The sequence below is a fragment of the Variovorax sp. P2_H12 genome, from assembly GCF_056403395.1.
In genome coordinates, this window is sequence record NZ_JBFUFO010000048.1 from 1 (window position 1) to 42,136 (window position 42,136).

The following is a 42,136-nucleotide window of genomic DNA, read 5'->3' on the forward strand; positions in this document are numbered from 1 at the left end:
GCCTCGCACGGCGCGGCCGTGCTGGCCGAGGCCGCGCGGCGCGTCTGCGGCGACCCCGCGGCAAGCCCGCAGGGCGGCTGGCTGATCGTGGCCGACATGCCGCCCGAACTCGATGGCCGGCACGGCGAGCCCTTCGAAGGCGACGCTGGAAGGCTGCTCCACAACATGCTGAACGCGCTGCAGCTGCATGGCGGACCCGCGCCGGTGCACCTGATGCGCACGCACCGCGGCGTCGCCGCGGGCCAGCGCGCCAGCCCGCGGCCGMTCGGCGACGTGCTGGCCGAGAGCATCGACGCCCTGGCGCCCCGCGTGGTGCTCGCGATGGGCCCGCTGGCGGCGCAGAGCCTCATGCAGAGCGCCGATCCGCTCGGCAGGCTGCGCGGCCGCGTGGTCCCGATGGACCTGCCGGGCGTGCAGGCGACACCGGTCGTCGCCACCTACCACCCGGCCTACCTGCTGCGCAACCCGGCCGACAAGGGCCGGGCCTGGGCCGACCTCTGCCTGGCGGCAGAGCAGGTTGGGCACTCCGCGGGTGGTGGCGGTCAGCCGCCTAAAATTGGTCCATGACCTTCCTGGACAAGCTGCGCGCCGCCGAGCGCCAAAACGGCTCGCTGCTGTGTGTCGGCCTCGACCCCGAGCCGACCAAATTCCCCGCCGGGCTCAAGGGCGACGCCAGCCGGATCTACGAGTTCTGCGCCCGCATCGTCGACGCCACGGCCGACCTGGCGATCGCCTTCAAGCCCCAGATCGCCTATTTCGCCGCGCACCGGGCCGAGGGGCAGCTCGAGCAACTGATGGAACACATGCGCCGCAACGCGCCCCAGGTGCCGGTGATCCTCGACGCCAAGCGCGGCGACATCGGCTCGACCGCCGAGCAGTACGCGCGCGAGGCCTTCGAGCGCTATGGGGCCGATGCCGTCACGCTGTCTCCGTTCATGGGCTTCGACTCCGTCGAGCCCTACCTGCGCCACCAGGGCAAGGGCGCCTTCCTGCTGTGCCGGACCAGCAATCCGGGCGGCGCCGACCTGCAGGGCCAGCGGCTGGCGGGGATCGAGGGCGAGCCCTTCCTGTATGAGCATGTCGCCAGGCTGGCGCAGGGCCCCTGGAACCTCAACGGCCAGTTGGGCCTGGTGGTCGGTGCCACCTACCCGGCCGAAATCGAACGCGTGCGCGCGCTCGCACCCACGGTGCCGCTGCTGATTCCCGGCGTCGGTGCCCAGGGCGGCGACGCGGTCGCCACGGTCCGCGCCGGCTGGCGTCCGGACGCGCCGATCGTGGTCAATTCATCGCGTGCCATCTGCTACGCCTCGGCCGGCGAAGACTTCGCCGAGGCCGCCCGGCGCGAGGCCCTGCGCACCCGCGACGCGCTCCAGGCCGCCAAGCCCTGAGCGGGTGTAATCTGCGGGGCCCGAAAAGCCACGGAGACTCCCCGATGACCTACCAAGGAAGCTGCCACTGCGGCCGGATCGCCTTCGACGTCGAAGGCGAGCTCCAGGGTGCGCTGGCCTGCAACTGCTCCATGTGCCAGCGCAAGGGTTCGCTGCTGTGGTTCGTCCCGCGCACGCAGTTCACCCTGCGCACGCCCGAGGACGACAACATGGGCACCTACCTGTTCAACAAGCACGCGATCCGGCATCGCTTCTGCAAGACCTGCGGCATCCATCCCTTTGCCGAGGCGACCGATCCCAAGGGTCAGCCGATGGCCGCGGTCAACATCCGCTGTCTCGAGGGCATCGATCTCGAGGCGGTGCCCGTGCAGCACTACGACGGCCGCTCGCGATGAGCCAGCCCGAGGCGGGCGGGCCGGACCCTTTTCCGGTCGAGGGCGGCTGCACCTGCCGGGCCGTTCGCTATCGCATGGCCACGCGGCCGCTGTTCGTGCATTGCTGCCACTGCCGCTGGTGCCAGCGAGAGAGCGGCTCGGCGTTCGCGCTCAACGCGATGATCGAGGCCGACCGCGTGCAGCTGCTGCAGGGCGAGGTCGAGCGCGTGAAGACGCCCTCGGCGAGCGGTCAGGGCCAGATCGTGGCCCGCTGCCCGCATTGCCGCGTCGCGCTGTGGAGCCACTACGCGGGCGGCGGCGAAGCGATCAGCTTCGTGCGCGTCGGCACGCTCGACGCGCCGGACCTGCTGCCGCCCGACATCCACATCTTCACGATGTCCAGGCAGCCCTGGGTGCTGCTGCCGCCGGGCACGCCGGCGGTGGGCGAGTACTACCGCCGGTCCGAGCACTGGCCGGCCGGGAGCATCGAGCGCCTCAAGGCCTTGAAGACGCAGCCCCCAGCCGCTGGGACACCTGGTCCGCGCACGCCTTGAGCGCGAGGGCCACCTCGCCGTCCCATTGGGTGTCGAAGATCGCTTGCGGCCCGATGGCCGTGACGGCCAGCACGATCGCGCCGGTGTGGTCGAAGGCCGGCGCCGACATCGCGTTGATGCCGGGCAGGATCTCGCCCTCGGAGCGGCTCAGGCCGTGGGCCCGCACTTCGTGCAATTGCGCCTCGAAGGCCTTCCAGCCCGGCAGCGGCTGCACCGGCGGCATGCCGCGCCGCGGCGGTGCGGCGGCAACGGCGCCTTTCTGCTCGCGCTGGCGCTCCTGTTCGAGCAGCTCCCGGACCACCGCAGGGTCGAGGTAGGCACCGAACAGCCGGCCCGAGGCCGTGTCGGTCAGCGAGAACACGGTGCCGTGCCGCATGTTCACGTGCAGCGGCGCCGGCGATTCGGCGATGCGCACGATGGTCGCGCCGCGGTCGCCCCAGACCGCGATCGCCACCGTCTGGCCGATCTGCTGCGCCAGCTCGGCGATCAGCGGCGTCGCGATGTGCACCGGATTGGCCTGCTGCAGGCTGATCAATCCCAGTTGCAAGGCGAGCGGTCCGAGCAGATAGTGGCCGGTGGTGCGGTCCTGCTCGATCAGCCCGAGGCGGCCGAAGCTGACCATGTAGGGGTGCGCCTTGGCGGCGGACATCTCGGCCTCGCGCGCCAGGTCCTTGAGCGCCATTGGCCGGCCGTGGTGCACCAGGGCGCGCAGCAGCTGGCCGCCCACCTCGATGCTCTGGATGCCGCGTTGCGCGCGATCGGAGTCAGCCGCCATCAGGTTCCGTCATTCGTTGATACAGAAGGCATTAGACATTAACTGATCCTCGAATTACACTCCGCGCATTCGTTCCATGCGAATTCGTTCACTTTAGACAAATTTCAGGAGACCCACGATGACCGAGACCAAGAAATTCGCCAGCCAGGCCGATCTCGAAGAGAAACAGATCACCTTCAGCCAGATTTCGGAGCACGCCTGGGCCTACACGGCCGAGGGCGACCCCAACACCGGCATCATCATCGGCGACGACTGCGTGCTGGTGGCCGACACCCAGGCCACGCCGGCGATGGCCGCCGACGTGGTGCGCCGCATCCGCGAAGTCACCGACAAGCCCATCAAGTACGTGGTGCTCACGCACTACCACGCGGTGCGCGTGCTGGGCGCCGCGGGCTACAAGCCCGAGCACATCATCGCCAGCCAGGACACGCGTGACCTGATCGTCGAGCGCGGCGAGCAGGACAAGGCGAGCGAGATCGGCCGCTTCCCGCGCCTGTTCCAGAACGTCGAGACCGTGCCCCCGGGCATGACCTGGCCGACCATGACCTTCACCGGCCGGATGACGCTGTGGCTGGGCAAGCTCGAAGTGCAGCTGATCCAGCTCGGCCGCGGCCACACCAAGGGCGACACCGTGGTCTGGCTGCCCGAGGAGCGCACCCTGTTGAGCGGCGACCTGGTCGAGTTCGATGCCACCCCCTATGCCGGCGACGCCTACTTCCAGGACTGGCCGAAGACGCTCGACAACATCGCCGCGCTCAAGCCCGCCGCGCTGGTGCCCGGCCGCGGCGCCGCGCTGACCACGCCCGACGAAGTGGCCAAGGGCCTGGCCGGCACGCGCGACTTCATCGCCGACGTCTACGCGAGCGTGCAGGACGGCGTGAAGGCCGGGCGCGACCTCAACGCGGTCTACCAGGAGACCTACGCCAGGCTCAAGCCCAAGTACGGCCACTGGGTGATCTTCGACCACTGCATGCCCTTCGACGTCAGCCGCGCCTACGACGAGGCCTCGGGCCATGCCGACCCGCGCATCTGGACCGCCGAGCGCGACGTCGACATGTGGAAAGCACTCGAAGGCTGAAGCCATGGCAAGCCTCGCATCGACGGCCGGGGCGCCGGTCGACTACCAGTCCCTGCGCTTCGACTACAAGCGGCACGCCGACCAGGATGCGGCCGTGCCGGCGCGCCACCCGGTCGTGGTGGTCGGCGCCGGCCCGGTGGGCCTGGCGCTGGCGATCGACCTGGCGCAGCAGCAGGTGCCCGTGGTGCTGCTGGACAACGACTGCACGCTGTCGACCGGCTCGCGCGCGATCTGCTTCGCCAAGCGCACGCTGGAGGTCTTCGACCGGCTGGGCTGCGCCGAGCCCATGGTGGCCAAGGGCGTCTCTTGGAATGTCGGCCGGGTGTTCTTCGGCGACGAGCAGGTCTACAGCTTCGACCTGCTGCCCGAGCCCGGTCACGAGCGCCCGGCCTTCATCAACCTGCAGCAGTACTACGTCGAAGGCTTCCTCGCGGAGCGCGTCACCGAGCTGCCGCTGATCGACCTGCGTTGGAATAACAAGGTGGTGGGCATCGAGCAGGACGCCGACCAGGCGCTGCTGACCATCGAGACGCCCGAAGGCAACTACCGCCTGGCGGCCGGCTACGTCGCGGCCTGCGACGGCTCGCGCTCCAACCTGCGGCAACTGCTGGGCCAGGAGGCCAAGGGGCGCGTGTTCCGCGACCGCTTCCTGATCGCCGACGTCTCGATGGACGCCGACCTGCCGACCGAACGCCGCTTCTGGTTCGACCCGCCGTTCCATCCGGGCCAGAGCGTGCTGCTGCACAAGCAGGCCGACGGCATGTGGCGCATCGACTTCCAGCTCGGCTGGGACGCCGACCCGGTGGAGGAGCGCAAGCCCGAGAGGATCATCCCGCGGGTGCGCGCGCTGCTCGACAGCATCGGCCACGAGCGGGTGCAGTTCGACATCGGCTGGGCCAGCGTCTACACCTTCGCCTGCCAGCGCATGGAGCACTTCCGCCACGGCCGCGTGCTGTTCGCCGGCGATTCAGCGCACGGCGTGTCTCCCTTCGGCGCCCGCGGCGCGAACTCCGGCGTGCAGGATGCCGACAACCTGGCCTGGAAGCTGGCCGCGGTGCTGCGCGGCGAGGCGCCCGAAGCGCTGCTCGACAGCTACGCGAGCGAGCGCGAGTACGCGGCCGACGAGAACATCCGCAACTCGACCCGCGCGACCGACTTCATCACGCCCAAGAGCGAGGTCAGCCGGCTGTTCCGCGACGCGGTGCTGGAGCTATCCAAGCGCCATGCCTTCGCGCGGGCGCTGGTCAACAGCGGGCGGCTGTCGGTGCCGAGCACCTTGCGCGACTCGGCGCTGAACACGCCGGACGTCGATGCGTTCGCAGGGCTGATGGTGCCCGGCGCGGCGGCGGCCGATGCGCCGGTCGTCCGCGCCGACGGCGGCAGCGGCTGGCTGCTGCGCGAGCTCAGCCCGGCGGGTGCCGCAGCCACCCGCTTCACGGCCCTGGTCTTCGGCGAGGGCGCCGCCGCCGAGCGCAGCCTCGCGGTGCTGGCGCGCGTCGACGTGCCGCTGCACATCGTGCGCGTCGCAGGCAGCGGCGCCGGCGAACTCGCCGCCCAGCGCTACGACGCCCGGCCCGGCACCGTCTACCTGCTGCGCCCCGACCAGCATGTCTGCGCGCGCTGGCGCGAACCCAATCCCGAGGCCGTGCGCGCCGCACGCGACCGCGCACTGGCGAAAGGCTAGAACGCCATGGACCTGATCACCACCCCGAACCTCGACGCGCCCGACGACTTCTACGAAGCGCTGATCGAAGCCCACCAGGGCCTGTCGAGCGACGAGAGCCATGCCTTCAACGCCCGCCTCGTGCTGGTGCTGGCCAACCACATCGGTTCGACCGACGTGCTGCGCCAGGCCTTCGAGGCGGCCGCGCCATACCGTTGAGACTTCAAGAGAGCACACCATGACGAACGCATCCGCGGCCGAGCGCCGCTACCAGGTCGGCTTCGGCAACGAATACGCCACCGAGGCCGTCGCCGGCGCCTTGCCGCAGGGCCGCAACAGCCCGCAGCGCGCGCCCTTCGACCTCTACCCCGAACTGATTTCGGGCACGGCCTTCACCGCGCCGCGGCACCAGAACCGGCGTACCTGGCTCTACCGGCGCCAGCCCTCGGTGGTGGCCGGCCGCTACCAGGCCTATGCGCAGGCGCACTGGACCACCGGCGCCGATCGCGAGATCGCGCTGCCGCCCGAGCCGCTGCGCTGGGCGCCGATTCCGCTGACCGATGCCGATGTCGATTTCGTCGACGGCATGCACACGCTGGCGGCCAATGGCGACGCCGAGGCGCAATCCGGCATCGGCGCCCTGGTCTACCTCGCGAGCCGCTCGATGGAACGCCGCGCCTTCGTCAACGCCGACGGCGAGATGCTGGTGGTGCCGCAGCAGGGCCGTCTCGTGATCACCACCGAGATGGGCGTGCTCGACGTCAAGCCGGGCGAGATCGCGCTGCTGCCGCGCGGGGTGGTGTTCAAGGTCGAGTTGCCGGACGGGCTTTCGCGCGGCTATGTCTGCGAGAACTATGGCGCCCAGTTCCGCCTGCCCGAGCTGGGGCCCATCGGCTCCAACGGACTGGCCAACGCGCGCGACTTCCAGGCCCCGGTGGCGGCCTTCGAGGATGCCAGCGTGGCCTACGAGCTGGTCAAGAAGTCGGGCGGCCGCTTCTGGTCGGCGCCGACCAGGCAATCGCCCTTCAACGTGGTCGCCTGGCACGGCAACCTGGCGCCGGTGAAGTACGACACGGTCAACTTCATGACCATCGGATCGATCAGCTTCGACCATCCGGACCCGTCGATCTTCACGGTGCTGACCTCGCCCTCGGACACCCCCGGCACCGCCAACTGCGACTTCGCGATCTTCCCGCCGCGCTGGCTGGTGATGGAAGACACCTTCAGGCCGCCGTGGTACCACCGCAACCTCATGAGCGAATTCATGGGCCTGGTCTACGGCGAATACGACGCCAAGCCCGGCGGCTTCAAGCCGGGCGGCGCCAGCCTGCACAACTGCATGGTGCCGCACGGCCCCGACGAAGAGGCCTTCGACAAGGCCAGCCAGGCCAACCTGGCGCCCCAGAAGCTGGACCACACGCTGGCCTTCATGTTCGAGAGCCGCTGGCGCTTCATCCCCACCGCGTTCGCGCTGCAAAGCCCGGCGCTCGACAACGATTACGCCGACTGCTGGGCCGGCCTTACAGACCAATTCAAGCCATGACCATGCTGAACGCCACCCACGACCCGAAGCTGCGCAGCTGGGTCGCCTCTGCCAATGAGGCCGGCTGCGACTTCCCGATCCAGAACCTGCCGTTCGGCCGCTTCCGCGCCGCCGGCAGCAGCGAGGCATTCCGCATCGGCATCGCCATCGGCGACCAGGTGCTGGACCTGAAGGCGACCGGGCTGATCGACACCGACGACATGAACATGCTGCTGGCCCGCAGCGTTGCCGAGCGGCAGGCGCTGCGCGCCGCGCTCTCCGAAGGGCTGCGCGAAGGCAGCGCCAGGCAGGCCGAATGGGCCAAGGCCCTGAGCGCGCAGTCGGCGGTCGAGTTGACCGTGCCTTGCCGCATCGGCGACTACACCGATTTCTACACCGGCATCCACCATGCGACCACGGTCGGCAAGCTGTTCCGCCCCGACCAGCCGCTGATGCCCAACTACAAGTGGGTGCCGATCGGCTACCACGGCCGGGCTTCGTCGATCGGCGTCAGCGGCCAGCGCTTCAAGCGGCCGCAGGGCCAGACCAAGGCGCCCGATGCGCAAGCGCCCAGCTTCGGCCCCTCGAAGCGGCTGGACTACGAACTGGAACTGGGTTTCGTGGTCGGCCGCGGCAACGCGCTCGGCGAGCCGGTCGCGATCGCCGACGCCGAGTCGCACCTGTTCGGCGTCACCTTGCTCAACGACTGGTCGGCGCGCGACCTGCAGGCCTGGGAGTACCAGCCCCTGGGTCCGTTCCTCTCGAAGAACTTCGCCTCCACGCTGTCGCCCTGGATCGTCACCATGGAGGCGCTGGCGCCGTTCCGCGCCAAGTTCGAGCGCCCCGCCGGCGATCCGCAGCCGCTGCCTTATCTGGACTCGCCGGCCAACCGCGAGCGCGGCGCGCTCGACATCACGCTCGAGGTCTGGCTGCAGACCGAGAAGATGCGCGCGGCCGGCGAGCCCGCGGTGCGTCTCACGCGCGGCAACACCGTCGAGGCCGCCTACTGGAGCGCGGCGCAGCTGCTCACGCACCACACGGTGAACGGCTGCAACCTGCAGCCCGGCGACCTGCTCGGCTCGGGCACGCTGTCGGGCCCGAAGCCCGACGAGGCCGGTTCGCTGCTCGAACTCACGCTGGGCGGCAAGAATCCGATCACGCTGCCGAACGGCGAGCGCCGCACCTTCCTCGAGGACGGCGACACGCTGAGCCTGCGCGGCTACTGCGAGCGCGCGGGCGCGGCGCGGATCGGCCTGGGCGAGGTCAGCGGAACGGTGCTGGCGGCGGGCTGAGCGGCGCCCCGGCCCTCCCCTCACCAAAGGGCAGTTTGCGAAACGGCGTCCAGCGGGCACCATCGGGCGATCCCCCGAAAGTGTCCCCATGGAACAAGCGCTCCACCTCCTCGCCGAACGTCTGTCGCAGACGCTCCAGTTCATCACCATGCTGCTGCTCGCCTTCGGCACCGCGGCGGCGCTGTGGAATCTGGCGCGTGGCCTGTTCGCGGGCCGGCCGGCGTCCGCCGTCACGCTCGAGGTCTGGCAGGGACTCTCGCGCTGGCTGCTGCTGGGCCTGGAGTTCATGCTGGCGGCCGACCTGATCGACACCGCGGTATCGCCCAACTGGGACGACATCGGCAAGCTCGGCGCCATCGCCGCGATCCGCACGGTGCTCGGCTTCTTTCTCGGGCGCGACATCGAGCTGGCGCGCCGCATCGCGCAGGAGCCCGACGCGCCGGTGCCCAAGGCCAATGAAACGGCCTGAGGCGCTGTCGCTGCTGATGGCGTGCGCATTGGGGTCGACGGCCGCCTGCGCGCAGCAGAACCTGGACATCGTCGGGCCGCGCGTGCAGCAGCATGCCAACGCGGTGCTGGCGCTGATGTCGTACTCGGCGGTGCCGGACCTGACTTCGAGCAGCCTGTCGATCAGCAACCAGGCGAACGGCAATCCCGATGTCGTGATGTCGCAGCTCGGTGGCGGTTTCACGGTCAGCAAGAGCCTGCCGCTCTATCTGGAGGGAGCGGTCGCCTACAGCCGCTACGACCCGGTCTTCGTCGCCAGCAACGGCACCGAGTCACGCAGCCTGCCGGTGCGCTGGAACTCGCTCTCCGGCACCGCGGGCATCGGCTGGGACTTTCCGATCACCTCGGAACTCGCGTTCCGCCCGATCTTCAACTTCTCGCTCGGCAAGGTGGCCAGCGACCTGCAGATCGCCCGGGCCTACCTCGGCCATGTCACGGACCGGCAGCTCGATTTCCTCGACGGCGGCTCGCTCAACGCCTACGGGCTCGGCGGCGCAGTGATGCTCGACTGGGAGCACTACCGCGAGAACTACGAGGTCGATGTCGAGCTGCGCTATACGGACATCGAGCTCAGGTCCTATGGCAGCAGCAGCCCGGCGGTCGAAGGCAGCGCCTCGGCGCGCACCGCCAACGTCTGGGCGCGCTGGCGTGCCCCCACCGGCCTGCGCGCGCTCGACCGGCCGCTGCGCTATGTGCTGGAGTTCTCCCACTCGAGGTACCTGGGCAGCCAGGCCGACGTGCTGGGTTTCGACCGGCTGACCACCCTGGGCACCGGGCTCGAGCTCGACACCAGCGGCCACGATGTGTTCATCACGCGGGTGCGGGCCGTGCTGCGCTATGTCTTCGGCCACAACGTGTCCGGCGTGTCGCTGGGGCTGGCCGTGAGCTTCTGAGGGCGGCCCCGGGTCGCGCTGCGCCTCAGGCCGCCGCCGCGCGGGCTTCGACTAAGGGAGCGTGGGGGCCATCCAGGCCGGCGCCGGGCCGCCCCAAGGCGGCCTGCGGCCCCCTCGGGGGGCAGCGACCCACACGCAGTGGGGGAGCGTGGGGGCCACACTCAGGCGCCGATCGCCGCCCGGGTGGCTTCGAGGTGCGCCCGGGCCCGCTCGGCCAGCGCCATCTCGCCCGGCGTGCCGGGCGTGAAGCTGTCGACCGGCAGCGTCCGGCCGTGGGAATCGACCGAGACGAAGACCACCAGGCACTCGGTGGTCTTGTGCATCTCGCCGCCCTTCATGTCGCCGCTGCGGACCTCGACCGAGATGTTCATGCTGCTGTTGCCGGTGTAGGCCAGCCGCGCCTCGACCTCGACCAGGTCGCCGATCATGATCGGGCGGTGGAAGCGGATGCTGCCGATGAAGACGGTCACGCAGTAGCGCTTGGACCAACTGGTCGCGCAGGCGTAGCCGGCTTCGTCGATCCACTTCATGACGGTGCCGCCGTGGACCTTGCCGCCGAAGTTGACGGTGCTGGGCTCGGCCAGGAAGCGCAGGGTGATGGAGGACATGAGATGCCTGGGCGATGAGTGGATCGAGGGAGCGCCCGCGCCGATTATGCGAGCGCCGCGGCGTTTCCGGGAGCGAACAGCTGGGCCACCGTGCGGCGCAGCCACATGTTGCCGGCGTCGGCGTGGAAGCGCTCGTGCCAGTGCTGCTTGACCGCGTAGGAGGGCAGCGCGAAGGGCGGCTCCAGCAGCCTCACCGGCTCCTGCGTCGCCAGCACCTCGCCCAGGATGCGCGGCACGATCACGATCAACTCGGTGTGCGCGACGATCCGCGCCACGCTCAGGAAGCTGGACAGCCGCACCACCACGTCGCGCGCGAGGCCGAGGCGCGCGATGGTCTTGTCGACGATCGCATGGCCGGTGCCCGACGAGGAAATCACCGCGTGCGCCTCGGCCTCGAAGCGGCGGCGCGTGAGCCGGGCGCCGATGCGCGGGTGGTTGCGCGCCGCCAGGCAGACGAAGTTCTGCATGAAGAGCGTCTGCTGGTAGAAGCCGGCATCCAGCTGCGGCATGAAGCCCACGGCCAGGTCGACCTCGCCGTCCTCGAGGCGGCGGCCGCTGTCGGTCGAGATGATCTCGGTCTCCAGGTGCACGCCGGGCGCCTGCCGCCGCAGGTGGTCGATCAGCCCCGGCAGCAGCACCACCTCGCTGATGTCGGTCATGCAGATGCGGAAGCTGCGCCTCGCCTCGCCGGGCACGAAGCCGCCGCGGCTGCCGCGCGCCTGGTCGAGCTGGGCCAGCACCTCGCGCACATGCACGCTGAGCCGCTGGGCATAGGGCGTGGGCTGCATGCCCTGGGCGGTGCGGGCGAACAGGCGGTCGTCGAAATGGGCGCGCAGCTTGTTCAGCATGGTGCTGGCCGCGGCCTGGGCCATGCCCAGCCGGTCGGCCGCCTTCGAGACGCTGCCGGTCTTGTAGACCTCGTCGAAGACCGCGAGCCATTCGAGATCGAGCTTGGACATCGGAATTCCCCTGAAGAAGCCCCCATTATCCAAAAACGATATTCCAAGTATTGAGTGGAAGTCTTGAACAAATAGTGGTCGGGGCCAACAATGCGGCCTCGGCGCTCGACGCCAGGAGACACACCCCATGAACACCGCCTTGCCGGCCGCTCGCACCGACGGCGCCGAACGCCGTGCCTACTACGACCGCATCCGCCCGCTCCACCTGACGCCGCTGTGGGAGTCGCTGCACGCGCTGGTGCCGCGCGAGCCGCAGACGCCCTGCGTGCCGGCGCTCTGGCGCTACGACGAGATCCGGCCGCTGCTGATGGAGTCGGCCGAGCTGATCACTGCCGAGGAAGCGGTGCGCCGCGTGCTGGTGCTCGAGAACCCGGCGATCCCGGGCCGCTCGTCGATCACGCAGTCGCTCTACGCCGGGCTGCAGCTCATCATGCCGGGCGAGGTGGCGCCCTCGCACCGCCACGTGCAGTCGGCGCTGCGCTTCATCGTCGACGGCAAGGGCGCCTACACCACGGTCGGTGGCGAGCGCACCACGATGCACCCGGGCGACTTCATCATCACGCCCTCGTGGGCCTGGCATGACCACGGCAACGAAGGCATCGAAGGGGTGAGCGAGCCGGTGGTCTGGCTCGACGGGCTCGACATCCCGATGATCCGCTTCTTCGACGCCGGCTTCGCCGAGAACGACGACGCCCGCATGCAGCAGGTCGCGCGGCCCGAGGGCCACAGCCTGGCGCGCTTCGGCCACAACATGGTGCCGGTGCGTCACGACCACGTGTCGCCGACCTCGCCGATCTTCAACTACCCCTATGCGCGCAGCCGCGAGGCGCTGGCCCAGCTGCAGAAGCAGGAAGCCGCCGACGCCTGGCTGGGCCACAAGCTGCGCTACATCAATCCGCTGACCGGCGGCTCGCCGATGCCCACCATCGCGACCAACCTGCAGCTGCTGCCCGCGGGCTTTGCCGGCAAGACGCACCGCGCCACCGACGGCGCGGTCTACAGCGTGGTCGAGGGCCGCGGCACGGCCGAGATCGGCGGCCAGCGCTTCGATTTCGGGCCGCGCGACACCTTTGTCGTGCCGTCCTGGGCGCCGCTGCGCCTTGCCGCGAGCGAGGAAGTGGTGCTGTTCAGTTTCTCGGACCGACCGGTGCAGCAGGCGATGGGCGTGCTGCGCGAAGCCTTCCTCGACCACGCCTGATCCCCGGCGCCTTCGGGCCGCCGTCTTTTTCCTTCATCCATGTTGCCGCTGCGCGCGGCAGGAGTCTTCATGTCCTTCGTCGTTTCTCCTCCGGCCGTGGTCGGCCTCGCCATCGCCGGCTCGACCGAGCTGTTCCCGGTCCGCCGCGTCTACTGCGTCGGCCGCAACTACGCGGCCCATGCGCGAGAGATGGGTTTCGACCCGGACCGCGAACCGCCCTTCTTCTTCTGCAAGCCCAATGACGACGCCTCGGTGGTGCCGGTGCCGGCCGGCCGGGCGGTCGGCATTCCCTATCCGGACCAGACCGCCAACTACCACTACGAGGCCGAACTGGTGGTGGCGATCGGCACCGGCGGGCGTGACATCGCGGTCGGCGATGCGGTCCACCACATCTACGGCTACGCGGTCGGCCTGGACATGACGCGCCGCGACCTGCAGATGAAGATGCGCGAGCAGGGCCGGCCGTGGGAGATCGGCAAGGCCTTCGACTTCTCGGCGCCGGTGGGCCTGCTGAGTCCGCGCGCCGCGATGGGCGAGATGACGGCGGGCGCGATCACGCTCGAGGTCGACGGCGAAGTGCGCCAGAAGAGCGACATCCGCAACCTGATCTGGTCGGTCAGCGAGGTGATCGCCAACCTGTCGACCTTGTTCGCGCTGCAGCCCGGCGACCTGATCTTCACCGGCACGCCCGAGGGCGTGGGCGCGGTGCAGCGCGGGCAGACCATGCAAGTCCGTATCGACGGCCTCGAACCGATCGCGGTTCGCATCGACTGACATCCCCGCAGGAGACGCATCATGGGCACCCCTTCCAAGCACAAACCCACGGTCCTTGTGGTCGGCGGCGGCATCGGCGGCATGGCGGCGGCGCTGGCACTGGCGCGCCTGGGCATCGCCGTCGACCTGCTCGAGCAGAGCGCCACCCTCGGCGAGATCGGCGCCGGCCTGCAACTGGGCCCGAACGCCTTCGCGGCGCTCGATGCGCTGGGCGTGGGCGAAGCGGTGCGGCGCGGCTCGGTGTTCACCGACCGGCTGGTGATGATGGACGCCGTCGACTGCAGCGAGGTCGCCTCGGTGCCGGTCGGCGAGGCCTTTCGCGCGCGCTTCGGCAATCCCTATGCGGTCAGCCACCGGGCCGACCTGCACGGCGCGATCCACGAGGCGGTGAAGCAGCACCCGCTGATCCGCTTGCACACCTCGGCGCAGGTCGAGGCGCTGGATCTGGAGGAACGCCGCGTGACCGCGGTCACGCGCGACGGCCGCCGTTTCAGCGCCGACGCCATCGTCGGCTGCGACGGCGTCAAATCGGTGGTGCGCGCCAGGCTCATCGGCGACGCGCCGCGGGTCTCGGGCCACGTGGTCTACCGCGCCGTGGTGCCGGCCGCCGACATGCCCGAGGACCTGCGCTGGAACGCGCCCGTGGTCTGGGCCGGCCCCGACTGCCACCTGGTGCACTACCCGCTGCGCCATGGCGAGCAGTACAACCTGGTCGTCACCTTCCACAGCCGCGAGCGCGAGGCGTGGGGCGTCAGCGACGGCAGCAAGGAAGAGGTGATGTCGTACTTCGAGGGCGTGCATGCGCGCCCGCGGCAGCTGCTCGACCGCCCCACCTCCTGGCGCCGCTGGAGCACCGCCGACCGCGAGCCGGTGGCGACCTGGAGCGAAGGCCGGGCCACGCTGCTGGGCGACGCGGCCCATCCGATGATGCAGTACCTGGCGCAGGGCGCCTGCATGGCGCTGGAGGATGCGGTGACGCTCGGCGCCGCGGTCGAAGCCTGCGACCACGACCTGAGCGCCGCCTTCCGCCTCTATGCCTCGGCCCGGGTCGGGCGCACCGCGCGTGTGGTGCTGTCGGTGCGCGAGATGGGTCGTCTCTACCATGCCAAGGGCGTCGAGCGGCTGGTGCGCAACAGCCTCTGGACCGGTCGCACGCCCGAGCGCTTCTACGACGCGGTCGAATGGCTCTACGGCTGGAGCCCCGCGCACTGCCTCGACGACGGGCGCGCCGCGCCGACCTGATACAACGCCGTCGAACGATTCAAACCTCAAGGAAGTCGCATGAAATCCCTCCTCTCGCTGGTCGCCGCCGGCGCCACGGCCCTGCTCGCCGCCTCGGCCGCCGCCCAGGCGCCGGCCGCGGACTACCCGAGCAAGCCGGTGACCATCGTCACGCCTTTCGCGGCCGGCAGCGGCCCCGACGCGGTGCTGCGGCTGGTTTCGGACAAGCTCGGCCGGCTCTGGAACCAGCGCGTGCTGGTCGACAACAAGCCCGGCGGCGGCGGCTTCATCGCGATCGAACAGGCGCGCCGCGCCGCGCCCGACGGCTACACCCTGCTGCAGCTCGACAGCGAGCACATCGCCGCGCTGCCGCACCTCTACAAGTCGCGCAATTTCGTGACGCTTCAGCACTTCGACCCGGTGGCCTCGCTGTTCCGCACGCCCTTCTTCGTGGCCGTGCCGACCGACTCGAAGTGGATGCGCATGAGCGACCTGATCGCCGCCGCCAAGGAGAAGCCGGGGCAGGTCAGCTACGGCTCGTGGGGCGTCGGCAGCCCGGGCCACCTGGGTGCCCAGCAGCTCGAGGCGCTGTCCGGCACCCACATGCAGCACGTGCCGTACCGCGAGGTCTCGCAGCTGTTCGCCAACGTCGGATCGGGCGAGGTGGCGTGGAGCTTCGCGAGCCTGCCGTCGAGCCAGGGCATCTACAAGGCCGGCAAGCTGCGCTACATCGCGATCGCGGCGCCCAGGCGCATTCCCCAGATGCCGGACGTGCCGACCATGGCCGAGGCCGGCGGCCCGGCGGGCCTGGAGGTGAACTCCTTCGTCTCGCTGCTGACGCCCAAGGGCGTGCCGGCCGCGATCCGCGCGAAGATCAATGCCGATGTCGCCAAGGTCATCGCCGATCCCGAGATCCGGGCCCGCTTCGACACCTTCGCCTTCGAGCCGCTGGCCTGGTCGCCCGAGGACATCGAGCGCAACGCGCAAGCCAAGTCGAAGATCTACGGTGAGCTCGTGAAGCGGGGGAACATCAGCCTCGAGTGAGGTTTGATGACGTCTGGTTACAAGAGAGGGCTATCCTTCCATTCCCCAATTTCCCCCAACCGAGTCTCCATGCACCCCTCCAAGAGAGTCCTCCTGATCGCTGCCGCCTGCGCCCTCGCCGCCGGTGCCCTGCCGCTCTCCGCCTCGGCGCAGGGCGCGGCCTGGCCGACCAAGCCGATCCGGCTGATCGTCGGTTTCCCGGGCGGCTCGACCCCCGATATAGCGGCGCGCACCATCGCCGAGCCATTGGCCAAGGCCCTCGGCCAGCCGGTGGTGGTCGACAACAAGCCCGGCGCCTCGGGCAACATCGCGGCCGACCAGGTGGCCAAGGCGACCGACGACCACACGCTCGGCATCGTCATCAACGGCAACCTGACGTCGTCGAAGATGCTGTACCCGAAGCTGCCCTACGACCCGGGCAAGGACTTCACCTACCTGTCGCTGATCGCCACCGCGCCGCTGGTGCTGGTGGCCCAGAGCAGCCTGCCCACGGGCGCGGCCTTCTTCGACGCCGCGCGCAAGGGCGGCGACAAGTGGAGCTACGGCTCGGTCGGCGTCGGCTCGGTCGGCCACCTGGGCATGGAGCTGCTCAAGAGCCGCGTGCCGGGCCTGAAGGCCGAGCACGTGCCCTACCAGGGCAACCCGCAGGTGATGACCGACCTGATCGGCAACCAGATCCAGATGGCGCTGATCCCGCCCGGCGTGGCGCTGCCCCAGGTCAAGGCCGGCAAGGTCAAGGCGGTCGGCCTGACCAGCGGCCGCAGCACGCTGGCGCCCGACGTGCCGGCGCTCGCGGACGCCGGCGTGCGCGATTTCAACCTCGAGGTGTGGACCGCGCTGGTCGGCCCCGCGAGCCTCTCGAAGACCGCGCAGGACCGCATCACGAAGGAACTCGTGACCATCATGAAGTCGCCGGAAGTGCGCCAGAAGCTGTTCGAGCAGGGCTGGCAGGCGGTCGGCACCTCGCCCGACGGCATGCGCACCCGGGTGAAGGAAGAGGCCGCGATCATGTCCAAGATCATTTCCACGAACGGCATAAAACTTCAGTAACCCCCCAGCCTCGCCCACTGCGTGTGGCTCGGGCACCCCCCTGCCGGGGGCACTGTTGCTCGCCCCCAGGTTGGGCTCACTGCGTGTAGCCCGCCCACCCCCTACCGGGGGAAACACCAGCGGCCCGGCAAAGCCGGTTCCGCGGTGTTTCCCGAAGGGGATACGTCTTTTGGAGGCACTGTATGAATTCGATGTTGCGCGAACCTGCACGCGATCTGCCGGTCTTCGGCGAGTACGACGTCGTGGTGGTCGGCGGCGGGCCGGCGGGCATCGCTGCCGCCGTGAGCGCCGCGCATCACGGCGCGCGCACGCTGCTGGTGGAGCGCTACGGCTTCCTCGGCGGCATGGGCACGGCCGGCGGCGTGACCAATTTCGCCGGCCTCTACGGCAAGCGCAATGGCGAGATGACGCAGCTGGTGCACGGCGTGGTCGACGAACTGCTGGCGCGCCTCGACGCCCTGGGCGGACTCAACAAGCCGCAGGACGGCATGCAGGGCCGCATCCGCGTGCGCTCCTACGACACTTCGGCCTACAAGTGCGCGGCCGACCAGCTGCTGCTGGACGCCGGCGTGCAACTGCTGTTCCATGCGCTGGCCGCGGCCGTCGTCATGGACGGCCGCCGCATCGCCGCACTGGTGGTCGAGACCAAGTCGGGCCGCCAGGCGATCCGCGCCAACGCCTTCGTCGACGGCAGCGGCGACGCCGATGTCGCCGCCTTCGCGGGCGTGCCGTTCGCGGTCGGCGACGGCCAGGGCAGCGGGCTGTTCCCGTCCACCATGTTCCGGGTCGGCCACGTCGAGGCCGCGCCTGCGCTGGCGGCTGTCGGTGAATTCAAGGCCATCAACGACCTGATGGCGAAGGCGCGCGAGCGCGATCCCGGGGCCTACCGCTTTCCGCGCGAGGGTGCGATCCTGCGGCCGCAGATCGACCCGCGCGAATGGCGCGCCAACGTGACGCAGATCTGCAATGCCGAAGGCGGTGCGATGAACGGCGTGGATGCGCGCGAACTCAGTGACGGCGAGGTCGAGGGCCGGCGCCAGATCGGCGAATTCTTCCGCTTCCTCAAGGCCGAGGTGCCGGGCTTCGAGCAGTCGGCCATCGTCGAGATCGCGCCCCAGGTCGGCATCCGCGAGACCCGGCGCATCGAGGGCCTCTATGCGTTGACGGGCGAGGACATCCTGTCTTCGGCGCGCTTTCCCGACAGCATCGGCCTCAACGCCTGGCCGATGGAGATGCATGCGGCGGGCCGGATCGAATGGGCCTTCCCGCGCGACGATCGCCGCACCTACAACCAGCTGCCCTGGCGCATGCTGGTGCCGCGCGGCGTCGACAACCTGCTGGTGGCCGGCCGCTGCGCCTCGATGACGCACGAGGGCCAGTCGGCCGCACGCGCCAGCGGCGGCTGCTTCGTGATGGGGCAGGCCGCGGGCACGGCCGCAGCCACGCTCGGCGCCGCCGCCTTCGCCGCGGTCGACGTGCCGGCGCTGCAGCGCAAGCTGGCGGCCGACGGCGCCGACCTCGACCTCTGAACGTTGGCGCGAGCCGGGGCTGACCGCCGCGGGACAGCGCCTCGGCGATCTCTTTGTTATCGTTGCAGGCTGTCTTTTTCCCGCCTTCCCCGATGATTGATCCTGCCACCGCCTCCCGCGTCGTCGACGAACTGGTCGAACTGATGCGCCTCGAACCGCTCGGCAACGACCGCTTCCTGGCCCAGAGCGAGGACCTCGGCACGCCGGCGGTCTTCGGCGGCCAGGTGCTGGGCCAGTCGCTGATGGCGGCCAGCCGCACCGTCGAGGCCGACCGCCCGGCGCATTCGATGCATGCCTACTTCCTGCTGCCCGGCGAGCATGCGCCGATCGAGTATTCGGTCGACCGCGTGCGCGACGGCCGCAGCTTCACGACCCGGCACGTGGTGGCGCGGCAGGGCGAGCGCATCATCTTCGAGATGTCGGCCTCGTTCCAGACCGTCGACGACGGCGTCGACCACCAGATCGCCATGCCGGCCGTCGCCGGGCCGGACGGCCTGTCGAACGAGCGCGAGCAGCGCATGGCCCTCGGCGACCGCCTGCCCGAGCGCTGGCGCGTCAAGGGCCTGGCGCCCCATGGCCTCGAATACCGTCGCGTCGACCCCGACGACCTGCTTGCGCCGGCGCCGCGCCCGTCCGAAAGCGCGCTCTGGATGCGCGCGATCGCTCCGCTGCCCGACGATCCCAACGTGCATCGCGCACTGCTGGCCTATGCGTCCGACCATGGCCTGCTGGGCGCCGCCATGCGGCGCCATGGCCTGAGCTTCATGAGCGGCCAGGTGCGCCCCGCGAGCCTCGACCACGCGATGTGGTTCCATCGCGATTTCCGCATGGACGACTGGCTGCTCTACAGCCTCGACTCGCCCAGCGCGAGCGGCGCGCGCGGCCTGAGCCGCGGCAGCATCTTCACGCGCGACGGCCGGCTGGTGGCTTCCACCGCCCAGGAAGGCATGTTGAGAGTCCGGCGCGAACCATAGCGGCCGGCGCAGCCAGGCCCGTTGGTGAAACACCGCGGATCTGGCTTTGCCAGTCCGCTGGTGTTGCCCCCGGTCGGGGGTGGGCGCCCGACACGCAGTGCGGGCAACCTGGGGGCGAGCTACCTGAACGGATTGGCGGTCGCGAACCACAGGCCGATGCCGGTGGCGATGATGAAGGCGCTATCGGTGACGCCCGCGATCAGGAAGAACAGGGTCTGCAGCGTGTCCTTGAGTTCGGGCTGCCGCGCCGTACCCTCCAGCAGCCGGGCCCCGACGATGCCGATGCCTATGCACGAGCCCACCGCGGCGATGCCGATGAGCAGAGCCACTGCGAGGGGGAGGATGTCGAATCCGTTCATGATGCGCTTTCGTCGGCCATTGAAGTTCGGCCTGGTTGCTGCCGGCACCACCTCGGTCCCGGCTTGCATCCAATGTCGCGCAGCCCTTGCGCTGCGTCGATGACCTTGCAGGTCATGGCGCGCGGGCCACTCGATCGCGCGCATGACGCCTCGCGACATCGGAAGCTGCCACTGCGGTGTCGTGCGCGCGACAGGCGTGCACCGCCGGTGTCACGGCGAAGTCATTTGGGGCGGCCAACATCCGCGTCGCAACGCAACTCGCGGTGCCCTCGCCTCGTTGGCGATTCAAGCAACTTCGCACCAACCCTCCCATGAAACTACGTCTTGCCGCCACCGCGGCCTTGCTCGGCCTGGCCGGTCCGGCCTTCGCCCTCAACATCGTGCTGTCCAACGACGACGGCCTGACCAGCAACCTCAAGGCGCTCTACGAGGCGCTCAAGGCCGACGGGCACGATGTGATCGTGTCGGTGCCCTGCACCGGCCAGAGCGGACGCGGCGCCGCGATCGTGATGTACAGCACCAGCACGATCATTGCCGACAACGACAAGACCCAGATCGATGCCGAGGGCGGCTGCCACAACGGCGCCGCCGCCACCGGCGCGCCGGCCGTAGGCCCGTTCACCAAGGCCGGCTATACCGGCGGCGACTACAACTACGTGCACGGCACGCCCGTGATGGCCACGATGTACGGCCTCGACGTGCTGGCCAAGGCCCGCTGGGGCAAGGCGCCGGACCTGGTGCTGTCGGGCCCGAACGAAGGGCAGAACGTCGGGCGCGTGGTCAACAACTCGGGCACCGTGGGCAACGCCCAATTCGCCGCCGGTCGCGGCCTGCCGGCCATCGCCTTGAGCGCCGGCGCCGACACCACCGACAACACCGGCCTGGCCAATGCCTATTCCACCGTGGTGGCGCAGCTCTCGGTCAAGCTGGTCAAGGAACTGCAGGCCAAGGCGGGCACCGGCGCGCTGCTGCCCGAGGGCCTGGCGCTCAACGTCAATTTCCCCAATGCACCGACCGCCGGCTTGTCCTGGGCCTTCTCGCGCCACGGCAGCTTCGATCTGTACGCCCTGAAGTTCAACAACACGCCGCCCTACGGCATCGGCGGCGCCGCGGGCACGGCCCCCACCACGGCGCAGGCCGAGGACGAAGCGCTGGTGTCGAAGACAAAGGTTTCGGTGACGGCGATGCAGGTGGGCTTCGACCACCGGCCGGCGGGCCAGCAATGGCTGCGCCTGCGTCTGCGCGATCTGCTGAGCAAGTGAGATGCACCGCATGAATCGCACATTCGGATGGGTGGCCGCATGCAGCGCCGCGCTGCTGCTGGCGGCCTGCGGCGGCGGCGGCAACAGCAACGGGTTTCTGCCCGGAGCGACCACTCCCGCATCGACGACGCCCGCGCCGACCGGGCCTGCGGCCACGCCGAAGCTCAGCGTCGATGACCTGCCCACCGGCAGCTACATCGTCAGCACCGGCGATGCCGGCGCGCCCACGGTCGGCAAGTACTACGCCGCGGCGGACGGCAGCCGGCTGCTCGTGTTCGGCGACAGCGACGACCGGGCCAGGCAGGCGTACCGGCGCGACGCGGGCGGTGCCTGGGTCGGTGTGCCGGCCTCCGACAAGGACGTGGCCGTGACCCTGCTGCAGAGCCATGCCGTCGCGGACGCCGGCGTGGACGCCTCGAAGCTGGCCGGGCGCTACCGCACCCAGACGACGGCCGGCGTGGTGGCCGACTTCAGTGTCACGGCCGAAGGCGCAATCGTGGCCGGAAGCTCGGCCTGCAAGCTCTCCGGCAAGCTGTCGGCGGGCGTGCTGCCGAACACGCTGAAGCTCAGTCTCTCGGCCAGCACCGAGGCCTGTGGCGGCCTGCCGGCCACGGCCTCGGGTGTTCTGGCGCTCGACACCGACTACGCACCCGCGAGGTTCCGGCTGCTGGCCGACAACGGCTCGCAGCTGGTCGACCTCTGGGCCTACGCGGAGTAGCTTGGCTCGCCCCCAGGTCGGGCTCACTGCGTGTAGCCCTCCCACCCCCTACCGGGGGCAACACCAGTGGCCCGGCAAAGCCGGTTCCACGGTGTTTCACCAACGGGCCTGGCTGCGCCGGCCAATAGCAAGCCGGCGCGGAGTTGTTCTGCGGCGGCGCGCAGCGCCCGCATGTGGGTGGGCAGTCGCGGAACCGGCTTTGCCGGGCCGCTGACTGCGCCCCCGGTAGGGGGTGGGCGCCCGGACACGAAGTGCCGGGCAACCTGGGGGCGAGCCTTAGTTCAGCAACCGCTTCAGGTAGCGTCCCGTGTGGCTGGCCTCGTTCGCCGCGATGTCTTCGGGCGTGCCCATCCCCACCACCGTGCCGCCGCCGGCGCCGCCTTCGGGCCCCATGTCGATCAGCCAGTCGGCGGTCTTGATGACGTCGAGGTTGTGCTCGATCACCACGATCGTGTTGCCGGCGTCGCGCAGCTGGTGCAGCACCTTGAGCAGCAGTTCGATGTCCGCGAAGTGCAGCCCGGTGGTCGGCTCGTCGAGGATGTAGAGCGTGCGGCCGGTGTCGCGCTTGCTGAGCTCGAGCGCGAGCTTGACTCTTTGCGCTTCACCGCCCGACAGCGTGGTCGCCGACTGCCCCAGCTTGATGTAGCTCAGGCCGACGTCGAGCAGCGTGCGCAGCTTGCGCTCGATGGTCGGCACCGCCCTCAGGAAGTCGTGCGCGGTCTCGACCGTCATGTCGAGGATCTGCGCGATGTTGCGGCCCTTGTAGAGCACCTCCAGCGTCTCGCGGTTGTAGCGCTGGCCGTGGCAGACCTCGCAGGGCACGTAGACGTCGGGCAGGAAGTGCATCTCGACCTTCACCACGCCGTCGCCCTGGCAGGCCTCGCAGCGTCCGCCGGCGACGTTGAAGCTGAAGCGGCCGGGCCCGTAGCCGCGCTCGCGCGCGGTGTTGGTCTCGGCCATCAGCTCGCGGATCGGCGTGAAGAGGCCCGTGTAGGTGGCCGGGTTGCTGCGCGGCGTGCGGCCGATCGGCGACTGGTCGACGTTGATCACCTTGTCGAAGTACTCGATGCCCTCGATGGCCTCGTGCTCGGCCGGCTCCTCATGGGCGCGGTACAGCGTGCGCGCGACCGCGCTGTAGAGCGTGTCGTTGACCAGCGTCGACTTGCCCGAGCCCGAGACGCCGGTCACGCAGGTCAGCAGGCCGACCGGGAAGGCCACGCTGACGTTCTGCAAATTGTTGCCGGTGGCGCCGATGACGCGGATCTCCTGCAGATCGCTTTGCGAGGCCAGGTGCGCCGCTTCGCGCGCCGCGCGCCGCTCGGCCGCGGGGCTGGGCGGAAAGCGCGGAGGCTTCCTGCCCCCGTGGAAGGCCGCCGTCGCCACCACCGGCAGCCACGGCGTGCGCCGCTGGGGCACTTCGATCTTCTTCGCGCCCGACAGGTACTGGCCGGTCAGCGAATCCGGGTGCGCCGCGACCTCGGCGTAGCTGCCCTGCGCCATCACGCGCCCGCCATGCACGCCGGCGCCCGGTCCCATGTCGATCACGTGGTCGGCGGCGTGGATCATGTCCTCGTCGTGCTCGACCACGATCACGCTGTTGCCGATGTCGCGCAGATGGCGCAGCGTGCCGATCAGCCGGTCGTTGTCGCGCTGGTGCAGCCCGATGCTGGGCTCGTCGAGCACGTACATCACGCCGGTGAGCCCGGAGCCGATCTGCGAGGCCAGCCGGATGCGCTGCGCCTCGCCGCCCGACAGCGTCTCGGCGCTGCGGTCCAGGCTCAGGTAGTTGAGGCCGACGTCGTTGAGGAACTTCAGCCTGAGGCCGATCTCGCGCACCACCTTGTCGGCGATCTCGGCCTTGGCGCCGCGCAGCTGCAGTTGCTGGAAATAGGCCAGGCTGTCGCGCAGCGTGGCGTGGCTGATCTCGTAGATCGCCATGCGCTTCGGCTCGGGGCCGGACTCGTCGACCAGGAACACGTTGCGCGCCTCGGGCCGCAGGCGCGAGCCTTCGCAGTCGGGGCAGGGCTGCATGTTGCGAAAGCGCGAGAGGTCTTCCCGCACCATCGTCGAGTCGGTCTCGCGGTAGCGCCGCGCCATGTTCGGGATGATGCCCTCGAAGGGGTGCTTGCGCACCAGCTTCTTGCCGGCCTGCTGGCCGCTGTCCATCACGTAGCTGAACTTGATCTCTTCCTGCGCCGAGCCCTGCAGCACGGTCTGCTGGACCGAGGCAGGCAGCTCCTCGAAAGGCTTTTCGATGTCGAACTTGTAGTGCTTGGCCACGCTCTCCAGCATGCTGAAGTAATAGCCGTTGCGCCGGTCCCAGCCTTTGACGGCGCCGCTCGCGAGGCTCAGCGACGGGAACGCGACCACCCGCGCCGGATCGAAGAACTCGCGGTGGCCGAGGCCGTCGCAGCTCGGGCAGGCGCCCACGGGCGAGTTGAAGGAGAACAGGCGCGGCTCGAGTTCGGCCAGCGAGTAGTGGCAGATCGGGCAGGCGAACTTGGCGTTGAACAGGTGCTCGCGCGGCGGGCCGGCGGCCGCTGCCGCTGCGCCCTCGGCCGCCGGCGCCTCCATCTCGAGCGCGATCGCGCGGCCATCGGCCAGCCGCAGCGCGGCCTCGAAGCTCTCGGCCAGGCGCTGCTGCATGTCGGGGCGCGCGCGCAAGCGGTCGATCACCACGTCGATGTCGTGCTTCTCGGTCTTCTTGAGCTTGGGCAGGTCGTTGTATTCGTAGGTCTGGCCGTCGACCCGGAAGCGGATGTAGCCCTGGGCCTGCATCTCGGCGAACAGCTCGAGGAACTCGCCCTTCTTCTCGCGCGCCACCGGCGCCAGGATCATGAGCCTCGGCTCGTCAGGCAGAGCGATCACCGCATCGACCATCTGGCTCACCGTCTGCGCCTGCAGCGGCAGGTGATGGTCGGGGCAGTAGGGCGTGCCGGCGCGGGCATACAGCAGGCGCAGGTAGTCGTGGATCTCGGTCACCGTGCCCACGGTGGAGCGCGGATTGTGGCTGGTCGCCTTCTGCTCGATGCTGATCGCCGGCGACAGGCCCTCGATCATGTCGACGTCGGGCTTGTCCATCAGCTGCAGGAACTGCCGCGCATAGGCCGACAGGCTTTCGACATAGCGGCGCTGGCCCTCGGCATAGAGCGTATCGAAGGCCAGGCTCGATTTTCCCGAGCCCGACAGGCCGGTGATCACCACCAGCTTGTTGCGCGGGATGTCGAGATCGACGTTCTTGAGGTTGTGCGTGCGCGCGCCGCGGATGCTGATGCGCTGCTGCGCCAGCACGGCGCCGAGGTAGGCGTCTTCGGGGGGGAGATTCACGGGGCGGTCGATTTTGGGCAACCGGACATGATAAGCGGGGCGGCGTTTCCGGGGTTGCGGCGGGATTCGTCCGAATTCCAGCCGCCTGCTTCGGATTGCCCCTCATGCCGTCCGGGCGGCGTTTCGATGCGGCACAATCCCCGGTTCTTTTCCTTCTCCTCCATCCATTCATCAGGGGCAGTGCATATGGCATCGGTCAACAAAGTCATCCTCGTCGGCAATCTGGGCCGCGATCCCGAAACCCGCACCTTTCCCAGCGGCGACCAGGTGTGCAACGTGACCCTCGCCACCACCGACAAGTGGAAGGACAAGCAGAGCGGCGAGATGCGCGAGGCCACCGAGTGGCACCGCCTGGTGTTCAACGGCCGGCTGGCCGAGATCGCCGCGCAGTACCTGCGCAAGGGCTCGCAGATCTACGTCGAAGGCCAGATCCGCACGCGCAAATACAACGACAAGGACGGTGTCGAGAAGTACGCCACCGACATCCGCGTCGACCAGATGCAGATGCTCGGCAGCCGCCAGGGCCAGGGCGGACCTTCGGGCGATGACGACGGCGGCTACTCGCAAGGCGGCGGCGGCGGCGGTGGTGGCGGCGGCTACTCGCGCCCGCCGGCGGCCGCGCCGCGTGCACCGGCGCCGGCACCTCGCCAGGCGCAGCCCAAGTCGTCGTCGGGCTTCGACGACATGGACGACGACATCCCGTTCTGAGCCGGGTTTCGGTCAAGCCAAAAGGCCGGCTCTTTTGAGGGCCGGCCTTTTTTTTACGGCCTGAACTCCTGGTTCTGTTGCCAACCCGTCGATGGTGCCGAGGCGCGGTCGGGGCGTGGATGCACAGAGACGACGTTTCAGGGCGCCAAGGCCACATCCTGGTTCGATCCGGCTGATTCGAGCAAAGCCAGGCAGACACCCAGCGTGGCGCGCGCCCATCGGCCGTCGTGCAGCGCAGGCACACCGCCCACCACAGCGTCGTACAACTCGTCAATGACCTCGAAGCGGGGCACTCGGGGGACGTCAAGCGGCCGGCGCTCCTTCTTCCGGTCATCGTAGACCCAGACGCAGTCGGGAAGCGGCCGCACGTCGCCGCGCTCGCACGACACCACGATGGGCCCGAAATGCTGGTGCCAGGCTCGCGAACCACCGGTTGGTGCGGCGACATAGCCGGCGCCCCCGTAGGTCCCCGAGGCCTTGAGGCGCGCTTCCTCGCTCGGAGAACTCACGGCGGCGAGCTTGCGTCGTGCCGCGCCGTATGCGTCGGGAGACTTGTCGATGCCCATTTCGCCAATCCATCCGCACCATTCGTCCGAGTCGAAATGGCCGTAGCCGTTGTAGCTGAGGCTGGCAAAGGCACCGCCCTCGAACCACAGCAGGGCGGAATAGGCGCCTTGCGTCGGGCGCGCCGGATCCCAGTCGCCCGTGACGGCTCGCACACGGGCCACGGGCGCGCCCGCGAGCAACCGCACCACGTCGACCTGGTGCGCAGCCTGGCTGAACACCACGCCACCGCCATCCTCGGTGCGCAGCTCCTCTGGACGGCGGGGTCGGTAGAGGAAGTCGGTGTAGTTGAGTGCATGGATCATGCGCACCCGGCCGAGTTCACCGCTCGAGACGACATCGCGCGCCCGCAAGTAGGGGGTGTCGAAACTGTGGCAGTGACCGACGATCAAGTGAACGCCCGCTGCGCGGCAGTGTTCGATCATCGAGTCGCATTCGCCCATCGTGAGCGCCATGGGCTTCTCGACCAGCACATGCTTGCCATGCCTGGCCGCAATACGCGTTTGCTCGGCATGGAACTGGTGCGGACTGGCGATATAGATCGCCTCGACCTCCGGGTTGGCCGCCAGGCCCTCGATGTCCGCGTAGGCCGGGGCGTCGAACTCCGTCGCGAACCGGGACCGCGCTTCCTCGCGCGGGTCGCAGGCGGCGACGAGTCGGACGCGGCGATCGCGCTGAAGGGTCGGCAACATGAGCGTGAAGGCACGGCCCAGTCCGGCCACACCGAGTCGGAGTTCGCGGTCCGGTGTCACAGATCGAGCACCAACTCGGCAGACCTGGCCCGCGAGACGCAGATCATGATCTGGCTTTCCATTTCCTCGGGCATCAGCACCATGTCGCGGTGGTCGGCCTCGCCACCGAGCAGCCCGGTACGGCAGGTGCCACAGGTTCCACTCTCGCAGGACGACGCAGCGTTGCACCCGTGATCGCGCAAGACGGTCAGGATCGACTTGCCGACCGGCACCTCGAACTCGCCACCCGTGCGAGCCAGCTTCACCGTGAAGGGCTCGTCGTCCGGACGGACACCCCCGCCTTCGTTGAAGCTTTCGAAATGCACATTGGCTGGTGACCAGTGGCCGGTCATGTCGCGCACAGCTTCCATCAGCGGACGCGGGCCGCAGCAGTACACGTGCGCCGTGTTCGGCTTCTCCAGGGTGGGCCAGAGATCGAAATCTCGGCCAGAATCACCCTGGGAGTGATGGATGCGCACCTGCTTCTTCAGCTCGGGTTGACCCAGTTCGTCGAGGAAGGCTGTGGCCTCGGGCGAGCGTGTCAGGTAGAGAAGTTTCCACGGCGCCGGCGCCAGTTCGCCGAACGATCGAATCATCGACAAGATGGGCGTGATGCCGATCCCTCCGGCGATGAAGAGGTAGCCCTTTGCGTTCTCCACAAGCGGGAATGCGTTCGAGGGAAGCGACGTAGGCAGCGTATCCCCTTCATGGACTTCTTCGTGCATGCAGATCGAGCCGCCTTGACCCGCGGCGTCTCTCTTGACGGTGATGACGTACCGGTTGCGCTCTGCCGGGTCGTTGCACAGCGAGTACTTGCGCATCAGGCCGTTGGGCACCTGCACCTTGACGTGCGAGCCGGGCGTGAACGGCGGCAAGTCGCTGCCATCGGCCTGCACCAACTCGAAGCTGCGGATTCCTTCAGCGACGTCGTACGCGCGAGCGACGCGCAACGGCATCTGGGTGTCGGAGTGTGTCTGAGGCGTGGTCACGGCGGGGCCCTATTCGGCTTTCAGCTGAGCGCGCGCGGCGGCATCGGTCACGCGCTGCTTCTCGCTTCGCAACGCATCTGCAAGTTGCTCGGGCGAGCTCCCCACGGGGTCGACGCCCGCGAGCCGCAACTGCTCGACGATGTCCGGCCGCTTGACGATCTTCGCGATCTCGTTGCTGACCCTGGCAATCGCATCGTTCGGCGTGCCTTTCTTTGCCAGAACCGCGACGTTGAACGCGAAGTCGAAGCCTGGAATCTTTTCAGCCAGCGCTGGCATCTGCGGGGCCAGCGGGGAGCGCGTCGGGGAGTTGGTGGCCAATAGTCGAGCCTGCCCGGACTTGACGAAGCCCATCAACGACGGTGGCGAGGCGAACACCATGTCCACCTGCTCGCCGATCATGGCCGGCACCGAATTCGCGCTGCCTTTGAATGGCACGTGCGTCATGACGATGCCGAGGCTCGCGTTCATGGCCTCGGCTGTCAGGTGGTGGATGCTGCCTGTGCCTGCGGAGCCGTAGTTGAGCCCGCCCGGCTTGGCCTTGGCCAATGCGATCAGCTCGTCGAGGTTGTTGGCCTTCACGCTCTTGTTGACGACAAGGAACAAGGGGGCTTTGCCGACCAGCGAAACCGGAACGAAGTCGGTCGATGCGTCGTAGCTCATCTTCTTGGTCAGAAGCGGCGTGATCGACAGCATCGGGCCATCGGTCACCAGCAGCGTATAGCCGTCGGCCGGTGCCTGCATCAGCGTGGCGGCAGCGACGGCGCCGCCAGCGCCCGGCTTGTTCTCGACGAAGACCGACTGCCCCAGCGCGTCTCCAAGCGGCCGGGAGAGCACACGCGCCACGGTATCGGGCAAGCCTCCCGCCGAGTAGGGAACGACCAGCTTGATCGGGCGACCGGGATAGGTCTGCGCATGCGCCATCGGTCCGATGGCGAAACAGGCGGTGCAGGCCAGGAGGGACCAGGCGATGGTTCTGCGGTTCATGGCGCTTGTCTCTTGTGCTGGTTTCAAATGCTGTAGGTCTCGTAGGTCGCCGGGTGGAAGAGTTCGCTCACCGGCACCAGCCTGGACGAAAGGCCTTGCTCGTGATGGCTTCGAACGAATGTCTCCAGCGTTCTGCTGGCCGCAGCCACGCCGTAGGACCAGAAATCCTCACCCATCGTCTCGCGTGCCGCTTGTAGCTGCTCCTCGACGAACGGCAGCGTGACCTTGGTGGCCGAAGTGTCCGAGAGCAGCTGCAGCGCCGCGGCCTTGGACTGCGTGAAGGCCTTGACGACCGCGGCGGGCAGCCAGGGGTGTTTCGCCGCCAGCTCCTTGCGGATCGCCGCCACGTGCATGATGGGAAAGACGCCGGTGCGCTTGTAGTAGTCCTTGGCCACGGCCGTTGGATCGTCGAAGAGCCATCCGATGTTCGGGTTCTCGAGCGCTGCCCGGCTGGGCGGACGCGGCGCCATGAAACCGTCGATCTCGCCCCGGTCGAGCATCTGCGAAATCGTGGCGCCTTCCGGAGCCTGTTCGATGCGAATGTCGCCAGGCAGCTGCAGCTTGATCTTTTCGGGACGCCCGGGGGTCTCGATGCCGCCGCGGACCCATGTCACATCAGCGGGATGAATGCCGTAGTCGTCCTGCAAGATCGCACGCGCCCATACGTTGGCCGTGAGCTGGTATTCAGGCAGGCCGATGCGCTTGCCCTTCAGATCCGCAGGTTCGCGAATGCGGTCCTTGCGAACATAGATAGAGGTATGGCGAAACGCCCGCGAGAGGAAAACCGGCAGCGCGATGTAGGGACATTCGCCTCTCGAGTGCTTGACGAGATAGCTGGAGAACGAGAGCTCCGTGATGTCGAAATCGACGCTACGCATTGCACGGAAGAACATTTCCTCGGGATTGAGGAGCATGTACACAGGGTCGACACCGTCGATCTGGACTCGGCCGTCATATAGAGCACGGGTGCGGTCGTAGTCGCCCATCGCGACGGAGAGTTGAAGCTTGCTCATCGAATTCACCCCTTCACGGAATAGGACGGTTCGAGTTCGGGCGTCTCCAATCCGTCCTGCCAGATGTAGCGTGCTTCGTAGCTGCGCCAGTCGGTGGTCTTGGGAACGATGGCCTGAAATGCACAGACGGTTGGCGTGGCCGCTTCGGCTCCCGTGCCGATCGCAGGCGCACCTTGCTCGAAGGCGCGTACTGCCTCGAGCATCTGCTTGCGGAACTCGACAATCGCGAGATCGCTCGCGCCCAGACGGTCATGGGTGCGGTCGGCAATGGGGCCCATGGTCAGCCACATCGCGACGTCCTGATTGGGGAAGCCGGTGATGCCTGTGAAGTTGCCCGCCTTCATGGCGTTGCGGTCCTGCCAGAACTTGTTTTCCTCGGTGCGCAGCGGACGGTAGCTTTCGTCAAGATCGATGCCTACCGTCTGGCACAGGAACTTGCGCCAGGTGGCAGTCTCCGGTGTCTGTGCAGGGTGACCCCAGGCGATGAAATAGAACGCCGTGCTCGTGTCGTCCATCGGAACGTTGATGTTGGCAACGTTGTAGAGGTTGTTGGGCGGTATCAGGGCGGTCGCGGGGGCGACGAAGACCGTCGAACGCACATAGTCATTGGCCGCGGCGTTTGTGAGGGGTCGACGCAGCGCGGCATAGCGGAAGCCGTAGCCGGTGCGCTGTACCTGCATGCGCGGCGCCTTGTCGGTGGATGGACGCAGCCAGGTCTTCTCGGTGGCCTTGGCGCTATCGACGCGCGCAGGAACCATGTCGGACGAGTGAAGACTCGAGCTGTGGGCCGAGTCGATGGCGCCTTCGAGAATCTGCGCCCAGTTGCACGGCAAGAGAACCTTGGCGATGCTCACCCGTGTGTCTGCGGTCGGGGCCCAGGCCGGCGGCTCGAAAGACGGCATGGTCTCTTTCGGGCCCATGTAGGCCCATACCATGCCGCCCCATTCCTTCACCGGGTAGGCCGTGTGCTTGACCTTCTCTGCCATGCCACTGGCTGCCGGCTCGGAAGCCATCTCGAGGACATTGCCGTCGACGTCCATCTTCCAGCCGTGGTAGAGGCAGCGCAGGCCGCCCTCCTCATTGCGGCCGTACACCAGAGATGCACGTCGATGCGGACAGCGTTCGTCCATCACACCGACGCGGCCGTCGCTGTCGCGAAACACGACCAGGTCTTCTCCGAACACGCGCGCCTTCACTGGCGTGCCATCCGGTTCCCCGACCTCCTCCTGCAGGCAGACGGGCGTCCAATGGCGGCGCATCAACTGGCCCATCGGGGCTTGGCCCTCGACACGGCAGAGCAAATCGTTTTCTTCGGGAGTCATCATGGTCGACTTCTCATAGTGGTTGAACTAGCTGGCCGATTCGGCCGTGGACTTTCGGCCCATGCGCAGCACCAACGGCTTGGCGCCGTATCGCAGCTTGCAGAGCCAATGGGACAGGGCGGAATCGAGATGCTGGACATGCGCGGGGAACCAGGACGCCAGTTCGTCGGCCAAGCGGCGGGCGACCTCGACGTCGCCATGGGCCAGGCGCCTCTTGACGCCGCTCAGACTCGAGAGCACGGCTTCATGTTCTTTGATGTGGCAATCGCGCGGAGGAAAAGCCGTGTCCAGCATCCATGCGTTCTCGGCTGCGAAATGCATCGTGGCGTGCGCCAACACCTCGTCGAGCGCAAGTGCCAGGTCTTCGTCACGCGCGCATTGCATGCGGCCGATGAACTCGGCGAGCACCTCGTGCTCCTCATCGATGCCGATGTGCCCAAGCAGCAGCGAGTCTGACCAGGCGAGTGGTGGAGAGATCGTGGAGTTCATGTGGGGGAGCAGCGGTTGCCCTCGGATTCGTGGGCGCCGTTTCGTTAGGCGCCTAAGTATTTTAGGGTGGTCGCCATTTCCTCCGCAATCCCGTCGCCTTGGTGTTTTCCCTAGTATGATTAGCCGACTAATGATTCGTCGCGTCGGCCTGGAGGTCTGTGTGGCGCGAGATTCAGCGAGGCGCGGGTTGCGTGCGCGCTACGGCTGGCCCTGTCGGGCACGGCGGCGGTGGACGGAATCGAACCGGCACTGGCGCATGGTCTTCGTCCACGATCAGATGCTCGATGGCCGAGCATTTCCGCGTCCTTGCGGTGATCGATCAGTGGCGTCGCGAGAGCGTGTCTCTGGGGGCCGACTTCCGACTCGCAGGTCGATGCGTCGGGAAGGCGCTCGACGAATATGGGCCTGGCGGCGTGGTGAGAAGCTGGGCTAAAGGCGGCCCGGAAAGCCCACGGACCGCGGGCTCAGTGAGTCGCTCAACGGTCGGTTGCGCGGTGGGGTCCGCGCGCCGGCCGCTCGACTCGGCGGGCGGCGCGTTGAACAGCGTGGAAGATTCGTGGGTCTTGCGGGCGGAGGCTAGCCCAGGAAAGTCACGACGCCGTTCGACAGGTCGTACATCGAGCCGACGATCTTGATCTGACCCTTCTTCTCGAGGTCCGAGAGGATCGGGCTGCCGCTGCGCAGCGTGTCGATCGTCAGTTGCACGTTCGAACGCGCCACCGCATCGACAAAGGCCGGATTCTTGCCGGATCGTTCACCCGTGTAGCTGGTGCTGGCGATCGCCGGCTTGATGGTGTCGAGCAAGCCGGTCAGGTTGCCGAGCTGTACGTTGTCGATGGCACCGCGGATCGCGCCGCAGCTGGTGTGGCCCATCACCAGCACGACCTTGGCGCCGGCTGCCGCGCACGCGAACTCCAGGCTGCCCATCAGGTCCTTGTTCGCGATGTTGCCCGCGATGCGCGCGTTGAAGGTGTCGCCGATCCCCATGTCGAGCAGGATCTCGGCCGGCGCGCGCGAGTCGATGCAGCTCAGGATCACCGCGGCCGGGTATTGGCCCGAGGCGCTTGCGCGCTTCTGCGCCAGGTAGTCGTGCGTCTGCACCTTGCCGGCGCGAAAGCGCTGGTTGCCTTTCTTCATCATCTCGATGACCTTGTCGGGCGTCAGCGCGTCGCGCTGGGCCTGGCTCAGCGCGGCCGCCTGCACGTCTTCGGTGCGCAGGCCGATGCCCGCCATCAGCACCGCGCCGGTGCCCGCCTTGAGCCATGCGCGCCGGCCCTTGGCCTTCGTGCCTGTCGAAGGGGCGGTGCCGTCGCCGGCGCAGCAAGCCTGGATCGATTTCATGATGTCATTCCTCGTCGTGCCGGCCGATGATGCGGCGATCGACTCCGAAAATCCAGCGCCGCGCGCAACGCTAGTGGTCGCCCTTGACAAAGAACGGTGCGCCATCGATGCTCGGCCGCGGAAAAACCATCCGTGGATGGGGCCCAGGCGTGAGAACCGACCAAAAGAATCGATGAGAACAATAAAACTGTGGGATGTGCCGGCACTTCCACCCGCCCACACGGACCCGGCATGAGCAATTCGCAAGACCAGAAGCTTTCGCGCGGCGCCCTCATCGCGCTGGTGGTCGGGTCCATGATCGGTTCGGGCATCTTCGCGCTGCCCTCGGCCTTCGGCCGCTCGACCGGCGGCTTCGGCGCGCTGATCGCGTGGGCCATCGCCGGCACCGGCATGCTGATGCTCGCACTGGTGTTCCAGACCCTGTCGCGGCGCCGGCCCGACCTCGACACCGGCATCTATGCCTATGCCAAGGCCGGCTTCGGCAACTATCTGGGCTTCGCGTCGGCCGTGGGCTACTGGATCGGCTGCTGCCTGGCCGATGTCGCCTGCCTGGTGCTGATCAAGGCGACGCTGGGCCAGTTCTTCCCGGTCTTCGGCGACGGCTCGACCGCCGTGGCGATCCTCTCCGCCTCGGTGATCCTGTGGGGCGTGCACGTCCTGGTGCTGCGCGGCGTCAAGGAGGCGGCGACCCTGAACACCATCGCCACCGTCGCCAAGATCGTGCCGATCGCCGTCTTCCTGGTGGTCGCGGTCGCCGGCTTCAAGGCCGACATCTTCGCCTGGAACTTCTGGGGCGGTGAAGAGCGCAGCCTGTCGAGCCTGGCGGGCCAGGTCCGCAACACGATGCTGGTGACCGTGTTCGTGTTCGTCGGCATCGAAGGCGCCAGCGTCTATTCGCGCCACGCGAAGAAGCGGGAGGACGTCGGCACGGCCACGGTGCTGGGCTTCCTCGGTGTGCTGTGCCTGCTCATCATGGTCACGATGTTCTCGTACGGCGTGCTGCTGCGCCCGGACTTGCAGGCGCTGCCGACGCCCGCGATGGCCGGCGTGATGGCCTCCATCGTCGGCCCCTGGGGCCTGGTCTTCATCAGCGTCGGCCTGCTGATCTCGATCCTCGGCAACTACCTGTCGTGGTCGCTGCTCGCCGCCGAGGTCCTGCATTCGGCGGCCAAGAACAACACCATGCCGAGCTTTCTCGCCCGCGAGAATGCCAACCAGGTGCCGGCCGCTGCGCTGTGGCTGACCAACATCGTGATCCAGCTCTTCCTGCTCGTGACCTGGTTCGCCGAATACGCCTTCACGCTGGCGCTGAAGATGACGAGCTCGATGACGCTCATCCCCTATCTGCTGGTCGCCGCCTACGGCCTCAAGCTCGCATGGACCGGCAAGACCTACGAGCGCGGCGGCGCGAGCCGCATCGGCGACGGGGTGCGCGGCGCGATCGCGACCGTCTATGCCGCGGGCATGCTGTATGCAGGCGGGCCGAAGTTCCTGCTGCTCTCGGCGATCCTCTATGCACCGGGTACCTTTCTCTATTTCCTCGCCCGGCGAGAACAGAAGGAGCGGATCTTCACCGGGCCCGAGATGGTTGTCTTCGGCGTGCTCGTGGCCGCTGCGCTGGGCGCGCTGTGGGCGCTGGTGTCCGGTGCGATCGCGGTGTAGTGCAGATATCAGACAAGGAGAGTCCCATGCAACGCTACCTTTACATCGCGCTGATCGTGATCCTGGCCGGCATCGTCGTGCTGTTCAAGATCCAGAACCTGGAGTCGGTGACCGTCTCGCTGTTCTCGATGAGCATCAGTCTGCCGGTCTCGGTGCTGGTGCTGCTGATCTATGTCCTGGGTATGCTCACGGGCGGCTTCGTGCTGGGACTGCTGCGATCATTGGCGCACGGCGCGACGCGGCGGCCCTGAGGGCGAATGCCTTCATACTTCAATTTCCAACAAACTAGAAAGACCTGTATGAGCAATTTTTGGGACCTGATCCAACTCCTGCTGTCGACCTTCGTCCTCATCGTCTACCTGCTCATCCTGTTCCAGATCATCGGCGATCTGTTCCGCGATTCGGAGCTGGGCGGCGGGACCAAGGTGCTGTGGATCATCGGGCTTGTCGTCATCCCGGGCCTGACGGCGATCATCTACATCATCACCCGGGGCCGCGGCATGGCGGAGCGGCAGCGCGCCAGCCTGCAGCGCGCGAAGTCCGATACCGACGCCTACATCCGCGAAGTGGCCGGCAAGTCGCCGGCCGAACACATTGCCGAAGCCAAGGCGCTGCTCGATGCCGGCACCATCAATCAGGAAGAGTTCGCGAAGCTCAAGGCCAAGGCACTGTCCTGAGCGAGCAAGCCTAGAGCAGATCCTCGGGCACTAGCGGCTGCAGCAGCAGCCGCTGCAGCGCAGTGAACGGCGAGACGCCCGGCTCTTCGTCTACTGCCTGGTCGTCGTTTTCGCTCGGAGGCACCCAGGACAGCGTCCCCTCTTGCGGGTCCAGCTGCACCCGATAAGCCTCGGTCTTCATCGCCGCCACGACGCGCAGCGCTTCTTGCGCCAGCGCGGGGCTGTCGACGGCGACGCCCAGCTCGGTGTTGCGGCGCGCCGAGCGCGGATCGAGGTTGAGCGATCCCAACAGCACGGTTTGTTGATCGATGACGGCCAGCTTGGCATGCAGGCGGCCGCGTGACGAGCCGCCGCCGAACATCGGCTTGCTGCCGGGCGAGGGGGTGGCGCTGATCTCGTACAGCTTGACACCGGCCTGCACGATCCGCGTCCGATAGCGCGCGTAGCCGAAGTAGACCAGCGCCGAATCGCTCGCGGGAAGCGAATTGGTCACGAGCGTCATGTCGACGCCCTTGTGCTCCAGGCTGCGCAGCACCTCCATGCCACGCTTGCCCGGCACCAGGTAGGGCGAGCTGACCACGAGCTCCGAGCGCGTGCCGAGCATCTGGCTCACGGCACCCGTCATCAGGCTGCTGGACTCGAGTTCTTCCGGTGGCAGCTGCCGCTTGGAGGGGCGATCCGCCACCGCGTACGCGAGGCCGGGCACCAGGGTCAGACGATTGGCCGCGAGCTGCACGCCGACGGGTTCATGGCCCAGCAGGTCCTTCGAGGGCAGCGCGAGATCGATCTGCGCCGCATTCGCCGGCAGCAGCTGCGCCAGCGCGGTCCCCGGGCCCGGCGAGCCGGCCAGCGACGCCGCGGGGAAGGACTCGTCGCTGTTCCAGTAGCGATCGAAGAGCACGCCCAGTTGCGGCACGACGAGTCCGGCAGCGATGGCATCGAGATCGATGAAGTTCGCGGTCGGGTTGCGGCCGAAGTATTCGTCGGCGATGTTGCGGCCGCCGACGATCGCCAGTGCGCCGTCGGCGATCAGCAGCTTGTTGTGCATCCGGCGATCGAGCCGGGCCAGATCGCCCAGCGAGCTCGCGAGCCGGCCGGGCAGGCTGCCGCGCGCGCAACAGAAGGGGTTGAACAGCCGGATCTCGAAGTTCGGCACGCCGGAGAGCGCCTGCAGCAGCGCTTCGGCGCTCGCGCTGTTGAAGTCGTCGAGCAGCAGCCGCACGCGCACGCCGCGCTCGGCGGCATCGCGCAGCGCGCCGAACACCGCGCGTCCGGAGGCATCGTTCTCCATGATGTAGACCTGCAGATCCAGCGTCTGCGTGGCGCGCCCGATCAGTGCCAGGCGGGCATCGAGGCCGTAGGAGCCCAGCGGCAGCAGGCGGAAGCCCGACGGGGCGCCGGCCGGGAGCTGCGTGGCGGCAAGCTGCGCGAGCGGGCTTTTCGTGCTCGACGCCTGCAGGCTGTGCGAGAGCGGCCGTTGCACGTTGGCGGGCAACGAGCCGCAAGCGCCCAGCGCCAGCGTCAGGATGATCGCCCAGAATTTGAAGAAGCGCAGTGCCATGGCCGCGAGCCTACCCGTTGTCGGGCAAATATCCCTTCGCCGCTTGAAAGCGCGCGATCCAGGCCAAGATAGCGGCATGATTCCGTTTTCGATCCTCGATCTTTCGCCCATCACCGAGGGCGGCGATGCGGCCCAGTCCTTCCGCAACTCGCTGTCGCTGGCGCAGCACGGCGAGAAGCTGGGCTACCGCCGCTACTGGCTGGCCGAGCACCATGGCATGCCGGGCATCGCGAGCGCCGCGACCGCGGTGCTGCTGGCCCACATCGGCGCCGGCACCTCGACCATCCGCATCGGCGCCGGCGGCGTGATGCTGCCCAACCATTCGCCGCTGGTGATCGCCGAGCAGTTCGGCACGCTGGAGTCGCTCTATCCGGGCCGCATCGACCTCGGCCTCGGCCGCGCGCCGGGCTCCGACCAGCGCACCGCGCAGGCGCTGCGGCGCGACCTGCAGTCCGATGCCGACCAGTTTCCGCAGGACGTGGTCGAGCTGATGGACTTCATGTCGAAGGAGCCGCGGCAGCCGGTGCGTGCGGTGCCGGGCATGGGGCTCGAGGTGCCGGTGTGGATCCTGGGCTCGAGCACCTTCGGCGCCCAGCTCGCGGCCCACCTGGGCCTGCCCTACGCCTTCGCCTCGCATTTCGCGCCGCAGCAGCTGATGCAGGCGATCCGCATCTACCGCGAGACCTTCAAGCCCTCGGCCCAGCTGGCCAAGCCCTACGTGATGCTGGGCTTCAATGTGTTCGCGGCCGACACCGACGAGGAAGCCGAGTTCCGCGCCACTTCCTGGCAGCAGGCCTTCGTGAACCTGCGCAGCGGCCGGCCGGGCCGGTTGCCGCCGCCGGTGGCGGGCTACCGGGGCAAGGTCGGTCCGGCCGAGAACGCCCTGCTCGATTCGGTGCTGTCGTGCTCGGCGGTGGGCTCTGTGGACACCGTTCGCGCCGGCATCCAGGCCTTCATCGAGCGCACCGGCGCGGACGAACTGATGATCACCTCCCAGGTGTTCGACCACCAGGCACGGCTGCGTTCCTATGAGCTGCTGGCCGGCTTGCGGCATCGGGCCGCCGCGGCCTGATTGCCCCGCTGCGGGCACCGGGTCGCCCATGCTGGGACAATCCCAGCCCTATGGACAAACAGCGCATCGTGGTGGGCCTGAGCGGCGGAGTCGATTCCGCGGTCACGGCGCACCTGCTGAAGCAGCAAGGCCACGAGGTGGTCGGCATCTTCATGAAGAACTGGGAAGACGATGACGACAGCGAGTACTGCTCGTCGAACATCGACTTCATCGACGCCGCCAGCGTGGCCGACGTGCTGGGCATCGAGATCGAGCACGTCAACTTCGCGGCCGACTACAAGGACCGCGTGTTCGCGGAGTTCCTGCGCGAGTACCAGGCCGGCCGCACGCCCAACCCCGACGTGCTGTGCAACGCCGAGATCAAGTTCAAGGCCTTTCTCGATCACGCGATGCGCCTGGGTGCCGAGAAGATCGCCACCGGGCATTACGCCCGCGTGCGCCGCAACGCGGCCAGCGGCCTGCACGAACTGCTCAAGGGGCTCGACCCGGCCAAGGACCAGAGCTACTTCCTGCACCGGCTGAACCAGCAGCAGTTGTCGAAGACGCTGTTCCCGGTCGGCGAGCTGCACAAGACCGAGGTGCGCCGGATCGCCGACGAGATCGGCCTGCCGAACGCGAAAAAGAAGGACTCGACCGGCATCTGCTTCATCGGCGAGCGGCCGTTCCGCGAGTTCCTCAACCGCTACATCTCGAAGGAGCCGGGCCCGATCCGCGACGAGCGCGGCCGCCAGATCGGCGAGCACCAGGGCCTGAGCTTCTACACGCTGGGCCAGCGCCAGGGGCTCGGCATCGGCGGCATCAAGGCCCGGGGCGCGCAGCGCGGCGCCGGCGACCATGCACCGTGGTTCGTGGCGCGCAAGGACGTGGCCAGCAACACGCTGTGGGTGGTGCAGGGGCACGACCATCCCTGGCTGCTGTCGCGGACGCTTTTGGCCGACGACGCGAGCTGGGTCGCGGGCAGCGCGCCGACCGCCGGCGCCCTGGCGGCGAAGTCGCGCTACCGCCAGGCGGATGCTCCCTGCCGGCTGGGCGAGGGCGCCAACGTCGCCTTCCGCCTCGATTTCGATGAAGCCCAGTGGGCGGTGACGCCGGGACAGTCGGCCGTGCTGTACGACGGCGAGGTGTGCCTCGGCGGCGGCGTGATCTCGAACACGCCTTAGCCGATCGAAGGATCGACCCGCACCAGTTCCAGGGGATAGCGCTTCCCGGCCAGATGGTCTTCCACGCATTGCAGCAGCAGGGGGCTGCGATGCCGCGCCGTGCTGGCGCGGATTTCATCGACCGTCATCCACAGCGTGCGCACGATGCCGTGGTCGAGCGGGCGCGCAGGCTCGAAGTCTCCCAGCGTGCCGGTGAAGGCAAAACGCAGGTAGGTGATGTCCTTGGGCTGCCGGGTGCGGGCCAGGTAGATGCCGACCACGGCGGTGGGCGTGAAGCGGTGCGCGGTTTCCTCCAGGGTTTCTCGCACGCAGCCTTCGGCGGGCGACTCGCCGGGGTCGAGATGGCCGGCCGGGGTGTTCAGCCTGAGCCCATCGGCGGTTTCTTCCTCGACAAGAAGGTAGCGGCCCTGCCGCTCGATCACGGCGGCCACCGTGACGTTGGGTTTCCAGCGTTGTGCCATGTTCAGGACTCCGTATCGGACGCCGGTGTCGCGCGCTCGGCCGCGGACGGCCTCGGCAGCACCAGCGTGACGGTGCAGCCGGCATCGGCTGCGTGGTCGACCTCCATCGTTCCGCCATGGCGCTGCGCCACGGAGCGGACCAGCCGCGACTGTAGCTGGACCGGAGCGCCGGCCCCGGGCTCGCGCAGCGAGATGCGCCACTGCTGGCCGTCCGCGGCGACGCCGCAATGCAGCGCCGAGCCCGGTGGCGCGCGTCGCAGCGCATGGTCCACCATGGCGTCCAGAGCGCGCGTGAGCAGGCCGCGGTCGGCCAGGCAGGGCGCCTCGTCGGGCACCGGCGGCAACAGGATCCGGACGCGCTTTGGGGCGGCCAGGGTCCAGGCCGCATCGATGACCAGCCGCAGCAGCGCCACCAGGTCGAGCGGCTCGATCTGCAAGGGCCGGACCTGGGCCCGCGCCAGGGCCACGAAGCGGTCGGAGCGCTCGAGGCCGGCCTGCGCCTCGCGTTCGATGCTCGGCAGCAGCGAGCCGTCCGCGAAGGCCTCGGGCCGCTGGCGCGCCAGGTCGAGCAGGGTCTGGATCGTCGCGCCCGATTCGCGCGCATCGTGCGAGAGAAAGCGCAGCGCCTCGTCGCGCTGCCGTTCGGCCTGCCGCATCGGCGTGATGTCGATCAGCACGACCAGCCAGCCGCGGTGTCCCGCGCTATCGTCGAAAAGCGGCAGACAGCGCAACAGCAGGCCGCGGCCCTCGTGGTCCTCGCCTTCGCCGACGACCGGTTGCGGGCTTCCGTGCAGCGCAGCCCGGGGCAGCATGGGCGCACCGGTGCTGCACCAGCGAAGCCCGCGCAGCAGCCGGTCCGCGTCCTGGCCCCGCAACTGCTCGCCGCTGCACTGCCAATGGCGAAGCGCCGCCGGGTTGGCGATCGTCACGCGTCCGTGCCGGTCGAGCATCAGGGCGGCATCGGGCCAATGATCCAGGCTGCGCGCCTGGTGGGCGTGCCGTTTCATTCCGACGTGTCGGCCGAGGGGTAGAGCGGCGCGAGCTGGTCGGCCTCGAGCGGCTCCAGCCGGTAGCCCAGGCCATAGATGGCGGACAGCAGGAAACCGTTCGAAGGTTGCAGCTCGAGCTTCAGCCTGAGGCGGGAGATGTGGGTGTCGAGCGAGCGCGAGGGCGTCTCGGCGCCGATGCCCCAGACCGCCTCGCGCAGATGTTCGCGCGACAGCAGGCGGCCGAGGTTCTGGAACAGGAACAGCGCCAGCTCGTACTCGCGCCGGCTGAGCTCCACCAGCCGGCCGTCGATCCGCAGGGTGCGCGTCGAGGGATGGAAGCGATAGCCGCGGAAGGCGAGCTGGCTGTCGTGCCGTGCCGGATAGGCGCGGCGCAGCAGCGCGCGCACGCGGGCCTGCAACTCGGGCACCCGGACCGGTTTGGTCATGAAGTCGTCGGCACCGGCCGCCAGTCCTTCGACCAGGTCTTTTTCCTCTCGCCGATTGGTGACGAAGAGAATGGGCAGCGAGCTGTTCAGGTCCTCGCGGATCCACCGGACCACCCTTGGTCCCTCGATGTCGGGCAGGCCCCAGTCGAGGATCAGCAGGTCGTAGGTTTCACGGTGCAGGTCGCGCAGCAGCGACTTGCCGTCGCTGTAGCCATGGCACTCGTGGCCAATGACCTCCACGGTGTGGCGAATCAGTTCGAGCTGATACGCCTCGTCATCGAGCGCAGCAATTCGCATTCCATCCCCTGTTTCTTGTTGTCATGCGAAGCCGGCATCTGTGTGCCGGTCGTCCCGCGACAGTGTACAGAGGGGCGCGCGAGGGACAAGGTGCTTGTGGCGTCTTCGGGTAAGCTCGGCGCGAATTCCAATGCTGCCCTGAGGAGAAGTCCATGCTGATAGGCGTGCCGGCCGAGACTGTGCCAGGCGAAACCCGAGTTGCCGTGACCCCGGAGACCGCGAAGAAGCTCGTGGCGCAGGGCCATGTGGTGCGTGTGCAAGCGGGCGCGGGGGTGGCTGCGAGCGTGACCGATGCGGCGTACCAGGCCGCGGGGGCCGAGATCACGGATGCGGCGGGGGCCTTCGGCGCCGAGATCGTGCTCAAGGTGCGCACGCCGGACGAGCGCGAGAGCGCGCTGATGAAGCCGGGCACGGTGGTCGTCGGCATGCTCAACCCCTTCGACGGGGCGGGGCTGCAGCGGCTGGCCGCGGCGGGCCTCACGGCCTTCGCGCTGGAGGCCGCGCCGCGCACCACGCGCGCGCAGAGCATGGACGTGCTCTCCTCGCAGGCCAACATCGCCGGCTACAAGGCCGTGATGATCGCGGCCGACCAGTACCAGCG

Annotated in this window: 43 protein-coding genes; 27 read left to right on the forward strand and 16 right to left on the reverse strand. The window is 68.5% G+C overall.

Features of this window, described 5'->3' with window-relative positions; all coding sequences use genetic code 11:
* The 4 genes from AC1DYK_RS29635 to AC1DYK_RS29650 form a co-directional block, all read left to right on the forward strand.
* A partial coding sequence (locus tag AC1DYK_RS29635) for a uracil-DNA glycosylase family protein (RefSeq protein ID WP_478169563.1) occupies positions 1 to 567 on the forward strand: 567 nt, incomplete at its 5' end.
* Entirely contained in the window at positions 564 to 1,388 is an 825-nt protein-coding gene (gene pyrF, locus AC1DYK_RS29640; protein ID WP_478169564.1) for an orotidine-5'-phosphate decarboxylase, read from the forward strand. The genes AC1DYK_RS29635 and pyrF, both read left to right, overlap by 4 nt.
* A gap of 44 nt (positions 1,389 to 1,432) precedes the next feature.
* Positions 1,433 to 1,783 carry a GFA family protein gene (locus AC1DYK_RS29645; RefSeq protein WP_478169565.1) on the forward strand — a complete coding sequence of 117 codons (351 nt, stop codon included), beginning with the start codon at positions 1,433 to 1,435 and terminating at the stop codon, positions 1,781 to 1,783.
* A complete protein-coding gene (locus tag AC1DYK_RS29650) occupies positions 1,780 to 2,316 on the forward strand; it encodes a GFA family protein (protein ID WP_478169566.1) in 537 nt (178 codons plus the stop codon). The genes AC1DYK_RS29645 and AC1DYK_RS29650 overlap by 4 nt, the downstream gene beginning before the upstream one ends.
* Here the strand turns inward: AC1DYK_RS29650 and AC1DYK_RS29655 are convergent.
* The gene (locus tag AC1DYK_RS29655; RefSeq protein ID WP_478169602.1) at positions 2,258 to 3,094 is read right to left on the reverse strand and encodes an IclR family transcriptional regulator; all 837 of its coding nucleotides are present in this window, start codon (positions 3,092 to 3,094) and stop codon (positions 2,258 to 2,260) included. The two genes, AC1DYK_RS29650 and AC1DYK_RS29655, sit on opposite strands and share 59 nt — an antisense overlap.
* Before the next feature lie 115 nt (positions 3,095 to 3,209).
* Here AC1DYK_RS29655 and AC1DYK_RS29660 point away from each other — a divergent pair, with 115 nt between their 5' ends.
* The 7 genes from AC1DYK_RS29660 to AC1DYK_RS29690 all read left to right on the forward strand — a co-directional run bounded on the left by AC1DYK_RS29660 (position 3,210) and on the right by AC1DYK_RS29690 (position 10,046).
* Positions 3,210 to 4,169: an MBL fold metallo-hydrolase gene (locus AC1DYK_RS29660; RefSeq protein ID WP_478169567.1), complete on the forward strand. Its 960-nt coding sequence runs from the start codon at positions 3,210 to 3,212 to the stop codon at positions 4,167 to 4,169.
* Between the two features lie 4 nt (positions 4,170 to 4,173).
* Positions 4,174 to 5,853 carry an FAD-dependent oxidoreductase gene (locus AC1DYK_RS29665; protein WP_478169568.1) on the forward strand — a complete coding sequence of 560 codons (1,680 nt, stop codon included), beginning with the start codon at positions 4,174 to 4,176 and terminating at the stop codon, positions 5,851 to 5,853.
* A gap of 6 nt (positions 5,854 to 5,859) precedes the next feature.
* Positions 5,860 to 6,051, forward strand: coding sequence for a DUF2783 domain-containing protein (locus AC1DYK_RS29670; RefSeq protein ID WP_478169569.1), 192 nt, complete (start codon positions 5,860 to 5,862; stop codon positions 6,049 to 6,051).
* Between the two features lie 19 nt (positions 6,052 to 6,070).
* Positions 6,071 to 7,375 carry a homogentisate 1,2-dioxygenase gene (hmgA, locus tag AC1DYK_RS29675; RefSeq protein WP_478169570.1) on the forward strand — a complete coding sequence of 435 codons (1,305 nt, stop codon included), beginning with the start codon at positions 6,071 to 6,073 and terminating at the stop codon, positions 7,373 to 7,375.
* The gene (gene fahA / locus AC1DYK_RS29680) at positions 7,372 to 8,646 is read left to right on the forward strand and encodes a fumarylacetoacetase (protein WP_478169571.1); all 1,275 of its coding nucleotides are present in this window, start codon (positions 7,372 to 7,374) and stop codon (positions 8,644 to 8,646) included. Before hmgA ends, fahA begins: the two co-directional genes overlap by 4 nt.
* An 88-nt stretch (positions 8,647 to 8,734) precedes the next feature.
* Positions 8,735 to 9,115 (forward strand): DUF1622 domain-containing protein, encoded by a 381-nt coding sequence (locus AC1DYK_RS29685; RefSeq protein ID WP_478169572.1) that lies wholly within the window; start codon positions 8,735 to 8,737, stop codon positions 9,113 to 9,115.
* Positions 9,102 to 10,046, forward strand: a complete 945-nt coding sequence (locus AC1DYK_RS29690; protein WP_478169573.1) for a hypothetical protein — start codon at positions 9,102 to 9,104, stop codon at positions 10,044 to 10,046. The genes AC1DYK_RS29685 and AC1DYK_RS29690 overlap by 14 nt, the downstream gene beginning before the upstream one ends.
* Positions 10,047 to 10,207: 161 nt before the next feature.
* On the opposite strand, the gene AC1DYK_RS29695 is transcribed toward AC1DYK_RS29690, so the two are convergent.
* Both AC1DYK_RS29695 and AC1DYK_RS29700 read right to left on the reverse strand, forming a co-directional pair.
* Positions 10,208 to 10,654 (reverse strand): acyl-CoA thioesterase, encoded by a 447-nt coding sequence (locus AC1DYK_RS29695; RefSeq protein WP_478091831.1) that lies wholly within the window; start codon positions 10,652 to 10,654, stop codon positions 10,208 to 10,210.
* Between the two features lie 44 nt (positions 10,655 to 10,698).
* Positions 10,699 to 11,613 carry a LysR family transcriptional regulator gene (locus AC1DYK_RS29700; protein ID WP_478169574.1) on the reverse strand — a complete coding sequence of 305 codons (915 nt, stop codon included), beginning with the start codon at positions 11,611 to 11,613 and terminating at the stop codon, positions 10,699 to 10,701.
* 127 nt (positions 11,614 to 11,740) lie between these two features.
* Between AC1DYK_RS29700 and gtdA the strand changes: the two genes are divergently transcribed.
* The 7 genes from gtdA (at position 11,741) to AC1DYK_RS29735 (ending at position 19,403) form a co-directional block, all read left to right on the forward strand.
* Complete coding sequence (gene gtdA / locus AC1DYK_RS29705; RefSeq protein ID WP_478169575.1) at positions 11,741 to 12,811, forward strand: gentisate 1,2-dioxygenase; 1,071 nt, start codon at positions 11,741 to 11,743, stop codon at positions 12,809 to 12,811.
* Between the two features lie 69 nt (positions 12,812 to 12,880).
* Positions 12,881 to 13,585 (forward strand): fumarylacetoacetate hydrolase family protein, encoded by a 705-nt coding sequence (locus tag AC1DYK_RS29710; protein WP_478169576.1) that lies wholly within the window; start codon positions 12,881 to 12,883, stop codon positions 13,583 to 13,585.
* A gap of 21 nt (positions 13,586 to 13,606) precedes the next feature.
* Positions 13,607 to 14,827, forward strand: a complete 1,221-nt coding sequence (locus AC1DYK_RS29715) for a 3-hydroxybenzoate 6-monooxygenase (RefSeq protein WP_478169577.1) — start codon at positions 13,607 to 13,609, stop codon at positions 14,825 to 14,827.
* A gap of 39 nt (positions 14,828 to 14,866) precedes the next feature.
* Positions 14,867 to 15,850 (forward strand): Bug family tripartite tricarboxylate transporter substrate binding protein, encoded by a 984-nt coding sequence (locus AC1DYK_RS29720; protein WP_478169578.1) that lies wholly within the window; start codon positions 14,867 to 14,869, stop codon positions 15,848 to 15,850.
* Between the two features lie 69 nt (positions 15,851 to 15,919).
* A complete protein-coding gene (locus tag AC1DYK_RS29725; protein ID WP_478169579.1) occupies positions 15,920 to 16,900 on the forward strand; it encodes a Bug family tripartite tricarboxylate transporter substrate binding protein in 981 nt (326 codons plus the stop codon).
* Between the two features lie 182 nt (positions 16,901 to 17,082).
* Positions 17,083 to 18,429 carry an FAD-dependent oxidoreductase gene (locus AC1DYK_RS29730; protein WP_478169580.1) on the forward strand — a complete coding sequence of 449 codons (1,347 nt, stop codon included), beginning with the start codon at positions 17,083 to 17,085 and terminating at the stop codon, positions 18,427 to 18,429.
* A 92-nt stretch (positions 18,430 to 18,521) separates the two neighbouring features.
* On the forward strand, positions 18,522 to 19,403 hold the full coding sequence (locus AC1DYK_RS29735; protein ID WP_478169581.1) for an acyl-CoA thioesterase: 882 nt from the start codon (positions 18,522 to 18,524) through the stop codon (positions 19,401 to 19,403).
* Positions 19,404 to 19,522: 119 nt separating this feature from the next.
* Here the strand turns inward: AC1DYK_RS29735 and atpE are convergent, their stop codons facing one another.
* Positions 19,523 to 19,762 (reverse strand): F0F1 ATP synthase subunit C, encoded by a 240-nt coding sequence (gene atpE, locus AC1DYK_RS29740; RefSeq protein ID WP_478169582.1) that lies wholly within the window; start codon positions 19,760 to 19,762, stop codon positions 19,523 to 19,525.
* A gap of 311 nt (positions 19,763 to 20,073) precedes the next feature.
* On the opposite strand from atpE, the gene surE reads away from it, so the two are divergent.
* Together surE and AC1DYK_RS29750 are read left to right on the forward strand one after the other, a co-directional pair.
* The gene (gene surE / locus AC1DYK_RS29745; protein ID WP_478169583.1) at positions 20,074 to 21,024 is read left to right on the forward strand and encodes a 5'/3'-nucleotidase SurE; all 951 of its coding nucleotides are present in this window, start codon (positions 20,074 to 20,076) and stop codon (positions 21,022 to 21,024) included.
* 10 nt (positions 21,025 to 21,034) lie between these two features.
* Positions 21,035 to 21,742 (forward strand): hypothetical protein, encoded by a 708-nt coding sequence (locus AC1DYK_RS29750; RefSeq protein ID WP_478169584.1) that lies wholly within the window; start codon positions 21,035 to 21,037, stop codon positions 21,740 to 21,742.
* Positions 21,743 to 22,018: 276 nt separating this feature from the next.
* On the opposite strand, the gene uvrA is transcribed toward AC1DYK_RS29750, so the two are convergent.
* Positions 22,019 to 25,069 carry an excinuclease ABC subunit UvrA gene (gene uvrA, locus AC1DYK_RS29755; RefSeq protein WP_478169585.1) on the reverse strand — a complete coding sequence of 1,017 codons (3,051 nt, stop codon included), beginning with the start codon at positions 25,067 to 25,069 and terminating at the stop codon, positions 22,019 to 22,021.
* 186 nt (positions 25,070 to 25,255) lie between these two features.
* Here uvrA and ssb point away from each other — a divergent pair, with 186 nt between their 5' ends.
* On the forward strand, positions 25,256 to 25,777 hold the full coding sequence (ssb, locus tag AC1DYK_RS29760; protein ID WP_478169586.1) for a single-stranded DNA-binding protein: 522 nt from the start codon (positions 25,256 to 25,258) through the stop codon (positions 25,775 to 25,777).
* 137 nt (positions 25,778 to 25,914) lie between these two features.
* Here the strand turns inward: ssb and AC1DYK_RS29765 are convergent, their stop codons facing one another.
* From AC1DYK_RS29765 to AC1DYK_RS29795, 7 genes are all read right to left on the reverse strand, one after another.
* Positions 25,915 to 27,093 carry a Gfo/Idh/MocA family protein gene (locus tag AC1DYK_RS29765; RefSeq protein ID WP_478169587.1) on the reverse strand — a complete coding sequence of 393 codons (1,179 nt, stop codon included), beginning with the start codon at positions 27,091 to 27,093 and terminating at the stop codon, positions 25,915 to 25,917.
* Positions 27,090 to 28,028, reverse strand: coding sequence for a PDR/VanB family oxidoreductase (locus tag AC1DYK_RS29770; protein WP_478169588.1), 939 nt, complete (start codon positions 28,026 to 28,028; stop codon positions 27,090 to 27,092). The genes AC1DYK_RS29765 and AC1DYK_RS29770 overlap by 4 nt, the downstream gene beginning before the upstream one ends.
* 42 nt (positions 28,029 to 28,070) lie before the next feature.
* Positions 28,071 to 29,045 (reverse strand): Bug family tripartite tricarboxylate transporter substrate binding protein, encoded by a 975-nt coding sequence (locus AC1DYK_RS29775; RefSeq protein ID WP_478169589.1) that lies wholly within the window; start codon positions 29,043 to 29,045, stop codon positions 28,071 to 28,073.
* 23 nt (positions 29,046 to 29,068) lie between these two features.
* Positions 29,069 to 30,058: a substrate-binding domain-containing protein gene (locus AC1DYK_RS29780; protein WP_442282924.1), complete on the reverse strand. Its 990-nt coding sequence runs from the start codon at positions 30,056 to 30,058 to the stop codon at positions 29,069 to 29,071.
* 5 nt (positions 30,059 to 30,063) lie between these two features.
* Positions 30,064 to 31,383, reverse strand: a complete 1,320-nt coding sequence (locus tag AC1DYK_RS29785; protein ID WP_478169590.1) for a Rieske 2Fe-2S domain-containing protein — start codon at positions 31,381 to 31,383, stop codon at positions 30,064 to 30,066.
* Positions 31,384 to 31,407: 24 nt separating this feature from the next.
* Positions 31,408 to 31,869: a bacteriohemerythrin gene (locus AC1DYK_RS29790; RefSeq protein WP_478169591.1), complete on the reverse strand. Its 462-nt coding sequence runs from the start codon at positions 31,867 to 31,869 to the stop codon at positions 31,408 to 31,410.
* Between the two features lie 576 nt (positions 31,870 to 32,445).
* Positions 32,446 to 33,210 (reverse strand): carbonic anhydrase family protein, encoded by a 765-nt coding sequence (locus tag AC1DYK_RS29795; RefSeq protein ID WP_478169592.1) that lies wholly within the window; start codon positions 33,208 to 33,210, stop codon positions 32,446 to 32,448.
* 231 nt (positions 33,211 to 33,441) lie between these two features.
* On the opposite strand from AC1DYK_RS29795, the gene AC1DYK_RS29800 reads away from it, so the two are divergent.
* From AC1DYK_RS29800 to AC1DYK_RS29810, 3 genes are read left to right on the forward strand one after another with little or no spacing between them, the layout of a single operon-like run.
* Positions 33,442 to 34,872, forward strand: a complete 1,431-nt coding sequence (locus tag AC1DYK_RS29800; protein WP_478169593.1) for a basic amino acid/polyamine antiporter — start codon at positions 33,442 to 33,444, stop codon at positions 34,870 to 34,872.
* Positions 34,873 to 34,898: 26 nt separating this feature from the next.
* Positions 34,899 to 35,123, forward strand: coding sequence for a LapA family protein (locus AC1DYK_RS29805; protein ID WP_478169594.1), 225 nt, complete (start codon positions 34,899 to 34,901; stop codon positions 35,121 to 35,123).
* A gap of 48 nt (positions 35,124 to 35,171) precedes the next feature.
* Positions 35,172 to 35,549 (forward strand): SHOCT domain-containing protein, encoded by a 378-nt coding sequence (locus AC1DYK_RS29810; protein ID WP_478169595.1) that lies wholly within the window; start codon positions 35,172 to 35,174, stop codon positions 35,547 to 35,549.
* Between the two features lie 10 nt (positions 35,550 to 35,559).
* Here AC1DYK_RS29810 and AC1DYK_RS29815 read toward each other — a convergent pair whose 3' ends face one another.
* Positions 35,560 to 37,110, reverse strand: coding sequence for a phospholipase D-like domain-containing protein (locus tag AC1DYK_RS29815; RefSeq protein WP_478169596.1), 1,551 nt, complete (start codon positions 37,108 to 37,110; stop codon positions 35,560 to 35,562).
* A gap of 76 nt (positions 37,111 to 37,186) precedes the next feature.
* On the opposite strand from AC1DYK_RS29815, the gene AC1DYK_RS29820 reads away from it, so the two are divergent.
* On the forward strand, positions 37,187 to 38,182 hold the full coding sequence (locus tag AC1DYK_RS29820; RefSeq protein WP_478169597.1) for an LLM class flavin-dependent oxidoreductase: 996 nt from the start codon (positions 37,187 to 37,189) through the stop codon (positions 38,180 to 38,182).
* Between the two features lie 50 nt (positions 38,183 to 38,232).
* A complete protein-coding gene (mnmA, locus tag AC1DYK_RS29825) occupies positions 38,233 to 39,342 on the forward strand; it encodes a tRNA 2-thiouridine(34) synthase MnmA (protein WP_478169598.1) in 1,110 nt (369 codons plus the stop codon).
* On the opposite strand, the gene AC1DYK_RS29830 is transcribed toward mnmA, so the two are convergent.
* From AC1DYK_RS29830 to AC1DYK_RS29840, 3 genes are read right to left on the reverse strand one after another with little or no spacing between them, the layout of a single operon-like run.
* Positions 39,339 to 39,803, reverse strand: a complete 465-nt coding sequence (locus AC1DYK_RS29830; RefSeq protein ID WP_478090136.1) for an NUDIX hydrolase — start codon at positions 39,801 to 39,803, stop codon at positions 39,339 to 39,341. The genes mnmA and AC1DYK_RS29830 overlap by 4 nt on opposite strands.
* 2 nt (positions 39,804 to 39,805) lie before the next feature.
* Positions 39,806 to 40,810, reverse strand: a complete 1,005-nt coding sequence (locus tag AC1DYK_RS29835) for a PAS domain-containing protein (protein WP_478169599.1) — start codon at positions 40,808 to 40,810, stop codon at positions 39,806 to 39,808.
* Positions 40,807 to 41,535: a response regulator transcription factor gene (locus AC1DYK_RS29840; RefSeq protein WP_478169600.1), complete on the reverse strand. Its 729-nt coding sequence runs from the start codon at positions 41,533 to 41,535 to the stop codon at positions 40,807 to 40,809. Before AC1DYK_RS29840 ends, AC1DYK_RS29835 begins: the two co-directional genes overlap by 4 nt.
* Positions 41,536 to 41,687: 152 nt before the next feature.
* Here AC1DYK_RS29840 and AC1DYK_RS29845 point away from each other — a divergent pair.
* Positions 41,688 to 42,136 (forward strand): Rossmann-fold NAD(P)-binding domain-containing protein (locus AC1DYK_RS29845; RefSeq protein WP_478169601.1); only part of this gene is annotated, 449 nt, incomplete at its 3' end.

Bases quoted from the DNA above. Each gene is read 5' to 3' on its own strand.
- AC1DYK_RS29685 (WP_478169572.1), top strand. From the start codon at position 8,735: ATGGAACAAGCGCTCCACCTCCTCGCCGAACGTCTGTCGCAGACGCTC.
- AC1DYK_RS29795 (WP_478169592.1), bottom strand. From the start codon at position 33,210: ATGAAATCGATCCAGGCTTGCTGCGCCGGCGACGGCACCGCCCCTTCG.
- AC1DYK_RS29790 (WP_478169591.1), bottom strand. From the start codon at position 31,869: ATGAACTCCACGATCTCTCCACCACTCGCCTGGTCAGACTCGCTGCTG.
- AC1DYK_RS29695 (WP_478091831.1), bottom strand. From the start codon at position 10,654: ATGTCCTCCATCACCCTGCGCTTCCTGGCCGAGCCCAGCACCGTCAAC.
- AC1DYK_RS29785 (WP_478169590.1), bottom strand. From the start codon at position 31,383: ATGATGACTCCCGAAGAAAACGATTTGCTCTGCCGTGTCGAGGGCCAA.
- AC1DYK_RS29775 (WP_478169589.1), bottom strand. From the start codon at position 29,045: ATGAACCGCAGAACCATCGCCTGGTCCCTCCTGGCCTGCACCGCCTGT.
- AC1DYK_RS29710 (WP_478169576.1), top strand. From the start codon at position 12,881: ATGTCCTTCGTCGTTTCTCCTCCGGCCGTGGTCGGCCTCGCCATCGCC.
- AC1DYK_RS29810 (WP_478169595.1), top strand. From the start codon at position 35,172: ATGAGCAATTTTTGGGACCTGATCCAACTCCTGCTGTCGACCTTCGTC.
- AC1DYK_RS29720 (WP_478169578.1), top strand. From the start codon at position 14,867: ATGAAATCCCTCCTCTCGCTGGTCGCCGCCGGCGCCACGGCCCTGCTC.
- AC1DYK_RS29750 (WP_478169584.1), top strand. From the start codon at position 21,035: ATGAATCGCACATTCGGATGGGTGGCCGCATGCAGCGCCGCGCTGCTG.
- ssb (WP_478169586.1), top strand. From the start codon at position 25,256: ATGGCATCGGTCAACAAAGTCATCCTCGTCGGCAATCTGGGCCGCGAT.
- hmgA (WP_478169570.1), top strand. From the start codon at position 6,071: ATGACGAACGCATCCGCGGCCGAGCGCCGCTACCAGGTCGGCTTCGGC.
- AC1DYK_RS29700 (WP_478169574.1), bottom strand. From the start codon at position 11,613: ATGTCCAAGCTCGATCTCGAATGGCTCGCGGTCTTCGACGAGGTCTAC.
- AC1DYK_RS29670 (WP_478169569.1), top strand. From the start codon at position 5,860: ATGGACCTGATCACCACCCCGAACCTCGACGCGCCCGACGACTTCTAC.
- pyrF (WP_478169564.1), top strand. From the start codon at position 564: ATGACCTTCCTGGACAAGCTGCGCGCCGCCGAGCGCCAAAACGGCTCG.
- AC1DYK_RS29660 (WP_478169567.1), top strand. From the start codon at position 3,210: ATGACCGAGACCAAGAAATTCGCCAGCCAGGCCGATCTCGAAGAGAAA.
- AC1DYK_RS29665 (WP_478169568.1), top strand. From the start codon at position 4,174: ATGGCAAGCCTCGCATCGACGGCCGGGGCGCCGGTCGACTACCAGTCC.
- AC1DYK_RS29815 (WP_478169596.1), bottom strand. From the start codon at position 37,110: ATGGCACTGCGCTTCTTCAAATTCTGGGCGATCATCCTGACGCTGGCG.
- AC1DYK_RS29835 (WP_478169599.1), bottom strand. From the start codon at position 40,810: ATGAAACGGCACGCCCACCAGGCGCGCAGCCTGGATCATTGGCCCGAT.
- AC1DYK_RS29715 (WP_478169577.1), top strand. From the start codon at position 13,607: ATGGGCACCCCTTCCAAGCACAAACCCACGGTCCTTGTGGTCGGCGGC.
- surE (WP_478169583.1), top strand. From the start codon at position 20,074: ATGAAACTACGTCTTGCCGCCACCGCGGCCTTGCTCGGCCTGGCCGGT.
- AC1DYK_RS29645 (WP_478169565.1), top strand. From the start codon at position 1,433: ATGACCTACCAAGGAAGCTGCCACTGCGGCCGGATCGCCTTCGACGTC.
- AC1DYK_RS29730 (WP_478169580.1), top strand. From the start codon at position 17,083: ATGAATTCGATGTTGCGCGAACCTGCACGCGATCTGCCGGTCTTCGGC.
- AC1DYK_RS29820 (WP_478169597.1), top strand. From the start codon at position 37,187: ATGATTCCGTTTTCGATCCTCGATCTTTCGCCCATCACCGAGGGCGGC.
- AC1DYK_RS29690 (WP_478169573.1), top strand. From the start codon at position 9,102: ATGAAACGGCCTGAGGCGCTGTCGCTGCTGATGGCGTGCGCATTGGGG.
- AC1DYK_RS29735 (WP_478169581.1), top strand. From the start codon at position 18,522: ATGATTGATCCTGCCACCGCCTCCCGCGTCGTCGACGAACTGGTCGAA.
- AC1DYK_RS29725 (WP_478169579.1), top strand. From the start codon at position 15,920: ATGCACCCCTCCAAGAGAGTCCTCCTGATCGCTGCCGCCTGCGCCCTC.
- AC1DYK_RS29800 (WP_478169593.1), top strand. From the start codon at position 33,442: ATGAGCAATTCGCAAGACCAGAAGCTTTCGCGCGGCGCCCTCATCGCG.
- AC1DYK_RS29780 (WP_442282924.1), bottom strand. From the start codon at position 30,058: ATGAGCAAGCTTCAACTCTCCGTCGCGATGGGCGACTACGACCGCACC.
- AC1DYK_RS29840 (WP_478169600.1), bottom strand. From the start codon at position 41,535: ATGCGAATTGCTGCGCTCGATGACGAGGCGTATCAGCTCGAACTGATT.
- atpE (WP_478169582.1), bottom strand. From the start codon at position 19,762: ATGAACGGATTCGACATCCTCCCCCTCGCAGTGGCTCTGCTCATCGGC.
- AC1DYK_RS29830 (WP_478090136.1), bottom strand. From the start codon at position 39,803: ATGGCACAACGCTGGAAACCCAACGTCACGGTGGCCGCCGTGATCGAG.
- AC1DYK_RS29650 (WP_478169566.1), top strand. From the start codon at position 1,780: ATGAGCCAGCCCGAGGCGGGCGGGCCGGACCCTTTTCCGGTCGAGGGC.
- gtdA (WP_478169575.1), top strand. From the start codon at position 11,741: ATGAACACCGCCTTGCCGGCCGCTCGCACCGACGGCGCCGAACGCCGT.
- AC1DYK_RS29770 (WP_478169588.1), bottom strand. From the start codon at position 28,028: ATGCCGTTGCGCGTCGCTCGCGCGTACGACGTCGCTGAAGGAATCCGC.
- AC1DYK_RS29805 (WP_478169594.1), top strand. From the start codon at position 34,899: ATGCAACGCTACCTTTACATCGCGCTGATCGTGATCCTGGCCGGCATC.
- mnmA (WP_478169598.1), top strand. From the start codon at position 38,233: ATGGACAAACAGCGCATCGTGGTGGGCCTGAGCGGCGGAGTCGATTCC.
- fahA (WP_478169571.1), top strand. From the start codon at position 7,372: ATGACCATGCTGAACGCCACCCACGACCCGAAGCTGCGCAGCTGGGTC.